Below are 57,410 nucleotides of genomic sequence, written 5' to 3'. Positions count from 1 at the left end.
ATGTGTGAGGACGAGTGCGCTCACCGCCCCCATCATGCCGAGCATCGCGCGCGCGGACGCGACCGCAGCGAACGCCTCGTCATGTACGACGGCCATCTCCAGGAACGCCAGCACCGCGGCCGTCGCAGCGAGCGTCATTACCACCAGATACACGGCGTCCAGCGCGCGATTACCCGTGCGATCGCGGCGGACGAGTGCCAGCATGAACCCGAGCCAGGCGACATCGCGAACGCTCGCCGCGACGCGAGTCGCGATGTCCTGCGCCCCGATCCCCGCGACCGCGAGCGCCCAAAGGCTCGTCGCGACCAGTGCCGCCAGCAATGCGCGATGCGGCCAATGCCCGCTCGGCCGCCGCATCTGCCCAAGCGCCACCGCGCCGAACAGCAACGCGGCAAGCGCATGGCTCCACAGGACCAGGGTCGCGATCACGCGCGGTCAGCTACAAAGATCACCGCGCGCCTGCCGGCCACAACACCACGCGGAGCGTCTGCAACAGGATCAGCATGTCGAGGAACGGCGAATAGTTCTTCGCGTAATACAGGTCGTATTCGAGCTTGTGGCGCGCATCCTCGATCGACGCGCCATAGGGATAATTAATCTGCGCCCAGCCGGTGATCCCGGGCTTTACCATATGCCGCTCGGCGTAGAACGGCAGCTGCTCCTCGAGCTGCTGGACGAACTGCGGGCGTTCGGGACGCGGGCCGACGAAGCTCATCTCGCCCTTCAGCACGGTCCAGGTCTGCGGCAGTTCGTCGATCCGCACCTTCCGGATGAAGCGACCGATCCGCGTGATCCGCGGATCGTCCTCCGCCGCCCAGACCGCCTTGCCCGCAACCTCCGCATCCTGTCGCATCGACCGCAGCTTGAGGATATCGAAGCCCTCGTTGTAGAGCCCGACGCGACGCTGGCGATAGAAAGCGGGACCCTTCGACTCGAGCTTGATCGCGATCGCAGTGAGCAGGATGATCGGCAGCGTGACGACCAGAAGCAGCCCGCTGGCGACGATGTCGAACGCGCGCTTGAACACGCTCGACAGCATGCGGCTGGAGGCGAACCCGTCGGAGAAGATCAGCCAGGACGGGTTGACGCTCTTCAGGTCGATGCGTCCCGTCTCGCGTTCGAGGAAGCTCGATATCTCGCTGACCTGCACGCCGGTGGTGCGGACGCGGAGCAGGTCCTTCATCGGCAGCGCGTTGCGGCGTTCGTCGAGCGCTAGCACGACCTCGCTCGCATTCTGGTCGACGATATGCGCGGCAAGATTGGGGATATCGGCGCGCGGCATCGCGCCCAGGACCACCGGGTCCGCCTCGCCCATCAGGACGAATCCCGCGACGACGAAGTTCACGCCGGGTTGTGCAGCCAGCGTCTCGATCCGCGCGGCGCGCGTGCCCGCGCCGAGCACGACGATACGCCGCTTGAACGTCTCGCCGCCGAGCGTCTTGCCGAGCACTGCGCGGACGGTGACCAGCAGGACGGAGGCGATCACCGTCGCGTACAACAGGTTCGATCGCCACAGCGCGAGTGGGGGCACGAGAAAAAAGATCAGCGACAGGAACATCACGCCCAGCGACAGCGCCACCGCCAGCCGCGCGGCGGCAAAGCGTAGCGACAGGAACGACGCGACGCCGTACGCCCCGACCGCGACCAGCGAGACCTGCAATGCAAGCGCGAACGTCAGCAACTGCGCGATCCGGGTGTGAATCGGCCCGACCGCCATGCCGATCTGATGCGCGCGGACGATCCAGCCGATCTCCGCCGACGCGATCAGCAACACCGCATCGACAAGGCCGAGCAGGAGGACTGCATAGGGTACGTAATGCTTGAAGAGCCGTATCATCGTCCGCTATCCCGACGCACCAGTGTAAACGCTTCCGACACCTGAACGCCACGTTTCGCAGCAAAACACCAAAAAAGCCTGAAGACTGCATGCCAATCCGATCATTCGGCGATTGGCGCGCGAAATTGCCACGTTATAGCTCGGCGCCAGCAGGAGGCTTCATGACCGCACGTAAGATCGTTCCCGTTATTCTTTCCGGCGGTTCGGGCACGCGCCTCTGGCCTATGTCGCGCCCCGAAATGCCCAAGCAGATGCTGGCGCTCACCGCCGACGAGACGATGCTACAGTTGACCGCGGGCCGCGCGTTCGGCGAGCGCTTCGCCGCGCCGATCGTGGTCGCCAATGCGCGTCATGCGGACCTCGTCGAGCAGCAGCTTGCCGAGGCGGGCGCGACCCCGCAGGCGCTGATCCTCGAGCCGATCGGCCGCAACACCGCGCCCGCCATCGCGCTCGCCGCAATTGCCGCGGGTGGCGGCGGCGACGCGCTGCTGGTTATGCCCTCGGATCACGTCATCGGCGACGTTGCCGCGTTCCATGCCGCGATCGAGGCGGCGATGCCGCTCGTCACGCAAGGCTGGCTCGTCACGTTCGGCATCGCACCCGATGCGCCCGAGATTGGCTATGGCTGGATCCAGATCGGCGACGAACTCCAGCCCGGCGTCAACCGCGTCGCGCGGTTCGTCGAGAAGCCCCCGCTCGACAAGGCGCAATCGATGCTGGCGAGCGGCGATCACGCCTGGAACGGTGGGATCTTCCTGTTCCTCGCCGACGCCTATCTCGAGGCGCTCGCACAGTTCGATCCGGGCATCTTGACCGCCACGCAGGAGGCGATGGACAACGCGCGTACCGAAGGGACTCGCATATACCCTGACGCGGTCGCGTTCGCCGCCTCGCCCGACGATTCGATCGATTACGCGGTCATGGAAAAGGCCGACCGGGTCGCGGTCGTGCCGGTCGCGATGGGGTGGAACGACGTCGGCAGCTGGGACGCGCTGCACGCGATCAGCGATACCGACAGCGACGGCAACGCGCACCGCAGCCACGGTGACGGCGATGTGCTCGCGATCGACACGAAGAACTGCTTCGTCCGCAGCGACGGCGTCCGCGTCTCGCTGGTCGGTGTCGAGGACCTGATCGTGGTCGCAAGCGGCAACGACGTACTGATCATGCCACGCGGCCGCAGCCAGGAAGTGAAGAAGCTCATCGAGGCCATGAAAACCGCTATGAAGAACGCCGCGCCGACCAGCTGAGGTCAGGATACAGGATCGGTCCGGCCCGCGCCGGACCGATCGAACTACGGTTTCCTGCGGGTCTTCGGCACCTGCGACAGGCGCGTGAGCAGCGTCGGGATGTCCTCGGTGATCATCGTGTCCGTGGGAGTCTGCCAGGACGAGCGCAATCTTTCGCCGACATCATGCAACCGTGCGCCGGCTTCACGCCTGGATGTCTCGTCTCGCACGTCTACCTCGCCTACGCATACACCCGGCGGCATCCTTCGGGGGGGTAAGGACACCGCCGGGCTCTCGGGTCAAACCGACGATATCCGTGCTTGTTCCGGCAGTTTCCCGCGCTTTCGCCATATGCGCATGTTTCGCGCCGGTTCCGGCCTCAGACGCGTCGAAATTCCAGTTTCCGAAGCGCTGGCGGTCCGCACGGAGATCGGCTTAAATACGCCCACGTTCACGGGAGAATTCGTCATGGATCGTCGCCAGTTCCTCGCATCGGGCGGCATCGCCGCGCTCGCCACGACGCTGCTGCCGTCGTCGGCGTTCGCGCAGTCGAGCGGCGACACCGCGCTCAACGCCGATTTCGAGCGGATCTTCCAGGCGAGCGTCGCGCGGTCGCCCGAACTCGCGACGTCGCTTGGCCTCGACAAGGGACCGCTCGCGCGCCTGAAGGGGCAATTGTCGCCACGCACACCCGACAAGCGCGCGCGCGACGTCGCCGAGACGAAGGCTGCGCTCGCCAGCCTGGCCCGCTACGACGGCGCAGGCCTGTCGCCGGCCGCGAAGCTCAACCTCGAAGTCGTCCGCTATTCACTCAATACGCAGATCGCCGCGCCCGAGAAATTCGGCATGGACAGCCCGATCCGCCCCTATCGGATCTTCCAACAGGGCGGCGCCTATTTCCAGGTGCCCGACTTCCTCAACACCGCGCACACCATCAACGCCACCCCGGATGCCGAGGCGTATCTGTCGCGGCTCGACCAGTTCGGCACGGTGCTGGACCAGGAAAGCGCGATGCAGCAGGCGGAGGCAACCCGCGGCCTGCTCGCGCCCGGCTGGTCGCTCGACCTGACGCTCGGCCAGATGCGGAAACTGCGCAGCCAGCCGGCGGCCACGTCGAGCATCGTCCAGTCGCTCGTGAAGCGTGCCGCCGCCAAAGGCCTGACTGGTGACTGGCAGGCACGCGCCGCGAAGATCGTCGACGCGAAGGTCTATCCCGCGCTCGACCGCCAGATCGCGCTGATCGAGCGACTAAAGCCGACCACCAAGCCCGGCGACGGAATCTGGCGCGTGCCCAATGGCGACGCGATCTATGCGATGGCGCTGAACCAGGCGACCACCACCACGATGAGCCCCGACGAGGTCCACCGCATCGGCCTCGCCCAAGTCGCGGAGATCACCGCGCAACTCGACACGATCCTGAAATCGCAGGGCTTCACGACCGGCACGGTCGGCGAGCGCTTGGCGAAGCTGAACGTGACACCGGACCAACTCTACGCGAACACCGCGGAGGGCCGCACCGAACTGATCGCCGGCCTGAACGACGGCATCAAGGCGATGTACGCCAAGCTACCCCAGGCGTTCTCGGAAGTGCCGACGCAGCCGCTCGAGATCCGCGCGGTCCCGGTCGAGATTCAGGACGGCGCATCGAACGGCTATTACAACCGCGCCTCGCTCGATGGCAGCCGTCCGGCAATCTACTTCGTCAATCTGAAGGACGTTGGCGACTGGCCAAAATACACGCTGCCCTCGCTGACCTATCACGAAGGCGTGCCCGGACATCACCTCCAGATCAGCCTCGCGCAGGAATCGAAGGACATCCCGACGCTTCGGAAGATCGGCTTCTTCTCGGCCTATTCGGAAGGCTGGGCGCTGTACGCGGAGCAGCTCGCAGATGAACTTGGTGCGTATGCGTCGCCGCTGGAGCGCGCCGGCTATCTCCAGTCGTTCCTGTTCCGCGCGACGCGACTCGTGGTCGATACCGGCATCCATGGGAAGCGCTGGAGCCGCGAGAAGGCGACCGACTACATGGTCGCGACGACCGGCTTCGCCAGGCCCCGGACGCAGCGCGAAGTGGAGCGCTACTGCACGCAGGCAGGCCAGGCCTGCAGCTACAAAGTCGGCCACATGGCCTGGACGCGCGCACGGATGAAGGCAAAGGCGGCGCTCGGCGACCGCTTCGACCTGAAGCAGTTCCACGACATCCTAAAGGAAGGCGCGATGCCGCTGACCATCCTGGAACGCCGGGTCGACGAGCGGATCGCGGCGATGAACGCGCGGGGATAGCCGAAGCGCGCTGATCCTCCCCCGCAAGGGGGAGGTGGCGCCGAAGGTGACGGAGGGGGAGGACAGGCAACCCCGGTGATTCTTTACCTCCCCCTCCGTCTGGCAAGCGCCAGCCACCTCCCCCTGGCGGGGGAGGATCAGGTGGATCGATCGGGATCGCTTCCACCCTTCCCTCTCCCAACTAGAGAGGGGGACGAGTACCGTAAGACGTAAGGGGGGCTTCGCTTGGCGACGGACCTTCACCCTATGCCGCTTTCCGGCAGTGCCGCCTCACCCGATCTGCGTTTCGTCAGGCCCCGCCCCACACCGTTCGTGCCGAGTAGAGACCGAGTAGCCCCCTTGGGCGTATCGAGGGCGCGTATCGAGGTACAGGTTCCGCGCGAAAACCCATCCTTCGATACGCCGTATCGATCCGCCCCTACGAAGCTACTCGCCGCCTACTCGGGACGAACGGACGAGCCCTCACTTCCCCCCACGATCCAGCGTCTGCGCCGCAACCCGTACCGTCACCGTCTGCACGACATCCGCCGCCGACGTCGCCAGCATCACCTTGTAGTCGCCGCCAGCGATCTTCCACCCGCCGCTCGCGACATCGAACGTCGCCAACAACCGCGGGTCGATTGTCACAGACACCGCCTGCTCCGCCCCCGGCGCGAGATCGACCTTGCGGAACGCCCCGAGCCGCTTCGGCGCCTCCCAGCCCGCGCCCGACACATAGACCTGCGCAACCGCCTTGCCCTGCACCGCACCGGTGTTCTTCACTGAGAAACCGGCCTTGATCCCCTTGCCCTGAGGCGCGGCGGTCAAACCACCCATCGCGAAGTTCGTATAGGAAAGCCCATAGCCGAACGGAAACAGCGGCTTCGCGCCGGTCTTGTCGAACCACTTATAACCGACCGCCGCGCCCTCGATGTCGTAATTGCCCATCGGATGCGAATCACGGTCGAGCTTCGGGTCACCCTCGAGCTTCGGTCGCGGCAGCTGCGCGAGCGACGCGGGGAAGGTCGCGGGCAGATGCCCCGACGGATTGACCTCGCCGGTCAGCAACCGCGCAATTGCCTCGCCGCCAGCCGTACCCGGGTACCATGCCTCCAGCACCGCGCCGACCTTGCCAAGCCACGGCATCACCACCGGGCCACCGGTTTCGAGCACGACCACCGTCTTCCTGTTCGCCCCCGCCACCGCGTCGATCAGCGCGTTCTGGCCAGCCGGCAGGTTCAGGTCGGGCACGTCGAACGACTCGCCCGTCCACTGCTCGCCGAACACGACGACGACGTCCGCATTCCGCGCCGCCGCGGCCGCCGCCTTGACGTCCTTGCCGTCGAGATACGTCACGGTCGCGCCGGTCCGCGCCTGCAACGCCTTCATCGGCGACGACGCGTGATACGTCTTCGGCCCCGGGAACCCGCTCGGGAATTCGTCCGCCACGATCAGGCCGTTGGTCGGGGCATTGTGCGAATAGACCTGGCTCGAGCCACCGCCCGACAGCACGCCGACATCGGCATGCGCGCCGATCAACAGGATCGACTTGGCCGTCTTGGCGATCGGCAACAGCCCCGCGGTGTTCTTGAGCAGGACGATGCCCTCTTCCGCGTCCGCGCGCGTCACTGCAGCATGGGCGGCGTAATCGATCGTCGTCGCGCGATCGCCCGCCACGACCTTGTCGAACGCGCCGACCGAGACCATTCCCCACAGTACGCGCCGCGCCATATCGGTCGCGCGCGCCTCAGTCACATGCCCATTGTTGACCGCCTCGCGCAGCGCATCCGCAAAATAGGCCGAGCGATCGAACGCCCAGCCCGATTGCTGGTCGAGCCCGGCATTGGCCGCCTCGCTGGTCGAATGCGTCGCGCCCCAGTCGGACATGACATAGCCCTTGAAGCCCCAGTCGCGCTTGAGGACAGTGTTGAGCAGCCAGTCGTTCTCGCACGCATAATGGCCGTTCACGCGGTTGTACGAGCACATTACCGAGCCGGGCTGGCCGACCTCGTTGGCGATCTCGAACGCGAGCAGGTCGGACTGGCGCGCAGCCTGTTCGCCGATCTTGTGATCGATGTTGTTGCGGTTCGTCTCCTGCCCGTTGAACGCGTAGTGCTTCATCGTCGAAACGACGTGCTGCGATTGGATGCCCTTGATCTCGTGGCCAGTGATGACGCCCGCCAGCAACGGATCCTCACCGCCATATTCGAAATTGCGCCCGTTACGCGGTTCGCGCGTCAGGTTCATCCCGCCCGCGAGTTGCACGTTGAAGCCCGACAGGAACGCCTCCCGGCCGATCATCGCGCCGCCGGCCTGCGCCAGTTCGGGATTCCAGGTCGCCGCGGTAGCGATCCCGGAGGGCAGCGAGGTGCGCAGGCGCGGCGTCGGCCCGCGCTGGCTGGCGACACCGACGCCGGCATCGGTCTGCCACTGGTTCGGGATGCCAAGCCGCGGAATGCCGGGCACGATCCCGGCGGACGCGAGCAGGCCGTCCTTCGGATAGACCCAGTTCTTGACCGGCGTCTTCAGCCAGTCGGCATTGGTCGCAAAGTAGCCGAAGGTGAGCTGCAGCTTCTCGTCGAGCGTCATCTCCTTGAGGAGCAGATCGACGCGCGCATCGGCCCCCAGCGCAGTGTTCATCCAGGGCCGCGCCTTGGGAGCCTCGGTCCGCGCCGCCGCCGCACCGGGTGCGTTGTTAGTCGTCTGCGCCACGGCGGGCGTTGCGATCGCCAGCACCGATCCCGCGAGCAAACGGACGAACAGGGCGCGGGAACGAAATGCGGTCATGGGCTCTCTTTCACGGTAATCTTGTGCGGACCGTGTGTGACGCGTCCGTCCCGTCGCCGCAACCGGTCGTCGTATCGTGCGGCGGATCAAATGGGTCCGAAACCACCGCCACCGGGTGTTTCGATCACGAACACGTCGCCCGGCCGCATATCGACCTTGGCGGTGGAGCCAAGGTGCTCGACGTGGCCGTCAGCTCGCTCGACGGTGGCAGAACCCGGCCCACCGTCTTTGCCGCCCGCCATCCCGAACGGGGCGACGCGACGGCGGTTGGCGAGGATGCAGGCAGTCATGTCCTTGAGAAACCGGACGCGACGCGTCGCACCGTCGCCGCCGTGGTGCGCGCCTGCCCCGCCCGAGCCGCGGCGGATCGAGAATTCTTCCAGCAGCACGGGGAAGCGCGTCTCGAAGATCTCGGGGTCGGTCAGCCGGCTGTTGGTCATGTGCGTCTGGATCACCGATGCGCCGTCGAAACCGGGACCCGCGCCTGCGCCGCCGGCGATCGTTTCGTAATATTGGTGCGTGTCGTTGCCGAAGGTGAAGTTGTTCATCGTACCCTGGCTCGCCGCCATCGCGGCGAGCGCACCGAACAGCGCGTCGGTGACGACCTGGCTCGTCTCGACGTTGCCGGCAACGACCGCAGCCGGGTAGCGTGGGTTGAGCATCGAGCCTTCGGGCACGCGGATCGTCACGCCCCGCAGGCAGCCGTCGTTGAGCGGCACCGCCTCGTCGATCAGCGCCCGAACGACGTAGAGAACCGCCGCGCGGACGATCGAGACGGGGGCGTTGAAGTTGGTCGGGCGCTGGTCGCTGGTGCCGGCGAAGTCGACCTCCATCGTCGTCGCCTCACGATCGACGCGGACCGCCACGCGGACCACTGCGCCATCGTCCATCTCATAGGCGAACGCGCCGTCGTCGAGCGTCGCGATCAGGCGGCGGACGGCGGCGTCGGCGTTGGCCTGGACGTGCTCCATGTAAGCCGCGACGACATCGGTGCCGTATTCGTCAGCAAGGCGTGTCAGCCCGGTCCCGCCGCGCGTACAGGCGGCCAACTGCGCGGCAAGATCGGCGATGTTCTGGTCGATGTTGCGTGCAGGATAAGGCCCGCTCGCAAACACCGCGCGCATCTCCGCTTCGAGGAACCGCCCTTCGTCGACCACCAGTACGTCGTCGAGCAGCACGCCCTCTTCCTCGACCGAGCGGCTCTCGGGCGGCATTGATCCGGGCGTGATACCGCCGACGTCTGCGTGATGCCCGCGGGCCGCTAAAAAGAAAGCGGGCGCATCGCCGTCATCCGCGAAAACCGGCATGATGACGGTGATGTCGGGCAAATGCGTGCCGCCACGATACGGCGCGTTGAGTGCGTAGGCGTCGCCGCGGCGGATACCGCGGCCGCCTGCGTTATTCCCTCGCGCGTCGATGATTGTGCGGATGCTTTCGCCCATCGAGCCGAGATGGACCGGGATGTGCGGCGCGTTGGCGACGAGGTTGCCGTGCGCGTCGAACAGCGCGCAGCTGAAGTCGAGCCGCTCGCGGATGTTGACCGACGCGGCGGATCGCTGGAGCGCGGCGCCCATCTCCTCGGCGATGCTCATGAACAGACCGGCGAAGATCGCCAGCCGGACCGGATCGGACTCGGTGCCGATGCTCGCGCCGATACGGGGTGCGATGCGGTCGAGGATCAGATTGCCGATCGGATCGACGCGCGCGCGCCAGCCGGACTCGACGATGGTGGTCGAGACGCTGTCGAGGATCAGCGCGGGGCCGTCGATGGCGTGACCGGCGGGCAGGCCTTCGCGCGCCAAGACGGGCGTGTCGTGCCATGCGCCCGCCATGTAGACGGGGGCGACGGACAGGGGCGCGGCTGGCTCTTCGGGGAAGGCGACCAGTGCGGCATCAAGCGGCGGACTCTCGGCGATCGCCTCGGCGACGATCCGGTCGGCAATCAGCGGTGCTTCGCTGGCGAACCCGAACTGCGCGATGTGGGCGGCGTCGAACGCAGCGATCATCGCTGCCGGGTCGTCGAGATCGAGTTCGATCGTGTGGTCGGTCTGGCCTCGGCGCAGATGCACGCGGCGTTCGATCCGAACGTCGTCCGCCGTGACACCCTGCGCTACCAGCGCATCGCGTGCCGCCTCAGCCAACGCGTCCAACGCCTGCGTGATCGTGGCATACTCCACAAACGACGCACCCGACGTAGCCTCGCGAAGGACCCGGCGATCGGCCAGTCCCATGCCGTATGCCGACAGCACGCCGGCCAGCGGGTGGATCATCACCCGGTCCATCGCCAGCGCGTCGGCGACGAGGCACGCATGCTGCCCCCCGGCCCCGCCGAAGCAGGCGAGCGTATAGCGCGTCACGTCATGCCCACGCGCGACGGATATCGTCCGGATCGCATTCGCCATGTTGGCCACCGCGACCGCGACGAACCCCTCCGCTGCGACCTGCGGATCGAGCGGCAGCTCCGCAAACCGAGCGGCCACCGCCTCCGCATCAAGCGGCTGGTCGCCCGCCGGTCCGAACAGCGCCGGGAAGAACTCTGGCCGCACTTTCCCCAGCATCACATTGCAGTCGGTCACGGTCAGCGGCCCGCCGCGGCGGTAACACGCCGGCCCCGGCACCGCGCCCGCGCTCTCGGGGCCGACCATCAGCCGCTCGCCGTCGAACCGACAGATCGAACCGCCGCCCGCCGCCACCGTGTGTATCCGCAGCATAGGCGCGCGGATGCGGGCGCCGGCGATCAGCGTCTCGGTATCGCGCTCATTGGTGCCGGCGTAGTGCGACACGTCGGTCGAGGTGCCGCCCATGTCGAAGCCAATGACGTGCTCGAACCCGGCCTCGCGCGCAGTCGCGGCCATGCCGACGATGCCGCCCGCCGGCCCCGACAGGATCGCGTCCTTGCCGCGAAAGCCTGCGCCGTCGACCAGTCCGCCCGACGACTGCATGAACAATGCGCCCTGCCCCAACGCGTTGCTCAAGCCTGCGACATAGCGATCGACGACCGGCGATAGATACGCATCGACGACGGTCGTATCGCCGCGCCCGATCAGCTTGATCAACGGCGCGACGCGGTGGCTGACCGAGATTTGGGTGAAGCCGATCTCGGCCGCGATTGCCGCGAGCGCTTCCTCGTGCGCGGTGAAGCGGTAGCCGTGCATGAGAACAATCGCGATGGCGCGGAGACCGGTATCGAATGCGGCTTGCAATCCTGCACGGGCCGCGTCGACGTCGAGCGGACGCAGCACGTCGCCCTCCGCCCCGACCCGTTCGTCGATCTCCACGACATGCGCGAACAGCGGCGGTGGGCGGTTCACGTCGCGCGCGAAGATGTCGGACCGTTCCTGGTGACCGATCAGCAGCGCATCGCCGAACCCGCGGGTGATAGCGAGACACGTCGGTTCGCCCTTGCGCTCGAGCAGCGCGTTGGTCGCGACTGTCGTGCCGATCCGCAGTTCGAGCGGGACGTCCGCCCCGTCAGTCAGCCGCCGAATCGCCTCGACCGCGGCGTCATCATAGCGTTCGGGATCTTCCGACAGCAGCTTGGCGGTGACGATCCGCCCGTCCGGTTGCCGCGCGACGACGTCGGTGAACGTGCCGCCGCGGTCGATCCAGAACTGCCATGTGGTCATCGGTTACTCAGCCCAGAAATTGCGTCATCCGCGCCGCGGGATCGGTCCACGCGACGCCGCGATCGTCGAGCCATGAATCGTCGTAATAGGTGCAGCCATAGCGATCGCCGCCATCGCACAACAGCGTGACGATGCTGCCCGTCTCGCCCGCCGCCGCCATCTCCTCAACGATCTGCGCGCACGCCCAGAGGTTGGTCCCGGTCGATCCGCCGACGCGCCGGCCGAGCCGATCGGACAGCGCACGCATCGCGCCGATACTGTCGGCATCCTCGACCGCGATCATCCGGTCGATGACGCTCGGCACGAAACTCGGCTCGACGCGCGGCCGCCCGATCCCCTCGATCCGCGACGCACACCCTTCGGGCAACGCGACCACCGAGCGATCCTCAAAATGCCGATGGAAGACCGAGTGCACCGGGTCCGCGACGCACAATCTGGTGTCGTGGCGGCAATAGCGGATGAAGCGCCCGATCGTCGCCGACGTGCCCCCCGTCCCTGCGCCGCAGACGATCCAGGACGGGCACGGATGCTCCTCCTCGGCCATCTGCGCGAAGATGCTCTCGGCAATATTGTTGTTGCCGCGCCAGTCGGTCGCGCGCTCGGCATAGGTGAACTGGTCGAGATAATGCCCGCCGGTTTCGGCCGCGAGCCGGTGCGAGACCGCGTAGACGGTGCGCGGATCGTCGACCATGTGGATCTCGCCGCCGTGGAAGCGGATCGCGTCGAGCTTCGGCTTGGCGGTGGTCGCCGGCACTACGGCAATGAACCGCAGCCCCAGCATTTTCGCGAAATACGCCTCCGACACCGCGGTCGACCCCGACGAGGATTCGATCACCGTCGTCTCCGGCCCGATCCATTCGTTGCACAGCGCGTACAGGAACAGCGACCGCGCGAGCCGGTGCTTGAGGCTGCCGGTTGGGTGCGAGCTCTCGTCCTTCAGATACAGCACGATGCCCGGATACCGCGGCAAATCCACCCGAATCAGATGCGTGTCGGCGGACCGGTTATAGTCCGCCTCGATCCGCCGCACCGCCTCCGACAACCAGCGCCGGTCGACGCGCTTCGTCACCCTTGCAGCCCGTGACGGACCAGCATCGCGGTCGGCTCGGGGTCACGCCCGCGGAATGCACGGAAGCTGTCCGCCGCGGGCCGCGTGGCCCCGCGCGCAAGCACTTCCTCGCGGAACCGGTCGCCGGTCTTGCGATCGACTAGCCCGGCTTCCGCGAACGCCTCGAAGCCATCGGCCGCCAGCAATTCGGCATAGAGATAGCTGTAGTACCCCGACGCGTAGCCGCCCGCGAAAATGTGGCTGAACGCGTGTGGGAAGCGGTGCCATGCGGGCGGGCGGATCACCGCCACCTCGTCGCGCACCGCCTCGATCACTTCAATCGGATCGCTGCCCATCGTGCCGAGATGCAGCAGCAGGTCGAACAGCGCGAACTCTACCTGGCGCAGGATGAACATCCCCGCCTGGAAATGCCGCGCCTTCACCATCCGCTCGAACAGGTCGGCGGGCAGCGTCTCGCCGGTCTTGTAGTGGCCGGACATGCCGGTCAGCACGTCCTTGTCCCAGGCGAAATCCTCCATCAGCTGGCTCGGCAGCTCGATCGCGTCCCACTCGAAGCCATTGGTGCCGGCGATGCTCGGCCGGTTCACCTTGGTGAAGAGCAGGTGGATGCAGTGGCCGGTCTCGTGCAGCAGCGTCGTCACGTCGTTGTGCGACAGCAAAGACGGCGTCTCGCCCCCATCCGGCGCGAAATTGCAGACAAGATACGCGACCGGCACCGTCACCGTATTGCCGTCGTGCAGCCGAGGCCGCGCCTGCGCCATCCACGCGCCACCACGCTTGCCGGTACGCGCGTGGAGATCGAGATAGAGACCGGCAAACACCGTCCCACTCTCGTCCACCACGTCGAAGAACCGCGCATCGTCATGATACAGCGACACGTCGTCGCGCTCGACGAGCTTAATGCCGAACAGCCGCTGCATCAGCGTCTGCCAGCCTTCCATCACGCGCTCGACCGGGAAATACGTCTTCACAACCTGCGCATCGACCGCATAGCGATCCTGCCGCAACCGGTTCGACACGAAACCCGCATCCCACGGCTCGAAATCGGCGATCCCGAGCTGCTCGGCGGCGAAAGTCTTCAGTTCGGCGAGATCACGCTCAGCCGCCGGCTTCGCCCGCCGCGCCAGATCGCGCAGGAACGCTATCACCTCGGCGCCGTTCGGAGCCATCTTGGTCTCCAGCGACCACGCGACCGGATCGGTGAACCCGAGCAACGTGGCGCCCTCGTGCCGCAGTTCGAGGATCCGCGCGATCCGCGCGCTGTTGTCGAACTCGCCTGCGTTCGGCCCCTGGTCCGACGCGCGCGTCGCGAACGCGCGGTACACGCGCGCGCGCAGCTCACGATTTTCGGCAAAGGTCAGCACCGCATTCACGCTCGGCTGTTGCAACGTGACGAGCCAACCTTCCAGCCCCTTCGCCTTGGCGGCATCCGCGAACATCGCCCTGTCCGCATCCGAAATCCCGGCAAGGTCCGCCTCGTCCGTCACCAGCTCCGACCACGCATCGGTCGCATCCAGCACCGCGCTGCCGAACTCGTTCGACAACCCCGACAGTTCGACCGAAATCTCGCTGAACCGGTCGCGCGCCTCGGGCTCCAGCGCCACGCCCGACAGCGTGAAGTCGCGGATCGCCTGCTCGACCGCAACCCGGTCCTCGACGGCCAAGTCGGCAAACTCGGACGACACGCTCAGCGCCACGAACACCTCGTAAAGGTCGCGGTTCTGACCGACCTTCATGTCGTTCTCGACGAGCCGCTTCTGCCCCTCCGAATATGCCGCGCGCAGCTCTGGCGTGTCCGCGACGCCGTGCAGATGCGACACCGCCGACCAGATCGCGCCGATCTCGGTATTCGCGCGCTCGTACGGCAGCCACGCGCCCGCGAAATCGGTCGGCCGCGTGGTCGTCAGCGCCTCGACCATTGCCTCATGCCGCGCGATCGCCTCGTCGAGCGCAGGCGCGATCTGGTCGGGCGCCAGTTCGGCGAAACGGGGCAGCGACAGCGTATCGAGAAGCGGGTTCGTCGGGGCAGTCATGGGAAATCCTTCAGCATTCGACGACGTTGACGGCCAGGCCACCAAGCGACGTCTCCTTATATTGCGAGCGCATGTCCTCACCGGTCTGGCGCATCGTCTCGATCACCGCATCGAGGCTGACGATATGGCGACCGTCCCCCCGCAGCGCCAGATACGCGGCGTTGATCGCCTTGATCGCGCCCATCGTGTTGCGCTCGATGCATGGGATCTGGACCAGCCCGCCGATCGGATCGCAGGTGAGGCCGAGATTGTGCTCCATGCCGATCTCGGCCGCATTCTCGATCTGTTCGTTGGTCCCGCCGAGCGCCGCGACCAGCGCCCCCGCCGCCATCGAGCACGCAACGCCGACCTCGCCCTGGCATCCCATTTCCGCCGCCGAGATCGACGCGCGCTTCTTGTAGAGAAACCCGATCGCCGCCGCGGTCAGCAGGAAGTCGTGCGCGCCCTTCGGCGTCGGGTCCTTTGTAAAGGTCTCGTAGAAGCGCAGCACCGCGGGCAGCACGCCCGCTGCGCCATTGGTCGGCGCGGTCACGACGCGGCCACCCGCGGCATTCTCCTCGTTCACGGCCAGCGCATACAGGCTGACCCATTCGAACACCGCGGACGGATCCGCCGCGGTATCGCGCGCCTGCAACCCCTCGAACAACGCCTTCGCCCGACGCGGCACCTTCAGCCCACCCGGCAGGATACCGCCCTGCCGACACCCGCGATCGATCGACGCGAACATCGCGTCACGGACGGCATCGAGGAACGCATCGGTCTCGCTCTCAGGCCGCCAGGCGATCTCGTTCTCGCGGACGATGTCGGCGATCGTCATCCCCGTCGCGTCCCCGGTCGCGAGCAGTTCCGCCCCCGACGAGAACGGGCGCGGTAACAGGATGTTCGCCTTCACCGGCCCCGACCCCGCCTCGACGATCGCCCCGCCGCCGATCGAGAAATAGGTCCGCTCGACGCTGCGCCCGTCGCCGAACGAGGCAGTGAAGGTCACCGCGTTCGGATGCCCCGGCAGGAAGGTCTTCGAATGAAACAGGAGGTGCTGGCTCTCCTCGAACCCGATCTCCACCCGCTCGGCCAGCATCAGCCGCCCGCTCGACCGGATCGCCGCCAGCCGCACCGGGATCAGGTCCGGATCGATCGTCTCCGGCTGCGCACCGCTCAGGCCCAGCATCACCGCACTGTCGGTCGCATGCCCGCGCCCGGTCAGCGCCAGCGATCCATACAGATCGACGCGCACCGCCACCGGCTTCTCGTCAGCGACCAGATCGGCGAACAGCCACGCAGCACGCATCGGCCCGACGGTATGCGAGCTCGACGGTCCGATCCCGATCGTGAACAGGTCGAGGATGCTGATCGCCTGGTGGCAATCGGGGCGAGCGCGAGTCTGCTCGTCCGGGCGATCAAAGGTCAGCGGGGTCATGCATCGCCGTTACGAGACTATACCCCGCGCCGTCCATCCGAAGCTGACGCAGCGCCTATTCCCCCGCCCATTCCTTGAGCAGCGTGTAAGCGATCGCATAGGGCGGCGGCGCGACGAACGGCCCCTCCTCCCCACGCAACACCGCGCGCACCATTTCGCGCGGCACCCACATCGCATCCTCGAGTTCGTTCACGTCGAGCGTGATCGCATCGTCCTCGGCCTCCGCGACGCACGCCATCATCAACGAAGACGGAAACGGCCAAGGCTGGCTCGCGACATAGCGCACCTTGCCAACCCGAACGCCCGACTCCTCGAGGATCTCACGCGCGACCGCCTCCTCGATCGATTCGGCCGGCTCGACGAAACCAGCGAGTGCGGAATACCGCCCCGCCGGCCACCCCTTGCCGCGCCCGAGCAGCGCACGCCCGTCATGCTCGGCGATCATGATCACCACCGGATCGACCCGCGGGAAATGCTCGGTCCCGCAGTTCGGACATTTGCGCGCCCACCCGGCCCGGAACATCTCGGTCGGGGAGCCGCACTTCGCGCAGAAGCCATGCCGGACGTGCCAGTCGATAACACTGCGAGCCCCCGCATACGTCGCCGCCTCACCGGGCGCGAGCGCGGCCAGCACCGCCATCAGCGCGGGCGAGCGCATCGCCGGCGCGTTGTCGACGCGCATGCCCGCCAGCAGCGCCGTGAAATGCGGCCGCCCGGTCTCGTCGAGCCCGAGCAGGATCGGCTCGGCATCGTCCGGCATGTCCGCCATCGACGTCCAGGCCAGATGCCCGTCGTCGGTCGTGCCCGGCAGCAACCCATCGAGCACCAGCAACCGCGCACGCCAATCGCCCTGCGCCGCCGCCAGCCCTTCCGGATCGTGGCGCAACGCATCCGACCGGTCGAGCGTCCCACCGGTGAACCCAGGTGCGTCCATCACGCTCATCGGCGCAACCTCGCCGCATCCTGGAGCAGCGCCGCGACCACCTGCTGGCGGAGCGGTATCCGGTCCGCCGGGAAGTAATTGACCATCACGTTGCCGCGCGAATGCTTGAGCGGATCGACCCAGGCGATCGTGCCCGCCGCCCCGCCCCAGGCATAGGTGCCCTTGCCCGGACCGTTCGGCGTCGTTTCCAGCACCACCGATCCGCCCGCACCGAAGCCCATGTTGCTGCCCTTCGTGCCACCGGTACCGCCGCTCACGCCGCCATAGGTCACGCCCGCCGGCAGCAGGTTCGACGTCGCCAGTGCGATCGTCTCCGGCTTCATCACGCGCACGCCATCAAGCGTGCCGCCGTCCTGGATCATGTGCAGGAACCGGTCGTAGTCGCGCGCCGACATCACGAGGCCGGCACCACCATACGGAAAGCTCGGCTTCTGGAGGAACACCGACGTCGCCGCCGGATCGAGCGGCGTCCGCGTGTCGCCGACGAACGCATAGTTGGTCGCCAGCCGCCCGACCTCGCTTTGCGGCACCTGCCAGAAACTCGACCGCATCTTGAGCGGATCGAACAATCGCGTCTGCACAAACCGCTCGAAGCTCATGCCGCTCGCGACCTCGATCACCCGCCCCATCACGTCGAGCCCGATCGAATAGCTCCACTTGGTGCCGGGGTCGGCGATCAGCGGCAGCGTCGCGACGCGGTTGGCGAACTCCTCGAGCGACTTCGGCCGGACGGGCCGCATCTTCTCTTCCATCGCCGCGCTGACCGACAGCGGCAGGATCCCGAGCCGCTCATATTCCTTGAGCAGCGGTCCCTTGGTGACGATCGTGTAGCCAAGCCCGGCGGTATGCGTCAGCAGGTTGCGGATCGTGATCGGTCGCACGGCCGGCCGCGTGGCGAGCGACGTATCGGGGCTGGTCGCGACCTTCATGTTCTTGAACGCCGGGATGTATTTGCTGACCGGATCGTCGAGGTTGAGCTTGCCGTCCTCGACCAGCATCATCGCCGACATGCCGGTGATCGGCTTGGACATCGAATAGACGCGCCACAGCGAATCGGGGCCGGCGGCCGGAGCATTCGGGTCGTCGCTGATCTTGCCCGCCGACGGGAACAACGTCGGACCGTCGCCGGCGCCGAACGCACCGACGATCCCCGGCATCTTGTCCTGCGCGACGTAGCTGTCGAACAGCGCGGACGTGGCAGGCAGCAGCGCGTTGACCGGGATCGTCATCCGCGGCGTAGGACGAGCCTGCGGGCTGACCTGCGGACGCGGCTGCGCCTGCTGGGCATAGGCCGTGGCGGCAGCCAATGCGGCAAGTCCGCCCGTCGAAATCCAGTGCACCAGTTTCATGCAGCTCTCCGTATGGCCTTACCGGCTTTGGCGAAAACGGTCGGGAGGCCGGCGGTATCCAGCTCGTCGATCGGCCACCATTCGCTTGCCGTTGGAACGCGGGGTTGATGCGCCTCGACCGTCGCCACCGCAAGCGTCAGTTGCAGATCGAAATGCGTAAATCCGTGCGCCACGGTGACGTCCAGCATCAGCCAATCCGCCTGCGCCGGCGCGTCATCGAAACCGGGGGGAACATCACCCCAAGGCCCGGTCGGAAACGCCCGCATCCCGCCCAGCAGACCCTTGTCCGGCCGCCGCACGAGCAACACCTGCCCGTCGCGCTCCAGCCAGAAGATCGTTCCGTACCGCTGGGGCTTTGTCGCCTTCTTCGCCTTCACCGGCAACCGCTCGGGCGCGCCCTGCGCAAAGCCCTCGCAAAACGCGCGGATCGGACACAGCAAACATTTCGGCGCGCGTGTCGTGCAGATCCCCGACCCCAGATCCATCATCGCCTGCGCGAAATCACCCGCCCGAGCATCCGGCGTGATCGAATCCGCCGCCACCCGAATCGCCGGTCGCGCAGCCGGCAAAGGCGTCTGAATCGCAAACACTCGCGCGACCACCCGCTCGACATTCGCATCGACCACCACCGCGCGCTCGCCAAACGCGATCGCCGCCACCGCTGCGGCCGTGTAAGCGCCGAGCCCAGGCAGCGCGCGCAGCTCCACCTCGGTCCGCGGAAACTCTCCGCCATGCTCGGCCACCACGGCCTTCGCCGCCTTCACCAGATTACGCGCCCGAGCATAATACCCAAGCCCGGCCCAAGCCGCCATCACGTCGGCATCGTCCGCCGCCGCCAGACTCGCGAAATCCGGCCACCGCGCCGTCCACGCCAGGAAGCGCGGCGTCACCGCGGCCACGGTGGTCTGCTGCAACATCACCTCTGACAGCCACACGCGGTACGGATCGACCGCCTGGCCCGGCTTCGCCCGCCACGGCAGGTCGCGGCGATGCGCGTCATACCAGTCGAGCAGGGCCCCGGAGACCGAAGAGCGCTTGGCGTTCACGCGTCGCCTATGGCATGGGTTCGCAGATGAGCAAGCCGCCCGTTTCTGTGCCTAAATCTGCGACGCCCAAGCCGGCGACGAAGCGCGTGAAAGGCAAGACCGATCCCGACGCCCCGCGTGAGAACCGCTCGCGCGCGGTCGCCGAGTTGTTGCCTGCGATCGGCGGCGCGGCATTCCGGCGATTCGGCTTCGTCCAGTCGTCGATCGTCAGCCGCTGGCCCGAGATCGTCGGCGCGAAACTGGCGGGCGCGAGCATTCCCGAATCGATCCGCTTCCCGGTCGGCAAGAAACAGGACGGCGTCCTCACCCTCACCGTCCGCGGCGCGCACGCGCCGATGATGCAGCACATCGCGCCCGAGATCATCGAGCGCGTGAACCGCTTCTTCGGCTATGCCGCAATCGTGAAGGTCGCGATCCGCCAGGGCGAGGTCGCCGCCCCCGTCCCACGCAAGGCGCCGCCTTCGATCCGCCCGGTCCCCGTCGATCTCGGTATGAGCCTGAAGGGCATCGCCGATCCGGAACTGCGCGCCGTCCTCGAATCCCTCGCCGCCGGCGTCGCCTCGACGCACGGCCTTCCCAGGATCACCTGATGCGCGTCCTTTTTGCCGTCTTCGCCCTCTTCCTGCTGACCGGCGCCGCACCCAAGCGCGACTGGTCGCAGACCGCGCGCATTCTCCCCTCGGGCGCCTACCTGATCGGCAACCCCGCCGCGCGCGTGAAGCTCGTCGAATACGCCAGCTACACCTGCTCGCACTGCGCCGACTTCTCGGTGAAGTCCGAACCCATGCTCAAGCGCCAAATGATCGCGTCCGGCTCGACCAGCCTGGAGTTCCGCCACTTCATCCGCGACCGGCTCGATCTGGCAGCGGCGATCCTCGCCCGCTGCACCGGCCCGAAAGGCTTCTCCGCCACCTCGTCCGCGATCTTCGCCGCACAGCCGCAATGGCTCGAGCGCGGGATCGAATACCAGCAGGGTAACGCCGCGCGCCTGAACATGTACCCCGCCGCCGCCCAGATTCGCGCCAATGCCGACGGCTCCGGCCTGACCGCGATGATCAAGGCGCGCGGGCTCTCGGACGCGGCGATCAACGCATGCTTTGCCAACCAGCCCGAGATCGACCGCATCGTCAAACTGACCGCCGACGCGCCGAAGGAGATCGACTCGACGCCGACCTTCTACCTCAACGGCAAGATCGTCCCGCACGTCGGCTGGGAACAGCTAGAACCCGCGCTCCGCAAGGCAGGCGCCCGTTAATTCACGTGATCCACTGGAGTAACAGCATGAAGTTCGTAATCGCCCTCGCCGTACTGCCGCTCGCGCTCGCCGCCTGCTCGAAGAACGATTCGACCGGTAACGTCGACCAGCCCGCCGCCGCGCCGGTAGCAGCCGCCGCAGCCCCCGCCGGCCAGAACTGGACCGAGACCGTCGTGAAGACCCCCGAGGGTTACCTGATGGGCAACCCCAACGCGCCGATCAAGCTCGTCGAATACGGCGCACGCTCGTGCCCGACCTGCGGCGCGTTCGGCCGCGAGGCGTACAAGCCGCTGACCGAGAAATACGTCTCGACCGGGAAGGTCAGCTTCGAATTCCGCGACTTCCTCGTCCACGGCGCACCCGACGTGGCGCTGACCCTGCTCGGCCAGTGCGGCGGCGTCGCGCCGTTCTTCCCGATCCTCGAGCAGATGTACGGCAACCAGATCGCCTTCCTCGACAAGCTCCAGGCGATGACCCCCGACCAGCAGAAGGCGCTCGCCAACCAGCCGCCGACGGTCGTCGCCACCAAGCTCGCCGAACAGATGGGCGCGATCGATTTCGTCAAGCAGCGCGGCATCCCGGAAGCCAAGGCGCGCGCATGCCTCGCGGATCAGAAGCAGCTCGAAGTGATGGCCAAGCCGACCGAGAACGCGATGCAGGCCGGCACCGTGACGGGCACGCCGACGTTCCTGATCAACGACAAGAAGCTCGATCAGGTCGTGAGCTGGGATCAGATGGAGAAGGCGCTGAAGGCGGCTGGGGCGTAAGGCACCTCCGCTTCCGGAGAGCATAGACGGCAACCTAACCCACTGCGCCACCCCGGCGGAGGCCGGGGCCCAGTTGGGGGACGTCGCTGATCAGCGCTGCGCTCTGTTACTGCCACCTCTCCAACTGGGCCCCGGCCTCCGCCGGGGAGGTGAAGTTTGGACTAGCGGCAGCTCCTTATTGTTCTCCCGCGAAGGCGAGTGCGGGGTTGTGCATGCCCCGCATGCACAAGGATCGTCCGGGGGACGATCCGACCCCGCACTCCCAGTCTGGGTCCCCGCCTTCGCGGGGAAACAACATCGCAACGGTCCGGGGTAAGATTCAACTTTAGTCGTCGGGGGGCGCAAGAATGCAGATCAAGCGCCTCCGCATCACCGGCTTCAAGAGCTTCGTAGACCCCGCCGATCTCCGCATCGAACCCGGCCTCACCGGCGTCGTCGGCCCGAACGGCTGCGGTAAATCCAACCTCCTAGAAGCGCTCCGCTGGACGATGGGCGAGGCCAGCGCGAAATCCCTGCGCGGCGCCGGCATGGAAGACGTCATCTTCGCCGGCACCGCCACCCGCCCGCCGCGCGACTTCGCCGAAGTCTCGATCCTCGCGGAAATAGCCGGTGACGAACGCGAGATCGTCCGCCGGATCGAACGCGGCGCCGGCTCCGCCTACCGGATCGACGGCCGCGACGTCCGCGCGAAAGACGTCGGCCTGCTCTTCGCCGACGCCGCCACCGGCGCGCACTCGCCCGCGCTCGTCAGCCAGGGCAAGATCGGCGCGGTCATCGCCGCCAAACCCGCCGACCGCCGCGCCATGCTCGAGGAAGCCGCCGGAATCGCCGGCCTCCACGTCCGGCGGAAAGACGCCGAGGGGAAACTCCGCGCCACCGAAGCCAATCTCGCCAAGCTCGACGAGATCATTGCCGACCAGGACGCCCGCGCCGCCACGCTGAAACGCCAGGCCCGCGCCGCCGAACGCTATCGCCTCATCTCCGCGCAGATCCGTGTCGCAGAAGCGCGCACATTGTTCGCCCGCTGGCGCGAAGCCGCCACCGCAGCCGATGCCGCCAAAGCCGAAGCCGCCGCTGCCGAAACCCGCGTCCACGCCACCACCGAAGCCGAGCGCACAGCCGCCGCAGACCAGCACCGCGCGATCGAAGCCGTCTCCACCGCCCGCACCGCAGCGCTCGCCGCGCGCGACATGGTCGGCGATCTCGCCAACCGCCTCGCCGCGCTCAAAACCGAGAAGGCCAGCGTCGAGCGCAGGATCGCCGACTTGACCGACGCCCGCGCCCGGATCGCCGACGACCGCGCCCGCGAAGGATCGCTCGCCAGCGACGCCGCCGCCGCGCTCGCCCGCCTTGCCGACGAGGCCAAGACGCTCGACACAGCGATCGCCGACGCCACCGCCGCGATCCCCGACCTCGACGCCGCACTCGCCGAAACCGAACGTCGCGCCCGCGACGCCGAAGTCGCGCTCGCCCAGGCGCTCGCCACGCAAGCCCGCGACGCCGCCGAAGTCCGCGTCGCCAGCGCCGCCCTCGCCGCCGCTCGCACCCGCGCCGATCGCGCCGATCGCGATGCCACCCAGATCGCCGCCGCCCTCCGCGCACTCGGCGACGCCGCCCCGCTAGCCGCCCAGCGAGAAACCGCCGCCGAAGCCCGACGCGCCGCAACCGCCGCAGCAGAATCCGCCCGCCAGGCCATCACCCAGGCAGACACCGACGAAGCCGCCGCGACCAGCGCGCGAGACGCCGCCGAAACCGCTCGCGCCACCGCCCGCGCAGACCTCGCCGCGATCGACAGCGAAGTGACGGCGCTCACCAAGGCAACGCAGCGCAGCGGCCGCGACCGGCTGCTCGACCACGTCTCCGCCAACATCGGCTACGAACACGCGCTCGCCGCCGCACTCGGCGACGATCTAGACACCAACCTAGACGCATGGGCCGGCGCCAAGCCCCGCGAAGACGACCCCGCCCCACCAGCCGACGCCGAACCTTTGGCAAAGCATGTCGAAGCGCCCCCCGCCCTCGCCCGCAGGCTCGCGCAGGTCTTCGTCGTCGACACCGACGGCCAGCAACACCTCGCCGTCGGTCAGCTCATTGTTACCCGGCACGGCCAACTCCGCCGCTGGGACGGCTTCACCGCAACCGGCACCGGCGCGGCCGCCGCCGAACGCCTCGTCCGCCGCAACCGCCTCGCCGCACTCCAGGCCGCCCGCCCCGCTGCGGCCAAAGCGCTGGACGAAGCAGAACGAACGCGCGCCGCGATCGACGAGCAGATCGCCCAGGCTAGAGGCCAGTCGCAAACCGCCCGTGCCGCGCTGCAACGCGCCGAAACCGCCACGCGCGACGCCGTCCGCCAGGAAGACCGCGCCGCCGCCGCGCTCGAACGCCTCGCCACCCAGCGCGCAGACCTCGACGCCCGCGCGCACCGCATCGCCGACGACGTCGCCGACGCGCACGCCGACCGCACCCGCGCCGAAGCCGCGATGGCCGCCGTCCCCGACGGCACCGCCAACGCGCGTCAGGTCGCCGCGCTTCAATACGACGCCGAAAATGCCCGCGCCGCCGTCGCGCAGGCCCGCGCCGATCGCACGACGCTCGACCGCAGCATCGCCACCCACCGCGAACGCCTGTCCGCCGCCCAAGCCGACACCCGAAGCTGGCGCGCGCGCGCCGGTGAAGCCGCCAAGCGCATCGCCGCCATGGACTCGCGCGAAACCACGCTCGGCACCGACCTCGCCGCGATCGCCCCTCGCCCCGCCGCCCTCGACGCTGAAATCGAGACGCTCGACGCCGAACACCAACACGCGCGCACAACCGCCGACGCGCTCCTCGCCACCGAACGCACCGCCGAAACCGCCGCCCGTACCGCCGACGACGCCCACCGCGCCACCACCGAAGCGCTCGCCGTCGCCCGTGAAGCCCGCGCCGGCGCGATCGCCCGCGTCGAAAACCACGAAGCGCGCCGCCTCGATCTCGGCCGCCTCTCGGGCGAACGCTTCCAATGCCCCGCCCCGGTGCTCCCCGAACGCCTCGGCTTCGCGGTCGCCGACGTCCGCGCGCCAGCGGAAGAGGCCGCCACGCACGATCGCCTCGCCACCGACCGCGAGCGGATCGGCCCGGTCAACCTCGTCGCCGAAACCGAACTCGCCGAACTCGAAGATTCCGCGCGCGGCAACGCGGTCGAACGCGACGAACTCGGCCAAGCCGTCAACCGCCTGCGTGGCTCGATCGGCACGCTCAACCGCGAAGGCCGCCAACGCCTGCTCGCCGCGTTCGAAGCCGTGAACGGCCATTTCCAACGCCTCTTCACCACGCTGTTCGACGGCGGCGCCGCGCACCTCGAACTGATCGACTCCGACGACCCGCTTGAAGCCGGCCTCGAGATCATGGCGCAACCACCCGGCAAACGCCTCCAGTCGCTCACCCTGCTATCCGGCGGCGAGCAGGCGCTGACCGCAGTCGCGCTGATCTTCGGCCTGTTCCTCACCAATCCCGCGCCGATCTGCGTCCTCGACGAGGTCGACGCGCCGCTCGACGACGCCAATATCGAGCGCTTCTGCGACCTGCTCGACCGGATGTCGCGCGACACCGACACACGCTACCTCGTCGTCACGCACAACGCCGTCACGATGAGCCGCATGCACCGCCTGTTCGGCGTAACGATGATCGAACGCGGCGTCAGCCGGCTGGTCTCGGTCGACCTACAAGCCGCGACCGGACTCATTGCAACGGCATAGGGAGACAATCCCCGTTCGCGACGTTGACCCTCGATGTTCCTCGACGAATCCTGCATCTGGCCGCGCAAGGAGGACCTGCCTCCCCGCAAGCCCGTGTATCGGCACGAGAAGGCGCTGACCCGCCTGATCTTCGTCTATCTCTTCCTGTTGCTGCTCCTGCCCGTGAGCCTCGGCGGCATGGTCGACCTGATCCGCTATCTGTTCGGCTGACTTTCGGGTGTCCTACACAACCCGATCCTGCCACCGTCGTGAATCCGCAATCGTCCACGTCTGGGCCTAAGTACAGACATCGGAAAAATGCTCCCAGCGTCTGCACTTTGTGCACTTCCAGCATCGGGGCCGACCCGAAAGGTGGCCAGTACAACGACATAGCGACAAGTTGATCTCCATCACTCGACACCCCTTTTCGCGGAACGTAAGACGAACGAATGGCCCAACTCGACACCCGTGAAAAGCTCGAGATCCTCGCCGACGCGGCCAAATACGACGCGTCGTGCGCGTCGTCGGGCACGACCAAGCGCAATTCGAAGGACGGCAAGGGGCTCGGCTCGACCGAAGGCATGGGCATCTGCCACGCCTACGCGCCCGACGGCCGCTGCATCTCGCTGCTGAAGATCCTGCTGACCAACAGCTGCATCTTCGACTGCCATTACTGCATCAACCGCAAGAGCTCGAACGTCCGCCGCGCCCGCTTCACGGCGAAGGAAGTGGTCGATCTCACCATCGCCTTCTACAAGCGCAATTATATCGAGGGCCTGTTCCTCTCGTCCGGCATCATCGCCTCGTCGAACTACACGATGGAGCAGATGGTCGAGGTGGCGCGGAGTTTGCGCGAGGATCACCATTTTCGCGGCTACATCCACCTCAAGACGATTCCCGACGCCGATCCCGAACTCGTCCACCAGGCCGGGCTGTACGCCGACCGCGTCTCGATCAACGTCGAACTCCCGACCGCGAACGGTCTGAAGCGCCTTGCCCCCGAGAAGGACGGCGTCCGTATCGAGACCGCAATGGCTGAGGTGAAAGCCTCGATCATCGACGGCAAGGACGCCAAGGCCAAGTACAAGTCGGCGCCGAAGTTTGCCCCGGCCGGCCAGTCGACCCAGATGATCGTCGGCGCAGACGCCGCGACGGACGGCGACATCGTCCGGAAGGCGTCGACCCTGTACGACCGCTTCGGCCTGCGCCGCGTGTATTATTCAGCGTTCAGCCCGATCCCCGATGCGAGCTCCGTCCTCCCGCTGCAACGCCCGCCACTGATGCGCGAGCACCGACTCTATCAATCCGACTGGCTGATGCGCTTCTACGAGTTCCAGCCGCATGAGGTGGTAGCCGCCGCCGACGACGCCACCGGCATGCTCCCGCTCGACATCGACCCCAAGCTCGCCTGGGCGCTCAAATTCCGCGGATCGTTCCCGGTAGACGTCAACCGCGCCCCCCGCGAAATGCTCCTCCGCGTCCCCGGACTCGGGGTGAAGGCCGTCAACGGCATCCTCACCAGCCGCCGCTGGCGCCGCCTGCATTTGGCGGACATCGCCCGCTTGACCGTGTCAGTCGCCAAGCTCCGCCCCTTCATCATCGCCGAAGACTGGCGCCCGGTAGCTCTGGCGGACAAAGCCGAACTCCGACCCATCGTCGCCCCAAAACCCAAGCAGATGGAAATGTTCGCGTGACGCCGACGCATTCCTCCCCGGCACGGGGAGGGGGACCGCGACGCGCAGCGGCGGGGTGGAGGGGGCTCGCCACCACCGTTACGCTCGTGGAAGCCCCCCTCCACCAGCTTCGCTGGTCCCCCTCCCCGTGCCGGGGAGGATTATGCGCGTCGTAACCCTTTCCGAACCCGACGACTTCGACGGCTGGCGTGACGCCGCGCGTGGCCTGATCGCCGAGGACGTCCCCCCCGACGACGTCGTCTGGCAAGTTGGCGACGAACCCGTCGACCTGTTCGCAACCGTAGCGGACCCCGCCCCCGCCCCGCCCCCCGGCGCGTTCTCGGTCCCCCGCGCCTTCATCGACCTAGCCCGTAGCGCCATCCTCGGCAGCGACCCAGAACGGTTCGCCCTGCTCTACACGCTGCTTTTCCGCCTCCGCCGCGAACAAAAACTGATCGAGGACCGCGCCGATCCGCTCGTCCGCCGCCTCGACCGAATCGCCAAGGACGTCCGCCGCGACATCCACAAGATGCGCGCGTTCCTCCGCTTCCGCGAAGTCGAGGAGGACAGCACAACGCGTTTCGTCGCGTGGTTCGAGCCCGACCACCACATCGTCCGCGCCAACGCCGCGTTCTTCGTCAACCGCTTCGCCAGCATGCGCTGGTCGATCTTGACACCCGAAGTCTCGATCCACTGGGATGGCAAGGCGCTCACCGAAGGCCCCGGCGCGAGCAAGGCCGACGCGCCCGACGGCGACCCGACCGAGGAAGTCTGGAAAACCTATTACGCCAGCATCTTCAACCCGGCACGCGTCAAGATCGGCGCGATGTTGAAGGAGATGCCGAAGAAATACTGGAAGAACATGCCCGAGACCGCGCTGGTGCCGGGCCTGCTGGCGGCGGCGCAAGCGAGGGAGAGCGGGATGATCCAGAAAGCGCGCGACACGGTCGGCGGCAACAGCCTGATCGCGTGGGAAGCATTGCGCGACGAGGCCGCCGGCTGCACCCGCTGTCCGCTCTACAAGCCTGCAACGCAGACCGTGTTCGGCGAGGGACCGGTAGACGCACCGCTTATGTTCGTCGGCGAGCAACCGGGCGACCAAGAGGATATCGCCGGACGCCCATTCGTCGGCCCCGCCGGCCAGATGTTCGACAAGGCAATGGCCGAAGCCGGCGTCGACCGGTCGCGTGCCTACGTCACCAACGCGGTGAAGCACTTCAAGTTCGAACAGCGCGGCAAACGGCGGAATCATGCCAAGCCCGGGGCGGGCGAGATCGACGCCTGCCGCTGGTGGATCGAGCAGGAGCAGATGCTTATCAAGCCAAAAGTAACCGTGGCGCTAGGCGCGACGGCGGCGAGATCGCTGTTCGGGAAGGTGATGACGATCGGCCGTGAGCGTGGCCGGGCGTTGCAGTTGCCGGATGGCGGCGAGGCCTGGATCACGGTTCATCCAAGCTATCTGCTAAGGCTACCCGATCCAGCGCAGGCGGCGGAAGAGTATGCGCGGTTCGTCGAGGACTTGCGGACGGTCGGCGGCCGGATTGCTTGATCACCGAACGAGCAAACTACACGCTCCCTATCTCCGTCATCCTGACGAAAGTCAGGATCCAGAGGCGAATAGCGCAACGCCCGTTACCCTGGTTCCTGACTTTCGTCAGGATGACGAACTTCTCAGTTGAGCCGCCACTTCATCCTCATCACATGCTGTTCGGCTCAGGTCCCAAACGCCCCGCCGGATCGTCGAGCGCTTCAATCGCGGCCATGTCCTCGTCATCCAGTGTCAGGTCGAGCGCTGCGAAATTGTCCGCCAGATGCTCTGCATCGGATGCCTTCGGGATGACCGAGAAGCCGTTCGCCAGATGCCACGCCAGTATAACTTGTGCCGCACTGCGACCGTGCTTGTCCGCAATCCGAACGATGGCGTCGTCCTGCAAAACCGTCTTGCCCTGCCCCAACGGGCTCCAGCTCTGCGTCACGATGCCATGCGCTTCGTGATACGTGCGCTGTTCGCGCTGCTGGAAGTTCGGGTGGAGTTCGATCTGGTTTACCGCGGGTGTCACGCCGGTCGCCGCCACAATCGCGTCAATATGCTCGGGCAGGAAGTTCGACACGCCAATCGACTTGGCTTTCCCGGCATCGCGCAGCGCGATCATCGCCTTCCAGGCTTCGGCATACTTGTCCTGCTTCGGCACCGGCCAGTGCATCAGGTACAGGTCGACCGACTCGACACCGAGTAGCGCAAGGCTCTCGTCCATCGCTGCCTCGGCGTCGCCTTGACGATCGTTCCAGAGCTTGGTCGTCAGGAACGCATCCGAGCCTTTATAGCCATCGCCGACGCCGCGTTCGTTCTCGTAGATCGCCGCGGTATCGACCAGCCGGAAGCCGATATCGAGCCCGGAGCGGACGATTGCCGCGGCCTGGCTGTCGGGAATCTGCCACGTACCCATGCCGATCTGTGGCATGGTGCAGCCGTCGTTGAGTGTGAGATCTGTCATGCCGCACCAGCGAACGAAGCGCGCGGCGGTTCCTCTTTAGGGCTTCCCTTCGTCGCCCGGTTCGCGCAATCGACCGACCCATGTTCGAAAAGATCCTGGCCGTGCTGGCCACCTTCACGATCGGCGTCATCTCGTCGGGTGGCTATGTCGGCATCGCGCTGCTCATGGCGATCGAGAGCGCGTGCATCCCGCTGCCGTCCGAGATCATCATGCCGTTCGCTGGATATCTCGTATCGACCGGGCGGTTCGACTTGTACCTTGCCGCCACCGCAGGGGCGATCGGGTGCAATCTCGGCTCGGTCGTCGCGTATGAAATCGGCAAGCGCGGCGGGCGGCCGATGGCCGAGCGGTGGGGCCGCTATCTGCTGATCGGACCGGGCGAGCTCGATGCGGCGGACCGGTTCTTCGCACGCTGGGGCTCGATGGCGGTGCTGATCGGCCGCCTGCTCCCCGTTATCCGCTCGTTCATCGCCTTCCCCGCCGGTGTCGCGCGGATGAAGCTGGTGCCGTTCCACGTCTACACGTTCATCGGGTCTTGGCCGTGGTGCTTCGGGCTTGCGTGGGTCGGCATGAAGCTCGGCGACAAATGGGACAGCGATCCGCGCGTGAAGGCCGCGTTCCACAGCGCCGACCTGCTGATCGGCGTGGTCCTGATCGCGCTGGTCGGCTTCTACATTTGGCACCGGGTGCGCGGGCTGAAGCGTCACTCGTAACCACGGAGCTTTGCTAACGCGCGCAGATCGTCGTCGCGCGTAGGAACGATCGACTGCATGCGGCGCTGATACGCCGCGACGATCTCGGGACCGGCCTTGGCGGGTGAACCGCTGTCGAATGGCGGCGCGGGGTCATATTCCAGACCGAGTTGCACTGCTCGAGCATGGGCTTCGCCGCGGATCATTGCGGTCAGGGTGAGGGCGAAGTCGATCCCCGCGGTCACGCCGCCACCGGTCACGCGGTTGCGATCGACCACGGTCCGCGCGTCGACTGGGATGGCGTTGAACAGAGTCAGCATGTCGCGTTGCGCCCAGTGGCAGCCGGCGCGGTAGCCATCGAGCAATCCCGCCGCGCCGAGGATCAGCGAGCCGGTGCACACGCTCGTGACCCACGTCGCTTCGGCCCCGACCGTCTGGACCCACGCCATCGCCTCGTCGTCGGCGATCACGCCGTTTATGCCGAAACCGCCGGGCACGCAGAGAATGTCGGCATGAAGCACGTCCGCAAAGGTCGCGGTCGGCAGGATCGAGAAACCGGCGTCGGTCGGGACCGGCTCCAGCGTCTTCCAGACAAGATCGAGCCGAGCGTTGCCGAGCCGCGACAGAACCTGCGCGGGGCCGGTCAGGTCAAGCTGCGTCACGTTCGGGAACAGCAGGAAGGCGATGCCCAGCGGTTTGGTCATGTGATTGCTCCTTGCGATAGGTTCTTACGATCGAGAATCGCGACATCGCTCGGAATCGCCTTAACTCGCTGAAAAACAGCGCGAGTCCCGCACCGTGCAAGGACCACGCTCGCCCGAAGTGCAGAAAGTACAGACGCTGGCGCAGCATTTTCCCTGTGCCCGACGCACCGTAGGGGGCGGTTTGAGCGAACGCGCTTCGGATGGCTGCCGACCTCATTCGCGCATCATGCCACTCCATCCCCCTGTAGGACAGTTACGTCTAAAACAGCACGCGCGGGTGTCAGGCGAACAGCCACGTCCCGAGCATCAGCGCGGTCATGACGGCGGCAAGAAGAATTGCAGAGTAGGCGAGAAGTTTTTTTCGTAACCATCGACGCGGATCGGGCGCGGACGGTTTTTAATTTCCGGATGTTAGCCCTTCCGTTTGCCCCCTTTTGTGCGCCAGGGGACGGTAAGCGGTGCGAAAAGCCGACCCACCCCTGCCCCCCCTTTTAGGGAGGGGGGAAGTAGAGGCGCTGCCGCTTACGACCGCTTTATGGGAGGACGGGGACTTCTGCCGCGCGCGTCTTGTTCTCCAGGCGCGATTCCTTGACGCGCTGGTTGAAGCAGCCGGAGGCGCCGCCGGGGCCGACCGCGGAGCAGCTGCCGATCGTGTTGACGCCGACGCCTGCGTCGAGCGTTCCCTGTGCCTTAGTCGCCCAGCTGGCATTTTCGGGAGTCACGACGAACTCGCGGAGTTCCTTGGGGACTCGGTACTGCTCCTGCGCGCTGCGGCGGACGCAGACGACGATTTCCTCGCCGTTCTGGTTGGTCGGGCAGCGCTCGTTGCCGAATAGCGTCAGGACGCCGTTGACAGGCGCACTGCGCGAGACTTCGCCGGGGGCCGAAATCGGCTTCGACTTGCCGGTAGCGCCGGGCAGAGCCGGGGCCAGCGTGGGTCCCTTGGCGGGTATCTGCGCCAGCGTTGGCGGCGCTACGGGGCGAGCGGATTGCGCCGTCTGCGCCGCAACGGGTCCAGCGACGAGTAACGCCGTCGCAAAAAGCATCTTCATACGCATCACTCCCACAATCCGTACTTCAGTCACTGGCCGTATCTCATTGTATCGGCCGCATCTCAGATCCGCTTGGCGGTCGCGATCGCAACCTTGCAGCCGAGCCGGATCGCAGCACTCAATACCGGATAGCCCGGCGTCTCTTCCGCCCCCGCAGCGATCGCGGTCGCCTTGTGCTCGAGTTCCTCGGCCTGGAAATCGAGAATGGCTGCCGATAGCTCTGGGTCGCTGGCGCCAAGCTGAACGAGCTGTTCCTCGTAATGCTTGTCGATCTCGGTCTCGACCGCCGCCGTGCACGCCATCGCCGCGCGCGGGCTGATCGCCGCGGTCACCGCGCCAAGCGCGAAGCCAGCAACTTTCCAAATCGGCTGCAGCACGGTCGGCCGCACGCGGCGATCAACGATCATCTTGTCGAAGAAAGCGCGGTGGCGTTCCTCCTGCTGCGCCATGTGATGGATCGAGCGCGACGCCGGGTGGCGGTCGCCAAGCACGGCCAACTGACCCGCATAAATGCGGATCGCGCCGTACTCGCCGGCCTGGTCGACCCGGATCATTGAGTCCGTCGCCCGCTTGGCGTCTCCTGGCTTCCAGCCGCTCATCTCGTCTTCCTCATGAGTGCGAATATGGTGAACGCACCGACCAGGGAAAAGATGGCGTTGAAGCCGGCGAGCGAAATACCGAGTAGCTTCCACTGCGGCGAATCACAGCGCACCATCGGCGCGTTCATGATCGCAGCGAGGCGCTCGGCGGCGGTCGTGCCGGCCATCGAGACGGTCGTGGTGCAGGCGGTGAAGCCGTTCCACCAATGATATTCGACGCCCGCATGCGCGACGCCGATCAACCCGCTGAGCCCGATCAGCAACCCCGCGATGATAACCAGCGACGCGCGCAGCGACCGGCCGGGGACGAAGAACGTCGCGCCCGCGATCAGCACCGCGGAATAATGCGGCCAGCGCTGCCAATGGCACATTTCGCACGGGTACAGCCCGCCGAGATATTGCGAACCGAGCGCGCCGAGCAGCAGGAACGCCGGCAGCAACAGTGCGATGGCGCGCGCGATCTCTTCGTTCTTGGTCATGCCCAACCCGCGACGCACACTCACTTGGTGGGCGCCTTAGTGGTGTCAGTGGGATCAGGCTTGATCGGGCGCGGCTTGGTCGCGGCGGCGACCTGCGTTGCCCCACCGAGGCGCGCGACAGTCTTCAGCGCGTAATAGAGCTGGAAGTCGTCGATCCCCTGTTTCTTCAACTGGTCGGGCGTCTGCGAGAAGCGCGGATCGGTCTTGGTATCCTCCTCAAGCACCGCGTTGTCGGCCTTCACCTCGTTGATCAGATGCTTGCGCAGATCGGCCTCGCGGAACACCGGGCGCGACTTGTAGTCGGGATCGGTGAGCTGCGGCACCTTGATGTCGGGCTCGATCCCGCCCTCTTGCACCGACCGGCCTGACGGCGTGAAGTAGCGCGCGGTGGTAAGACGCAGCGCGGTCTCGGGGCCAAGCTGGAGCACGGTCTGGACCGAGCCCTTGCCGAAGGTGCGCTCGCCCATGATCAGCGCGCGGTGATGATCCTGGAGCGCGCCGGCGACGATCTCGGAGGCAGACGCGGTGCCGGGATCGGTGAGGACGACGACCGGCAGGCCGTGCGCGTCGTCACCGGGCTTGGCATAATAACGCTCGATATCGGTCTTCTCGCGGCCGCGCTGCGAGACGATCTCGCCATGATCGAGGAACGCGTCGCTCACCTCGATCGCCTGGGTCAGCAGTCCGCCGCCATTCTCGCGGAGGTCGACGACATAGCCGAGCGGGCGGTGGCCGAGCGACTTGTCGATCGCCATGATCGCCGCGCGGGTATCGGCGCCGGTGTTCTCGCTGAAGGTGTTGATGTTGATATAGCCGACGTCGCCGCGAACTTCCCATTTCACCGGCTTCTGGACGATGATCTCGCGCATCATCGTCACCTCGAGCGGCTTGTCGCGGCCGGGGCGGACGAGGCCGAGCGTGATCTTGCTGCCAGGCTTGCCGCGCATCTTGCCGACTGCCTCGTCGAGCGAATCGCCATAGATCAGCTTGCCGTCGATATGCGTGATGTAGTCGCCGGATTTAACGCCGGCGCGGGCAGCGGGGGAATCCTCCTGCGGAGCGACAACCTTGATCGCGCCGTCCTCCATCTGGACCGTGAGGCCCAGGCCGCCGTAATTGCCCTCGGTCATGATCCGGAGATTCTCGTAGTCGAGCGCGTCGACGTACGAGCTGTGCGGATCGAGGCTGGCGAGCATGCCCTGGATCGCGCCTTTGATCAGCGTCTTATCATCGACCTTGTCGACATATTCCGCCTTCACGCGGTTGAAGACGTCGAGGAACTGGTCGAACTCGCGGTACGTGTCGGTGTCGACTGCCGCCATCGCCGAGGTGGCCAATGGGATCAGCGTCAGCGCGCCGACGATGGCGGTCACGGCAAGGAACGGGGTACGCAGTATAGGACGAAGCATCGATGGTCCTGCAACCTGAGAAAAGACGTGTCGTACGGTCGTGACGGCGTAGCGTAGCGGAACGCTGGCGGCAACGCGCGGAGCAAAGCGAGGCCGGGGTTAATGGTGGCTGACTGGGGGGGCGCTTTCGATCCTCCCCCGCAAGGGGGAGGTGTCGCCGAAGGTGACGGAGGGGGAGGACACGGAACAGCGGCTGCCCCTTCCTCCCCTCCGTCTGGCAAGGGGCAGCCACCTCCCCCTGGCGGAGGAGGATCGAAGCATGGCCGCCCGTTCTATCAGCCGATCAGCGCGATCCTATCAACGCGGCGACATCAACCGGGCGACCCCGGCGGCGGAGTTCGACGGTGATGCGCGGGTCTTGGCGGGGGGCGGTGCCGAGCGGGGCGCCCATCGTGACACGGTCGCCGGGCTTTGCGGAGGTTGCCGCGAGGCCGGTGACGAGGCTGGTCCAACCATCGGCGTGGTCGACGATGACGATAACCCCGTAGTCGCGAAAGCGGCGGGCGTAGTGGATCGTCCCTGTAGCAGGCGCGACGACGCGCGCACTGGGAGCGGTGGCGAAGGTCAGGCCGCGCGATCGGACTCCCGCGTCCGAGACTTCGTCGAAACCGGTGACGAGCCTGCCCGCTACCGGCATGCGGTACACGCCGCTCGGTGGCGCCGGGGGCGTGGTGCCGGGCGCGATCGGGCGGGGGATCGGACCGGCGAGCGCGATCAGGCTGGCTGCGGTCGCCTTGGCGTTGGTGGTGGCGGCCATCCCGTCGACCAGATCGCGCGCGCGTTCGCCGAGCGCCAGCGCGCGGTCGGACTCGCTGAGCGCGCCGCGGCCGAGCGACTGGCTGCGCTTGCGATGACGCGCCTCCAAGGTGGCCAGCGCGATGCGATCGTTCTCCAGGCGCGCGCGGCCGTCGGAAAGCGCCTTGGCGGCAAGCGTGGCGCTGGCTTGCAGGCGACGTGTTTCGGCGAGTTCGGTGCGGACGGCTTCGGTGCGCTGGCGGACGACGGGCAAGGCGCTGCCGAGGACCGCGCGGACATGGACAAGGTCATCGACCGATCCCGGCTGCGCAACTGCGACGATAGTCGGGCGGCGGGCGAGCGATTCCAGCGCGGCGAGCAGGCGTGCGACGGGCGCTTGCGCGCGGCCGAGCTTGGCGCGCTGATCGGACAGCAGGCGCTCGACGAGCGTCACGCGGGCGCTGGCGGTGGCGAGGTTCGCTCCGGCAGCCGTCACGCGGGCGGCTAAAGCCTGCTCCTCGCGGCGCGCCTTGTCGGCGGCATTGCGTTCCTGAGTGGCCGCGGCGGCGAGTTTGGCGGCGCGGGCGGCGGCGAGCGCGGCGTCGCGCTTCGCCGCAACGAGGCGTTGCTGCTCGGTCGCCAGTTCGGGCGCGTCAGTCTGTGCGGCTACCCCCGCCGCCGCGAACAGCGCCGCGATCGCCAAGACGCCCCCTGCCCTCATGCATCACCCTTCGCGGTGATAGGGGTGGTTGGCAAGGATGCTGGTGGCGCGGAAGAGCTGTTCGGCAAGCATCGCGCGGGCGAGCAGATGCGGCCATGTCGCGCGGCCGAACGAGAACAGCAGGTCCGCCTCGTCGCGTGCCGCGTCGTCGAAGCCGTCGGCCGCGCCGATCATGAACCGCGCCTCGCGGACGCCGTCGTCGCGCCATCGTTCGAGCTTCTGCGCGAACTGCGTAGACGACAGCGTTTCGCCCTTCTCATCCAGCAGGATGCGCTTGGTCTGCTCGCCGACGAGCGGAATCTTACCGCCGGTGTCGGGGAGCTCGCTAACCTTGGTCGGCCAGACGATCCTCTTCAGATAGCGGTCAACGAGGTCGGCCTCGGGCGAGCGCCCGATCCGACCGCGGGCGACGATGTGGAGCAGCACCGCCGCCTCGAAGTCAGTTTAGTCTTCGTCGGTGAAGGTCGGCACGGGCGGTGGCGCCGGTGCGTCGCCGAATGCCCACATCCGCTCCAGATTGTAGAAGCTGCGGACTTCGGGGCGGAACAGGTGGACAATGACGTCGGTCGCATCAATCAGGACCCAGTCTGCGGTCGGCAGACCTTCGATCTTCACCGGGCGCTTGAACTCGGCCTTGATCCGCTCGGCCAGCTTCTGTGCCATCGAGGCGACCTGACGGGTCGAACGACCGCTGGCGATCACCATATAGTCGGCGATGCTGGTCTTGCCCGCGAGCGGGATCGAGATGGTCTCGACCGCCTGGTCGTCGTCGAGCGACGCGAGGATCAGGCGATGCAGCGCCTCAACCTCTTCGGGGTCGGTCGCGCGAGGGGCAGTAGGGGAAGTGGCCAAGTCAGCTCCTGGGTAAGACTACCGAGCCAGCAACGTGCTGAGCCCAGTCGGGATTTTCGGCACGCAGGCCGGTTGCGGAGGTCGGGTCGGGTCGGAAGCGCAACAGCACGAGGGCCGGCAATCTCCACGTCGTCCAGCTCTTCGCATGGTCTGTGCGCCGTTGGAAGCGCCGCAGCCAACACATCGCGGGGGCCGCGAGGGCGCGCCCGTCATATCCCGGACGCGCGATTACCGCAATCGGAACCTCGCGGGCGATCTGGCGCCAGTTCTTCCAGCGGTGGAAGTCGGCGAGATTGTCCGCCCCCATCAGCCAGATGAAGCGGATTTTCGGGTAGCGCCGCTTGAGCTTGCGGATCGTGTCGAGCGTGTAGCGAGTGTGCAGCCGCGCCTCGATGTCGGTCGCGCGGATCGGTGCGCGGCAAGCCATCCGCCGCGCCGAGGCGAGACGCGCGGCGAGCGGCGCCATGTCGTTCGCCGCGTCCTTGAGCGGGTTGCCGGGAGATACCAGCCACCACGCCTCGTCGAGCGCGAGCGCGTCGATCGCTGCGAGCGTGATACCGCGGTGGCCACGGTGGGCGGGATTGAACGACCCGCCGAGGATACCGACGTGGGTCAAGGCTCGAAGCGCCGGTCTTGCTTGACGTGCATTAGGCGAACCACGTCGACGCCGTTCGCTATCGGACGGTAAAGTATCAGATACTCCGTTCCACGGATCGACCATTTCCTGAGATCGCCGTTAGCGATTGGCCCCAGATACGGGTTGTCAGCCAACAGACGTACCGCAGCGACTGCCATGCCGCCGACGCGGCGGGCATGATCCGCCGAATACTCTCGATACCGATCGACTTCACCGAGATCCGCGAGCGCCGACGCGGACCAGATCGCACGCCTCACTCGGCCGCTATGTCGCGGTGACGCGCCTCGAACCACGCTTCGACCTGTTCCTGCGTGTAGGAACGACCGGCATCGATATCGTCGATACCTTCCTGCACGAAGGCTGCGAGCTCGATATCCATTTGCGTGGCGGTCTTGACGACCGACTTCACATACGCATCGACCGTCATATCGCGCCAAGCCGCCGCGGCCTTTAGCGAAGCCAGCGAAGCCGTGTCGAGATCCAGGGTAAGCGAAGCACCTTCCGTCATGCGGCGAGGATATGCCTCTGACCGTGCTTTATCAACCGCGCACCTGGCCGGTGCCGCGGCCGATCCATTTGTAGGTGGTGAGGCCTTCGAGCGCGACCGGGCCGCGGGCGTGGAGGCGACCAGTGGCGATGCCGATCTCCGCGCCGAGGCCGAACTCGCCGCCATCGGCGAACTGGGTAGACGCGTTCCAGAGAACGATCGCGCTGTCGACTGAGGTCAGAAAACGCTCGGCGACGGCGGCGTCTTCGGCGACGATCGCATCGGTGTGGTGCGAGCCGTGGCGGGCAATATGCGCTACCGCGCCTTCGAGTCCGTCGACGATCGCGACCGAGGCGATCGCGTCGAGATATTCCGTGTCCCAGTCGATTGCAGCGGCGGCAGCGATCTCTGGAACAATGGCGTGCGCGCCAGCATCGCCGCGTACTTCGCAGCCCATTGCAGCGAGACTTCGGATTAGGTTGGCCGCGTCCGCATAATCGCGGTCGATCAGCAGGGTCTCCATGGACCCGCAGACGCCCGTGCGGCGCATCTTCGCATCGACGACGACAACCCTCGCCATCGCGGCATCGGCCGACGCATGCACGAAGACATGGTTGATGCCGTCGAGATGCGCGAGGACGGGCACGCGCGCTTCGGCCTGAACGCGCGCGACGAGACTCTTGCCGCCGCGGGGGATGATCAGGTCGATCACCCCGTCAGCCTTCAGCATCGCGCCGACCGCCGCGCGATCGGTGGTCGGCACGAGCTGGACCGCGTCGACGGGCATACCGCCCGCCTTCAGCCCGGCGACCAGTGGCGCGTGGATCGCGCGATTGCTCTTCACGGCTTCAGACCCACCGCGCAGGATCGCCGCGTTGCCGGCCATCACGCATAGCGCTGCGGCATCCGCCGTAACGTTGGGGCGGCTCTCGTAGATGATGCCGATGACGCCAATCGGCACACGGACGCGTGAGAGCTTCAGGCCGTTCGGACGCTCGCTGGCGTCGATCACCTGCCCAACCGGATCCGCCAGCGCTGCCACGGCCGCGACACCGTCAGCCATCGCCGCTACACGCGCTTCATCAAGCCGCAACCGATCGAGCAGCGCACCCGACAGACCGGCCTCGCTCGCGCGCGTCATGTCCTCAACGTTCGCCGCAACGATCTCAGCAGATGCCGCCCGGATCGACTCCGCCGCCAATGCAAGCGCCGCGGCTTTAAGCGCCGGCGGCATCGCTGCTAGCACCAGCGCGGCAGAGCGCGCGCGTGCGCCCATTTCGGCGATCATTTCGGTCGGATTTTCTGCGTCGGCCATGGTCAACGCGGTACCATGCGAAGCCTCTCGCGCCAACGTCGCGAACTCGTTACGCTGCCGATATTGCAGGGGGACGCATGACTGGGGATATTGGGGCAGCGGCGGATATCGCCACGGGGACAGTCGTCGGGCGCGCGTTCGAACCGAGCGCGGGCGAAGCGCACGGCGCGCATACAAGTCATGGTACGGACGGTGCGCTGTGCCTCAACTGCGGGACGCGGTTGTTGGGCGAGCACTGCCATGCTTGCGGCCAATCGGCGCATGTCCACCGCTCGCTCGGCGGGATTGGGCATGAGATTGCTCATGGGGTTTTCCATTTCGAAGGCAAGATATGGCGGACCTTGCCGCTGCTGGTGCTCCACCCGGGTGCGCTCACGCGGCGGTACGTCAATGGCGAGCGGGCGCGGTTCGTGTCGCCGCTCGCTTTGTTCCTGTTCACCGTCTTCCTGATGTTCGCGACGATCGGCGCGGTCGGCGGGGAAATGACGAAGGACTTCATCCGGGACGAGCGTACCGGCAAGACGTCCGACTATGCGCGCGAGGCCGCCAGAGCTCGCCTCGCACTGAATAAAGTCGAGGCGCAGCAGGAGGTTGCGAAGCGTGCGCCCGCCAAATATTCGGGAGAACAGCTTGCCACGCTCGATCGGCAGGCGAGCGCGCTGCGCACCACTGTCCGCGCACTCGGGGTCGCGGCCGATATGCAAAATGGCGGCGCCAATGGTTCGCTGGTCGACCTGGGCGATTTCAAAACTGGCTGGGAACGGCTCGACCACGGGATCGCCAAGGCGAACGGCAATCCGGGACTGATGTTCTACAAGCTGCAGACCAGCGCGTATAAATACAGCTGGGGCCTGATTCCGTTATCCGTGCCGTTCATGGCGCTTCTTTTCCTCTGGCGACGCCGACATCACCTCTACAACCACGCGATCTTCGTGACCTATTCGCTGGCGTTTATGATGCTGCTGACAATCGTGTTGATCATCGCGGGCGTGATCGGCGTCGCGGAGGGCTGGATCGTGATGGCCGCGATGTGCGTGCCGCCAGTCCATATGTTCGCGCAGCTTCGTGGGGCTTATGAGTTGCGGAAGTGGTCGGCGGCTTGGCGAACGGTGGCGCTGTTAACGTTCGCGTTCACGGTTTTGCTGGCGTTTATCGTGCTGCTGTTACTGCATGGGCTGACGGACTGATTGTTATTAAGCGGGTCCTGCCAACTCCCGTTCGTGCCGAGCGAAGGCGAAGCACCTTCGCGCGGGGTATGTCCTTCGACTTCGCTCAGGACGAACGGGAGAAAGAGGACACCCTCGACATCCTTAACTTCCCCACGACTCCGAACATCTTCAGCGGCAGGGGTAGAGGTTCGCCAGAACGCGGGCGTAGCCGTCCTTGAGGGGGCGTTTCTGGTAGCTGGCGGGGAGTTCGTTGAGGCCATCGAGCATGTCCATGATCCCGACCGACTCACCTTCCGGAACGCAGGCGATCGGTGGTTTGCCGGCGGCGGCGCGGGCGGCGCGTTCCGCCTTCAACTGATTGGTCGCCGCCTTGGCTTCGGCCTTCAGGGCGGGAAGGTCGGGCGACATCAGCGCCATCGGGCCCTGGTCACGCAACGCGTTGGCTCGGGCCAGGAAGGTGCCGACGGTCATCGCCGCGCTTGCCGGCATTGCCGCGCCGACCATCAGTAGCGCTGCGACTACAGCCTTGGAACGCGAATACGACATGGGCGGCCTTTCCGAGAAAAGACCGCCCATAGAGCTACTTAAGTGACTGTCCGGTGAACCGGATCACGCCCCCAAAGGGGTTGGCGTCCCGAAAGGTCCCGACGGACGGCGGGTCTTGGGGATCGACGTACCCGCACGCGGGACGGTCGATGCCTTCGCACCCGGATCCGGACGATCGAGATCCTCGCCCGCGATCAGCTTCTTGATCTCGTCACCGGTCAGCGTCTCGAACTCGAGCAACGCGCCGGCCACGGTGTGAAGCTGGTCGACGTGATCACTCAGCACCTGCTTGGCGCGGTCGAGACCACCTTCGACGATCCGCTTGATCTCGTCGTCGATCAACTGCGCGGTCTGGTTCGACATGCGCGACGGACGGCTCGACGAGTAGCCGAGGAACGACTCGCCCTCGGGCTCCCCGTATTCCAGCGGTCCAACCTTGTCCGACATGCCCCAACGCGTGACCATGTCGCGTGCCAGACCCGTGGCGTACTGGATGTCGCCCGAGGCGCCGCTCGACACCTTGTCGTAGCCGAAGATGACTTCCTCGGCGACGCGTCCGCCCATCGAGACCGCGAGGTTCGCGTACATCTTGTCGCGGTGATAGCTGTACGAGTCGCGCTCGGGCAGGCGCATGACCATGCCCAGCGCACGACCGCGCGGAATGATCGTCGCCTTGTGGATCGGATCCGACGCAGCCTCATGCATCGCGACGACGGCATGGCCGGCCTCGTGATACGCAGTCATCCGCTTCTCGTCGTCGGTCATGACCATGCTGCGGCGCTCTGCGCCCATCATGACCTTGTCCTTGGCCTCCTCAAACTCGGCCATCGCCACCAAGCGCTTGCCCTTGCGCGCGGCATGCAGCGCCGCCTCGTTGACGAGGTTGGCGAGATCGGCACCGGAGAACCCAGGCGTTCCGCGTGCGATGACGCGAGCATCGACGTCGGGCGCGAGCGGCACCTTCTTCATGTGCACTTCAAGGATCTTGATGCGACCCTCGATATCCGGACGCGGCACCGTGACCTGCCGATCGAAACGGCCCGGACGCAGCAGCGCCGGATCGAGCACGTCGGGACGGTTGGTCGCGGCGATGATGATGATGCCTTCGTTCGCCTCGAAGCCGTCCATCTCGACGAGCAGCTGGTTCAGCGTCTGCTCGCGCTCGTCGTTACCGTTGCCGAGACCGGCACCGCGATGACGACCCACAGCATCGATTTCGTCGATGAAGACGATGCAAGGTGCGGACTTCTTCGCCTGCTCGAACATGTCGCGGACACGGCTCGCGCCGACGCCGACAAACATCTCGACGAAATCGGAACCCGAGATCGTGAAGAACGGCACGCCAGCCTCACCCGCGATCGCGCGGGCGAGCAGCGTCTTGCCGGTCCCAGGCGAGCCGACCAACAGCGCGCCCTTGGGGATCTTGCCGCCGAGACGTGCGAACTTGGTCGGATCCTTCAGGAACTCGACGATCTCTTCCAGCTCTTCGCGCGCCTCGTCGATGCCGGCGACATCCTGGAAGGTGACCTTGCCCTCCTTCTGCGTCAGCATCTTCGCGCGGCTCTTGCCGAAACCCATCGCGCCCGAGCCAGAGTTCTTCTGCATCTGCTTCAACACGAAGAACGCGATACCGAGGAACAGCAGGAACGGCAGCGACTGATACAGGAGCAGCGCCAGCATCGACGGGCCCTCTTCGGGCTTCGCGCTGATCGAGACGCCCTTCTCGCGCAGCTTCGGCACGAGCGTCGAGTCCGGGATGGGATACGACTTGAACTTCTCGCCCGAGGACAATGTCCCCGAGATGATATCGCGCGAGATGTTGACGTCCTTGACGGTACCCTCGTCGACCTTGTCGAGGAACGCCGAATACGCGATTGTGTTTCCGCCCGACGCCGCGGTGCGACCGTCGAACATGGTCACGAACAGTGCCAGAGCGAGCAGGATGCCGACCCAGATCAACAGGCTTTTCATCCAAGGATTGCCGCCGCCGCCGTTTTCGGGACCGCCATTGCCGGGGCCGCCGTTTCCGGGGCCCTGGGGCTTCTGACCGCGGTTGTCGTTGTCGCTCATGGGTGCACGATACCTTTCATCGCACAAGATAAGCGTGCGCAGGTTAATGGCAATGGAACAACGCGCGACTTGCGTTGATCAGTGTGAACGGACGGGCGCGCTAAGCGGTTCTGCGCGGTGGTGCCTCGCGGAAGCGCCAGATGTCGCCCCGAACGCTGGCGATGATCCCGGCTTGGGTGGTGCGCTTGCCGCCCATCAGCGAGTCGAGCAGGCTTTCGATGTTGGCGGCCTCGGTCCATTCGGGCGCGACGATGCCGGCGTCGGTGCGGACCGTGCCGATCGCGCGGCGGGCAAGGCGGCGGAGAATCTCGCGGGGCAACTTCTCGACTGCGAGCTTCACTTCGCCGCCACCGACCTTGGCGCGTTCGGTCCAGATCCAGTCGACCATCGCGCGGACATCGGTGTCGGTCTCGGCAAGCGCGGCGGCGGCGCGCGCGAGGTTGGGCGTACCGAGCCATTCATTCTGGTCGAGCAACCGGCGGAAGCGGGTGCGATCGTGGCGGTCGTCGTGGTTCGAGGGATCGTCGAAGAACGGTACCTCCGCGCGGCGGACGATCGCGCGGAGTTCGGCGCGGCGCCAGTCGAGCAAGGGGCGGACGACCGTGACGCCGTGGACTTCGGTGCGGGCGCGGACACCGGCCAGGCCGGCGAGGCCTGACCCGCGGGCGGCACGCATGAGGAAGGTCTCGGCTTGGTCGTCGGCGTGATGCCCAGTGACGAGCGCCCCTGCCCCGATCGCGCGGGCGTGGTCGGTGAGGAGAGCGTAGCGCGTGGTGCGGGCTTGCGCCTGAATGCTGGCACCGGTGATCGGTTCGCTGGGGGCAAGCGTGGCGTGGGGTATGCCGAGCGTGGCGCAATGCGCGGCGACCATCGCGGACTCTTCCACTGCTTCGGGGCGGAGGCGGTGGTCTATGCTGGCGACCGTGAAGCCGGGGGGGAGCGCTTCGTGCGCGAGGGTGAGCATCGCCATGCTGTCGGGGCCGCCGGAGACGGCGAACAGCGGGTTGGTGATGTCGCTGGCGAGGCGCGCGAAGTCGGCGGCGAAGCGGCGTCCTTCTTCGGTCATGCGAGGCGCGTCATCATCGTAAAAAATATACCACCCCGGCGGAGGCCGGGGCCCAGTTGAGAAACGTTGCTGATCGAGCGCTGCGATCCATTACTGCGACCTTTCCAACTGGGCCCCGGCCTCCGCCGGGGTGGGGCTGGTTCGCGAGGTGCAGGCACGAACAGGCGGTCTCGCTTAACCATAAAGATATCGCTTACTTGCACTTCGCCGCGCTGCGCCCGGCGGCAACCTGCCCCTTCATCGCAGACGCCATCTTGGCGCCGTAGACGTCGTTCAGCTCGTCATACACCTTGCACGCATCCGCAGGCTTGTTGAGCTTGGTCAACGCCTGGCCGAGATACAGCAGGCTGTCCGGCGCGCGCTCACCCTCGGGCATCTTCTTGTAATTGTCGTAGAACGCCATCGACGCGAGGCTTGGCTTGCCCTCGTCGAGGTACGACCGGCCGAGCAGGTTCTGCGCGTAGCTGGCGCGCTTGCTCTTGGGGTATTCGGCGACGACCTTCTTCAGCTGAGCCTCGGCCTGCGGGTATTGCTTGGCCGCCCAGAGGCGATAGCCGTACATATACTCGTCCTCCGCCGGATCGCCGGTCGAGGGCTTCTCGACCGAGACCTTCGTCGGTGTCGCCGCGCCGGGCTTGCTCGCGGTTTCGGGGCGCGTGGTCGGGCGCGAGGGGCCGCTCGACGGCCCACCCGACTGATCGTCGGATTCGATCGGGCCACCAGTCCCCGCCCCCGTTGCGATCGGCGCGGGGCCGGTCTCGAGCGTCTTCATCCGCGCGTCGTTCGAGCGGCGGTAATTGTCGAACGCATCCTGCAACTGACGCGTGCGGTTCTGGTTCTGCTCGATCTGCTCGGTGAGCGAGGTCATCTGCTGTTCGAGCGACGTGACGCGCTGGTTCACGTCGGCGAGCGCACTGGTCGCGGGTGAGCCGGGCCCGGGGGCCTGCTCGCTCTGTGGCGCGCGGACTTCGGGCCGGAGCATCTGGCCCGCTCCGCCCGGGAAGACCTTCCGCTGGACGGCGCGCATTTCGCTTTCGAGCTTGCCGACGCGGCCCTCGACATTTTGTGCCTGTACGGCAGCGGGCAACAGCGCCGCAAGGCAGACGCCGACCAGAATTGACTTACGCATGGGCCACACCCCCCGGTGGATTGGTTAATCGTCCGGGTATAGCTGCACTACCCATCCTGTCGCCAGCCTTAAGACCCTGGCGATGATCGCCGGCTTTACGGATTGGGCGTTGCCGTAGCGGCAGGCGGCGGGTTGGCGGCTGCGTCGAGGTTGGCGCGCTGCGTTTCGCTCAGCGCACGACGCGGCGTGCGGGGACGGCTTGCAGTACGCGGCCGCTCGGACGACCGCGTCGACGTCGGCGTCGCTTCGGCCGCAGCAGGCGTCGTCTGAGGCTCGGGCGTGCCAGCGATCCGCGCGGCGATGGCCGGTGCACCTACGGACACGTCCTTGATCGCGCGCTCGCCCGTGCCGAGCGCAGGAGCCGCGGCGCCGTTGAGCGTAACCGCAAGCTTGTCTGCACGACCGATGTTGATCTTCGGATCCTTGGCATCCTTCGGCACGTCGAACTTCTCGCCGGGCTTCATCGTGCCGAGGTACAAAGTCTTGTTGTCGGCATCGTAGACGCGCATCCACACCTCGTCCGAGGCGGTCAGCGTGACCTGCCCGTTGGCGGGCGTGGCCGGCGCGGGGACCGGCTGCGCGGTCTGCGCGGCGGGGTTCGGCGCGGTTTCTGCGATCGGCGTCGTGGTCGAGGCGTTGTTCGAACCGCGGAACATGTCGGTGCCGTACCACAGCCCGACCAGCACCAGCACCGCGATCGCGATGCCCAGCGCGACGATCGCCAGCCCGCGCGAGGGCACGCGCGATGGATCGGTCATCTCATAGGGTTCGTATTCGGGCTTCTTGCTGCCGAGCTTCGCGACGTCACTTCGGACGATGTTCGCGATCTGCACCTCGTCGATGCCCATCGCGCGCGCATAGGCGCGGCTGAACCCGACCGCGTAGGTCGAGGACGGCAGCGTGGAATAATCGGACGCTTCGATCGCTTCGAGGTGCCGCAACGGCACGCGGGTACGCGTCGCGATATCCGCGACGGTCAGGCCCTGCGCCTCGCGCGCCTTGCGGAGAATGTCGCCAGCACGCTCTGGTTGAGCGGGTGCTGCGTTCTGGCCGGTCTCGACCTCGTCCATTCTTATCTCCGAGCGCGGGCGCGTAGCGTTGCCCGCCATGTCACCCGTCTTTCAGAGGCCCTTAGCCGTGTCAACGCACCGAACGTCTTAACCACAGCTTTCCGCCGATCAGACGATTTCGACGCCGTTTTCCGTCGCCCAGTTGGTCAGCGCACCGCGCATGTCGCGCGGCGGGTTGGCCAGCAGTCCTGCCATGTATGCGGTCAGCGCAGCGCGATCGAGCGAGCGGGTCATCGCCTTGATCGGGCCGACCGCCGCGGGGGTGATCGACAGCCGCTCGATGCCTAGTCCGATCAGCGCCATCGCCTCCAGCGGACGCCCACCCATTTCGCCGCAGACCGCCAGATCGACCGAGGCGTCGCGGACCGGTGCGACCAGCCGTGCGATGAAGCGGAGGATCGACGGGCTGAGCCAGTCGTAGCGCTCGGCGAGCTTCGGGTTGGCGCGATCGGCGGCGAACAGGAACTGCGTGAGGTCGTTGGTGCCGATCGACAGAAACTCGATCTTCGGCAGCAGGATGTCGAGCATCTCGGCGAGCGCCGGCACCTCCAGCATCGCACCGTAGCGGATCGCGAGCGGCATCTTTCGCCCGCGTCCCTCCAGCCAGGTCCGCTGTGCCTCGAACAGCGCGCGTGCCTCGTCGAACTCCCAGGGCTCGCTGACCATCGGGAACATCACGTTGAGCGTGCGGCCGGCGGCGGCTTCTAGAAGGGCGCGCGCCTGCACCTTCATCAACCCGTCGCGCTCCAGGCCGAGGCGCAGTGCGCGCCAGCCCATTGCCGGGTTCTCCTCGTCGGAATCCTCCTTGTTGAGATACGGCAGCGCCTTGTCGCCGCCGATATCGACGGTGCGGAAGATCACCGGGCGTGTCCCCGCCGCGTCGAGCACTTCGCGGTAGAGCCGCTGCTGGCGCTCGCGCTGCGGTAGCGTTGCGGAGACGAGGAACTGGAATTCGGTGCGGAACAGGCCGATGCCATCCGCGCCAGTGACGTCGAGCGCGGCGACGTCGTCGCGGAGGCCCGCATTTACCATCAGCGTGAGTCGGTGGCCGTCCTTGGTGATCGGCGGCACGTCGCGCAGCGCCGCGAACGCCGCCTTGCGCTTCTGACGCATCGCGAGGCGCGCCTCGAACGCTTCCTCCATCGCTGCCGAGGGCCGCGCGAAGACGTTGCTTTCCGCGCTGTCGAGCAAAAGCATGTCGCCCTCTGCGACCAACCGACGGATGTCGCGGACACGGCCGAGCACTGGTACGCCCATCGCGCGTGCGACGATCGTGACGTGCGCGGTGAGCGAGCCCTCCTCCAAGATCACGCCCTTCAGGCGCCGCTTGTCGTATTCGAGCAGTTCGGCGGGGCCGAGGTTGCGCGCGATGAGGATGGTGTCCTGGCGCAGACCCATCTGCGCGGCGGTACCCATCTGGCCCGAGACGATCCGCAGTAGCCGGTTCGACAGATCCTCCAGATCGTGCATCCGGTCGGCGAGCAGGGGATCGTCGATCTGGCGCATGCGCTGGCGGGTGCGTTGCTGGACGCGTTCGATCGCAGCTTCGGCGGTGAGGCCGGAGTCGATCGCTTCGTTGATGCGCCGCGCCCAGCCCTCGTCATAGGCGAACATCTTGTAGGTCTGGAGCACCTCGACATGCTCGCCGCCGACGCCGAATTCGGCTTCGCGCGTCATCCGGTCGATGCCTTCGCGCATCTTGTCGAACGCCGCGTAGACGCGGTGGCGCTCGGCGTCGGTGTCCTCGGCGACGGTGTGCTCGATGTGGATGCGCGGCTGGTGATAGACCGCGAAGCCCGCGCCCATGCCGTCGACGAGCTTCTGGCCGGGGATGCGCATCGCCGCGGTCGACTGCGGGCGATCCGCGCCGCCGCCGGTCGTGTCGATCAGCCCCGCGTTGGCGATCAGTTCGGAGAGCACCATAGCCACCGTCTGCAGCGCCTCGATCTCGACGTCCGCGTATCGGCGACGGTCGGTGTGCTGGACGGCCAGGACCCCCACGGAGCGCTCGCGACGGATGATCGGCACGCCCGCGAAACTATGGAAGCGGTCCTCGCCGGTCTCGGGCTTGTAGGCGAAATCGGGGTGGCTCGCGGCTTCGTCGAGGTTGAGCACCTCGACATCCTCGGCGATCGTGCCGACCAGGCCTTCGCCGAGCGCGAGCTTGGTGACGTGGACCGCGGCCTGGTCGAGGCCGCGGGTCGCGAACAGTTCGAGCACGCCCTCGCGCAATAGGTAGATCGAGCAGACTTCGCTATCGATCGCGGTGGCGATGATGCCGACGACGGCGTTCAGCTTGGCTTGCGCGGACGTGCGCGACGCCATCACGTCGTGAAGGCTGGTGAGGATTTCGCGGGCGGAGGCGGCGGCCGAAAGGGGCATTCGCGTTGGCTATCAGATGAAACGCTTGGGTGCCACGCAACAAAAGCAGTGTTGGGGTGAAGTTCGATCGATCGGGCGGTGGGGATTCTTACAAGAGAGGACTCGGCGTCAGCAGACCGACGTTCCTTGCCACCAAACTTAAACGATCCTCCCCCGCAAGGGGGAGGTGGCGCCGAAGGTGACGGAGGGGGAGGACACGGAACAGACTGGTTCGCCTGCCTCCCCCTCCGTCAGGCGATGCCTGCCACCTCCCCCTGGCGGGGGAGGATTGCAGAATAGTCTAGGTTTCGAACAGACCGTCCTGACTTCCGGCCGGTGGATTCAGACCCAGGTGTTTCCAGCCGCCTGCATTCAGGAACCGACCGCGAGCGGTGCGTGCGATCAGGCCGAGCTGGATAAGATACGGCTCGATCACTTCCTCGATCGTGTCGCGCGGTTCGCTCAGACCCGCCGCCAGCGTCTCCACGCCGACCGGGCCACCGCGGTAGATGTCGGCGATCATCATAAGATAGCGGCGGTCCATCGCGTCGAGCCCGAGCGAATCGACCTCCAGCCGGTTGAGCGCAGCATCCGCCGCCCGCGCGTCGACCATCTCGTGCCCCGCGACATTGGCGAAATCGCGCACTCTTCGCAGTAATCGCCCGGCGATACGCGGTGTGCCGCGGGCGCGGCGCGCGATCTCCATCGCGCCGTCCTTAGCGATGCCCAGTCCGAGCAGTCCCGCCGCTCGCGTGACGACGCGCTCTAGTTCCTCGACCGTGTAGAATTGCAGCCGCACCGGGATGCCGAAGCGATCGCGCAGCGGCGTCGTCAGCAACCCCTGCCGCGTCGTCGCGCCGATCAGCGTGAACCGCGGGAGGTCGATGCGCACCGATCGCGCGCTCGGGCCCTCGCCGATCATCAGGTCGAGCGCGCGATCCTCCATCGCGGGATACAGCACTTCCTCGACCGCGGGCTGCAACCGGTGGATCTCGTCGATGAACAGCACATCGCCATCCTCGAGATTGGTCAGCAGCGCGGCGAGATCGCCCGACTTGGCGATCACCGGGCCCGAGGTGGCACGGAAGCCCACGCCCATCTCGCGCGCGACGATCTGCGCGAGCGTGGTCTTGCCGAGCCCCGGCGGACCGAAGAACAGAACATGATCCAGCGCATCGCCACGCGACTTCGCCGCCTGGATGAAGATGCGCAAATTTTCGCGGGCAGCCTTCTGCCCGACGAATTCGTCGAGCGTCTTCGGGCGCAGCGCGGCGTCGACGTCTTCGGGGCGCTTGGCGGCAGTCAGGATGCGGTCTGTATCGGTCACACCCTGCGATAGCGCGCTCGCGGTGAAGGGGGCAAGGCGGCTATGGGTGTGGGATGACCAACGACACCTCGCACCCCGATTTGTATCTGCTGGGCGGAGTCTCGCGCGCGTTGGAGGCGACGCTTGCCGAGCGCTTCACGTTGCACCGCGAGGATCCGCCGGCGACGACGCGCGCGATCGTCGGTGGCGGGAGCAGCGTGGTGGATGCGGCGCTGCTCGATCGCCTTCCCGCGCTGGAGATCATTGCGATCCACGGCGTCGGCTATGACGGAATCGACCTCGCCGCGACCAAGGCGCGCGGCATCGCGGTGACGACGACGCCGGACGTGCTGACCGACGACGTCGCGGACCTTGCGATCGGGCTGATGCTGGCAGTGCAGCGGCGGATCGTCGCGAATGACCGTGCGGTGCGGGACGGCGGGTGGCAGGTCGATCTCGCGCGCCCGGCTAGCGGGCGGCGGATCGGGATTTTCGGGCTGGGGCGGATCGGTAGAGCCATCGCCAAGCGTGCTGCGCCGTTTGCGCGCGAACTCCATTATACGGCGCGATCCGCAAAGCCGGATTTCGAAGGCGTGTTTCATGCCGACATCGCTTCGCTGGCGGCGGCGTGCGACGTGCTGATCATTGCCGCGCCTGGTGGCGAGGCGACGTCGCATATCGTGGATGCGGGGGTTCTCGCGGCGCTTGGCGAGGACGGTATTTTCATCAACATCGCGCGGGGTAGTCTGGTCGACGAACCGGCGCTGGTGGCGGCACTTCTGGACGGGACGATCGCCGGGGCGGGGCTCGATGTGTTCGCCGACGAACCTGCGGTTCCCGACGCGGTCAAGGCGCTGGATCAGGTTGTCCTGTCACCGCATCAGGGTAGCGCGACCGTCGATGGGCGGTGGGCGATGGCGGCGTTGGTGGTTGCGAACCTCGATGCGCATTTTGCCGGACGACCGCTGCCGACTGCACTCTGAGACGGGGACTGGGCAAACCAAGCCCCCCTTTCCGTTCGCCTTGAGCGAAGTCGAAGGCTGTGCCCCAAGAGAGGGTGCTTCGACTTCGCTCAGCACGAACGGAAGGGGGAGCGAGCGAAGGGTTAAGAACGGTCTGAACGAGTCTGAAACTAAGACTTCGACGCCTTGCGCAACGCCAGCCGGACCAGTGCATCAAGCGAAGCGCCCGGTCCCAGTTCCTCGTCCGCCGCCGCCACCGCGACGCTCGCCTCGTTCGGGCGGAACCCGAGGTTGAGCAGCGCCGACACAGCATCCGCAGACGCGCCCGGCGCGGCGTTGACCACCGCAGGCCCTAGACCGAGCGCGATGCCGCCGACCTTGTCCTTCAATTCCATCACGATACGCTGGGCAAGCTTGGGCCCGACACCGTTTGCGCGCGCGACCATCGCCTTGTCGCCGCTGGCGATCGCGCGTGACAGGTCGACCGGCTCCAGCGCCGACAGGATCGCGAGCGCAACGCGGGCGCCGACCCCCTGCACGCCCGTCAGCAACCGGAACCAATCGCGCTCGTCTGCGCTGGAAAACCCGACAAGCCGCTGGAAATCCTCGCCTACCAGCAGTTCGGTGAACACCGTGCAGGCCTCGCCGATCGGGCCGAGCGCCGACAGCGTGCGCGCCGATGCGCCGACCAGATAGCCGACGCCGCCGACGTCGATCACGGCATGGTCGATGCCGGTCGAGTCCAGCCGTCCTTTGAGATGCACGATCATTGGATCAGGCGGTAGAACATCGACGGCGCGGCGTCATCCCGTCAAAATACCGGCTTCCCGGCTCGATCGCCCCGCGCCCAGGTCAGGCGTTTGGTTGCGGACGACCCTGCTCGCCCGTCGGACGGTTCTGGACGGGCGCAGCGACCTTCGCGGTTTCGTGCAGCGCTTGGGTCGGCGCGCCGATCACCATCGCGCGCGCACGCAGGCTGGCGCGCAGGAATACGGTGTCGGACGCGATGAAGCGGCGCGGGGTCGTGCCGAGGAACGTGCCGGCATCGCGGAGGAAATGCGAGGCGTCGAAATAGCTGCTGTCGATCTTCGAATAGTCCGCCATGCCGTCCGTCCGGATTAGGCTGATGAACGAGCGCAGGAACCGCGCCCGCCTCAGCAACAGCTTTGGGGGCATGCCGAAATGGCGCGTCGCCATGCGGCGCAGTTCATGCGTCGGGATGTCGAGGCGGTCGGCGACGTCCTTCATCTCGATCACGCCGTCGGTGACGGTCAACGCGGTGAACGCGCGGATCAAATCCTCGCGCGGATGCGGGCGAGTGAAAAACGCAGCGAACACCGCATCGAGCAGCGGCTTGATCATCGTGTCGTCGTCGAGCGCATCGAGCCCTTCGACCAGCCGCGCGGAAAGATCCGATCCCAGCGCCGAACTGAGCGGCACGACGCGGTTGTGGAACTCGCCCGCCGACCGCGCGGTGAGCCGCGACCAGCCGAGCGCACTGAGGCCGATGCCGACGGCGATCCCGCCACGCGTCTCGGTCCGGAAGGCGCGGCTGGTCGGGCCGTAGAAGCTTGCGCGGTCGAGCGGGCCGAAGCGGTGGTTGCCGACCGAGACGGTCAGTGGCCCGGCATCGACCAGCACGGAGATCATCGCCGGTGCCGGCAGATACCAGTTGAGCATCGGCGCGCGATCGTTCGAGGCGTAGATCGCATACCCCGTCAAATACTCGGACAAAGCGGGATCGGGCAGGTCGTACCGCATCGTCATGCCCGCAGGCATCGCGAACGCCGAGGCCGGGACGTTGTTGCTGTTCGTTCCTCCCCGTACGTGTTCGACCAGCATCGTGCCGCCTTTAATCTAAATTACATTCCCGCGCGGCGCTGCCACAGCGGTGATGGCTTGGCTATAAAAACTTGATTCAGGTATAATTATACCGATCGGGCGCCAATCTCACTCAAAATGAACCAGGTTTGTCTGAGCGGAGATTGACTTGGCCGAGTTGCGGCGAGGGAGACAACGTGCGTTTTCGCTGCGGCGCCTGAAAACGCCGTTGCCCGCTGTTTTAGATGGCATCAGCGGAGAAAGGTCAGGCGCCGACGCCGCTGCGTCGCGCCAGAGCGGCAGCACTTGCGACGTGATGCGCGTGCGTGATCGCGACCGCGAGCGCGTCGGCGGCATCGGGGCCGGCGAGTTTCGCCCCAGGCAACAACACGGCCATCATCGCCTGGATCTGTTTCTTGTCCGCGCCGCCGGTGCCGACGACGCCCTTCTTGACGGTCGAGGGGTGGTATTCGCCGATATGCAGCCCCGCGCCCGCCGCAGCGAGCAGGACGACGCCGCGCGCTTGCCCGAGCTTCAGCGTCGACTGCGCGTTGGTATTACCGAGCACTTCCTCGACCGCCGCGCCGTCAGGGCGTTCGGTGCGGATGACGTCGATCAACGCATTATACAGCGCGGTGAGCCGGCGGGGGAGCGCCATCGACGGATCGGTCTTGATCTGGCCGTTGGCGATATGGCTCAGCCGGTTGCCATCGGCGCGGATAACGCCCCAGCCGGTGGTGCCGAGGCCGGGGTCTAGTCCTAGGATGATCATGCCGAGGTAGAAGGTTGGTTCGCGCGGAGGCGCGGAGGCGCGGAGGGGGTGCGCTTTTGGCTATCGTCTCGCGTCAGCGGGACTCTCACACCGCTAGGCTGGCCTACCGATATGAGGCCGCTCGCGCGGAGGACGATTGCACGAAGCGCCACTCTCCGCGCCTCCGCGCCTCCGCGCGAACCAAACTTCTTCATCTCAACCCAAAGTCTCCATAATCTCGTCGGAGATCTCATAGTTGCCCCAGACGGTCTGCACGTCGTCGTCCTCGTCGAGCGCATCGATCAGCTTGAACAGCGTCGCTGCATCGTCCGCATCGACCGCGACCATGACCTGCGGACGCCAGGCGAGCTTGGCGCCTTCGGCCTCGCCGAGCTTGGCTTCCAACGCCTTGGCCACCTCGTGCAGGTCGCCCTGCGCGGTCCAGACCTCATGGCCGTCCTCGCTCGACGTGACGTCCTCGGCGCCAGCCTCCAGCGCCGCTTCGAACACCGTGTCGGCATCGCCTGCGCTTGCCGGATACGAGATCAGCCCGACGCGGTCGAATGCGTGGCTCACCGAACCGCCTGCGCCCAGATTGCCGCCGTTCTTGCCGACCGCGACGCGCACGTTGGTCGCGGTGCGGTTGCGGTTGTCGGTCAGCGCTTCGATGATCAGCGACACGCCGCCTGGGCCAAAGCCCTCGTAGCGGATCTCTTCGTAATTCTCGGCATCGCCACGGCTCGCCTTGTCGATCGAGCGCTGGATGTTCTCCTTGGGCAGGGACGCCGCCTTGGCCGCGTTCACCGCCGCGCGCAGGCGCGGGTTCATGTCGACGTCGGGCAGGCCCATCTTGGCCGCGACCGTGATTTCCCGGCTGAGCTTGCTGAACGCCGACGAGCGCTTCTTGTCCTGTGCGCCCTTGCGGTACATGATATTCTTGTATTTGGAATGGCCTGCCATCGGTGCCTCTAATAGCCTGATGCGGTGGCTTTAGGACGGTGAGGCCGTTTTCGCCAGAGCGTCGATCTTCTGCTCGATCGCGTCGAGCCGCGCCAGCACCAGGTGATCGATCTTGTGGTGGACGCGCAGAATATCGAGTTCGGCGCGCAGATTGGTCTCGTAGTCGAGACTCGCCGCGAGGCGATCCTTCGCCGATTGCCGGTTCTGGCTCATCATGATCACCGGCGCCTGGATCGCCGCGACCGTCGACAGCAGCAGGTTGAGGAAGATGTACGGGTAGGGATCGAACGCCGCGCCGAAATGCGTGAGGATGTCCGAGTTCAACAGCATCCAGCCGAGCAGCACCGCGGTGAACGCGATGATGAACCCCCACGACCCGCCGATCGCCGCGACCCGGTCCGACAGTCGCTCGCCGAAGGTCGACCGCTCGTCAGACACGTCGGCGGCATCGCGGCTGACGGTGGTCCCCGCCTCGATCCCGGCAAGGACGCGGCGCTCCTCGTCGTCGAGATCGCCCGGCGCCTTGCCGAGCAACCGTTGCGATAGATCGGCGAGCGGGGAGGATTTCGTAGCCATGAGTCGCGCCCTAGCCCGGGCTGCGGATTATGCCAGCGCAAAGCCCGGCTTGCGACGCAAGCGACAAAGACTCCTTGCCCCCATGCGCCCGCACCTGCCAAACGCGCGGCATGACGGTTAGCGTGAATATGGGCACCGACGGCAATGGTACTGCCGTCGGCGTCGACCTGGAGGAACTACTCGCCACCCGCCTGTTGGTGCAGGGCAATTCGGGCTCGGGAAAATCGCATCTGTTGCGCCGCCTGCTCGAGCGATCGGCGGGCCATGTCCAGCAGATCGTGATCGATCCCGAGGGCGATTTCGTGACGCTCGCGGGGCCGCACGGGCATGTCGTGATCGAGGCGGGCGACTATAGCGAACGCGAGATCGCGCGCATTGCGACGCGGTTGCGCGAACATCGGACGTCCGCCGTGCTGAGCCTCGAAGGGCTCGAGGTCGAGGGTCAGATGCGGTGTGCGGCGTCGTTCCTCTCAGCGCTGTTCGATGCGCCGCGCGAGCATTGGTATCCGGTGCTGGTGGTGGTCGACGAAGCGCAGATGTTCGCGCCGGTGACTGGTGGCGAAGTGTCGGAAGAGGTCCGTCGTGCGTCGCTAGCGGCGATGACCAACCTGATGTGCCGTGGCCGTAAGCGCGGCCTCGCCGGCGTGATCGCGACGCAGCGGCTGGCGAAGCTGGCGAAGAACGTCGCCGCGGAGGCGTCGAATTTTCTGATGGGCCGCACTTTCCTCGACATCGACATGGCGCGCGCGGCGGATCTGCTCGGCATGGAGCGACGCCAGGCCGAAGCAATTCGCGATCTCCAGCGCGGCACGTTCATGGCGCTCGGACCGGCGGTGTCGCGGCGTCCGATCACCGTGAAGATCGGCGACGTCGCGACATCGGCACGTAGCGGGAGCCCGAAGCTCACCCCCCTCCCCAGCGCCGCGCCGATGGACCTGCAGGACCTGTTGTCCGAGCCGGTGGTCGACGCGCCCGAACTCGGCCTGATGTTCGATTCGCGCCCGCGTCGCGTGCCGGCGGAGGAACTGCTCGACGGCATCGCCCGCCCGCCCGAGCCACGCACCGCCGCGCCGCCGCCGCCTGAGAAGACCGACGACGAGGTCGAGGCGGTCTACGCCGACGTCTTCCGCGCGATCGTGGAGGACCCTGAGTCGACGCTGCGTCCGCCATCGGTGCTGTTCCAGGATTTCCAGGTGCGCTGCCGGATGGGGGGCTTGGCGAAACCACCGCTCGATTTGCCCGGCTTCGTCCGGCGTCTCAGTTGCGCCCGCGCCGGCATCTTCGACATGACCGATGAGGCGTGGACGGCGGCGCTCGATGTGGCGAGCGGGCTGCCCGACGATATGCTCGGCGCGTTCCTTTTGGTGGCCCGCGCGGCACGTGAAGGCGAGCCCTGCCCGTCTGACGCGCGCATCGCAGCGACCTATGGTACGAGTTCGATCGGCCGTGTGAAGCGCCTGATTGGCTACATCGAAAGCCGCGAACTGATCGTGTGCCGGACCGATCTGGCCGGCAAACGCTCGATCACAATCCCAGGGCTGGGCTGGACGACGCTGCCGGCGGAGGCGGCGTAGGTCGTCATCCGCGGATCGGGGTGAACTGCAACGACACGAACTGCCAGTCGCCCTTGATCCGTCGCGCGACGAAGCCGGCCCGCAGCGCGCGCGTCTGCATCTGACCGTCCTTGCCGGGCATGGTGTAGGCGATCCGCATCGTGACGACGCCGATCGTGCCGGCGGGCCGCGCGACCGTTTCGGTGATCGTCATCGGCGGTGCCGCCGATTTCTTGTCGGCTGCGTAGAACCCGATCACGCGCTCGCGGGAATCGACCTCGCCGACCGGAGACACCTCCTGGTATTCGGGCGCCATCATCGCGATCATCGCCGCCTGATCGAACTGGTTGCGGACCCGGACGAACGCCTCGGCCCGCTGACCGAGTTTTTGGGTATCGACCTCAACCGATTGCGCCGCGACGGGAGCACTAACCAACGCCGCCGCCGCAATCCCCAAAAATACCCGCATGCTTGCCCCCGATGCAATGTTGCATAACGGCAATACACCTAAGCTTCGGGTGCAGCAATGACGCTGCCGGTTGCCGAACCTAGAATGCGAACGCGATGGCGAGACCTGCGACGACGCCAACTTGTACCATCGCGATGAGCTGGAGCCGACCGACGAATGGTTGCTTCCGTGTCTTGTGCCGGTAGCGATTGCGCGCCCAGAACGCGCCCGGGCTGCCGCCAAGTGCGGCGAGCCAGAGCAAGCGGGATTCAGGAATCCGCCATTCGCCCGTCAGCGATCGCCGCTTGTCGAGCGCGAACGCGGCGACCGTGATGACGTTGACCAGCACCAGCAAGAGGACGCCCATGACGACAGCAAGCGCAATATTCGGCGCGGTCAACGGTCCTCGCATCGGATGCGCATCTTTACCATGCTGACC

The 57,410-nt window shown here is 66.6% G+C and carries 51 protein-coding genes (2 of these 51 running past the window's edge); 13 read left to right on the top strand and 38 right to left on the bottom strand.

What is annotated here, in order from left to right:
- A protein-coding gene (prsK, locus tag AC1ME3_RS08330) for an XrtA/PEP-CTERM system histidine kinase PrsK (protein ID WP_480955604.1) crosses the window boundary here: on the bottom strand, nt 1-429 show its start. It extends 1,611 nt beyond the left edge of the window; the window shows 429 of its 2,040 coding nt (coding positions 1-429); it begins with the start codon at nt 427-429; its stop codon lies off the left edge, out of view.
- Nucleotides 430-448: 19 nt separating this feature from the next.
- Nucleotides 449-1,837: a TIGR03013 family XrtA/PEP-CTERM system glycosyltransferase gene (locus AC1ME3_RS08325; protein WP_480955603.1), complete on the bottom strand. Its 1,389-nt coding sequence runs from the start codon at nt 1,835-1,837 to the stop codon at nt 449-451.
- Nucleotides 1,838-1,998: 161 nt separating this feature from the next.
- Here AC1ME3_RS08325 and AC1ME3_RS08320 point away from each other — a divergent pair, with 161 nt between their 5' ends.
- Entirely contained in the window at nt 1,999-3,087 is a 1,089-nt protein-coding gene (locus tag AC1ME3_RS08320) for a mannose-1-phosphate guanylyltransferase/mannose-6-phosphate isomerase (RefSeq protein WP_480955602.1), read from the top strand.
- Between the two features lie 447 nt (nt 3,088-3,534).
- Nucleotides 3,535-5,349 carry a DUF885 domain-containing protein gene (locus AC1ME3_RS08315; protein WP_480955601.1) on the top strand — a complete coding sequence of 605 codons (1,815 nt, stop codon included), beginning with the start codon at nt 3,535-3,537 and terminating at the stop codon, nt 5,347-5,349.
- A gap of 462 nt (nt 5,350-5,811) precedes the next feature.
- Here AC1ME3_RS08315 and AC1ME3_RS08310 read toward each other — a convergent pair whose 3' ends face one another.
- The 8 genes from AC1ME3_RS08310 to mutY all read right to left on the bottom strand — a co-directional run bounded on the left by AC1ME3_RS08310 (nt 5,812) and on the right by mutY (nt 19,598).
- Complete coding sequence (locus AC1ME3_RS08310; RefSeq protein ID WP_480955600.1) at nt 5,812-8,115, bottom strand: glycoside hydrolase family 3 C-terminal domain-containing protein; 2,304 nt, start codon at nt 8,113-8,115, stop codon at nt 5,812-5,814.
- Nucleotides 8,116-8,201: 86 nt separating this feature from the next.
- Complete coding sequence (locus AC1ME3_RS08305; RefSeq protein WP_480955599.1) at nt 8,202-11,741, bottom strand: hydantoinase B/oxoprolinase family protein; 3,540 nt, start codon at nt 11,739-11,741, stop codon at nt 8,202-8,204.
- 7 nt (nt 11,742-11,748) lie between these two features.
- Complete coding sequence (locus tag AC1ME3_RS08300) at nt 11,749-12,810, bottom strand: PLP-dependent cysteine synthase family protein (RefSeq protein WP_480955598.1); 1,062 nt, start codon at nt 12,808-12,810, stop codon at nt 11,749-11,751.
- A complete protein-coding gene (locus tag AC1ME3_RS08295; RefSeq protein ID WP_480955597.1) occupies nt 12,807-14,843 on the bottom strand; it encodes a M3 family metallopeptidase in 2,037 nt (678 codons plus the stop codon). Before AC1ME3_RS08295 ends, AC1ME3_RS08300 begins: the two co-directional genes overlap by 4 nt.
- A 10-nt stretch (nt 14,844-14,853) precedes the next feature.
- Nucleotides 14,854-16,260: an L-serine ammonia-lyase gene (locus AC1ME3_RS08290; RefSeq protein WP_480955596.1), complete on the bottom strand. Its 1,407-nt coding sequence runs from the start codon at nt 16,258-16,260 to the stop codon at nt 14,854-14,856.
- A 55-nt stretch (nt 16,261-16,315) separates the two neighbouring features.
- Nucleotides 16,316-17,194, bottom strand: coding sequence for an NAD(+) diphosphatase (gene nudC, locus AC1ME3_RS08285; RefSeq protein ID WP_480955793.1), 879 nt, complete (start codon nt 17,192-17,194; stop codon nt 16,316-16,318).
- A 5-nt stretch (nt 17,195-17,199) separates the two neighbouring features.
- Nucleotides 17,200-18,552, bottom strand: a complete 1,353-nt coding sequence (locus AC1ME3_RS08280) for a serine hydrolase domain-containing protein (RefSeq protein ID WP_480955595.1) — start codon at nt 18,550-18,552, stop codon at nt 17,200-17,202.
- The gene (gene mutY / locus AC1ME3_RS08275) at nt 18,549-19,598 is read right to left on the bottom strand and encodes an A/G-specific adenine glycosylase (protein ID WP_480955594.1); all 1,050 of its coding nucleotides are present in this window, start codon (nt 19,596-19,598) and stop codon (nt 18,549-18,551) included. The genes AC1ME3_RS08280 and mutY overlap by 4 nt, the downstream gene beginning before the upstream one ends.
- A gap of 26 nt (nt 19,599-19,624) precedes the next feature.
- Here mutY and AC1ME3_RS08270 point away from each other — a divergent pair, with 26 nt between their 5' ends.
- The 7 genes from AC1ME3_RS08270 (at nt 19,625) to AC1ME3_RS08240 (ending at nt 28,555) form a co-directional block, all read left to right on the top strand.
- Entirely contained in the window at nt 19,625-20,188 is a 564-nt protein-coding gene (locus tag AC1ME3_RS08270) for a DUF721 domain-containing protein (protein WP_480955593.1), read from the top strand.
- The gene (locus AC1ME3_RS08265) at nt 20,188-20,853 is read left to right on the top strand and encodes a thioredoxin domain-containing protein (RefSeq protein ID WP_480955592.1); all 666 of its coding nucleotides are present in this window, start codon (nt 20,188-20,190) and stop codon (nt 20,851-20,853) included. Before AC1ME3_RS08270 ends, AC1ME3_RS08265 begins: the two co-directional genes overlap by 1 nt.
- Before the next feature lie 26 nt (nt 20,854-20,879).
- Nucleotides 20,880-21,620 carry a thioredoxin domain-containing protein gene (locus AC1ME3_RS08260; RefSeq protein WP_132895431.1) on the top strand — a complete coding sequence of 247 codons (741 nt, stop codon included), beginning with the start codon at nt 20,880-20,882 and terminating at the stop codon, nt 21,618-21,620.
- A 347-nt stretch (nt 21,621-21,967) separates the two neighbouring features.
- Complete coding sequence (locus AC1ME3_RS08255; RefSeq protein ID WP_480955591.1) at nt 21,968-25,354, top strand: chromosome segregation SMC family protein; 3,387 nt, start codon at nt 21,968-21,970, stop codon at nt 25,352-25,354.
- 33 nt (nt 25,355-25,387) lie between these two features.
- On the top strand, nt 25,388-25,564 hold the full coding sequence (locus AC1ME3_RS08250; RefSeq protein WP_480955590.1) for a hypothetical protein: 177 nt from the start codon (nt 25,388-25,390) through the stop codon (nt 25,562-25,564).
- Nucleotides 25,565-25,782: 218 nt separating this feature from the next.
- Nucleotides 25,783-27,027: a putative DNA modification/repair radical SAM protein gene (locus AC1ME3_RS08245; protein ID WP_480955589.1), complete on the top strand. Its 1,245-nt coding sequence runs from the start codon at nt 25,783-25,785 to the stop codon at nt 27,025-27,027.
- A gap of 142 nt (nt 27,028-27,169) precedes the next feature.
- Nucleotides 27,170-28,555, top strand: coding sequence for a UdgX family uracil-DNA binding protein (locus AC1ME3_RS08240; RefSeq protein ID WP_480955588.1), 1,386 nt, complete (start codon nt 27,170-27,172; stop codon nt 28,553-28,555).
- Between the two features lie 148 nt (nt 28,556-28,703).
- Here AC1ME3_RS08240 and AC1ME3_RS08235 read toward each other — a convergent pair whose 3' ends face one another.
- Nucleotides 28,704-29,501 carry an aldo/keto reductase gene (locus AC1ME3_RS08235; protein ID WP_480955587.1) on the bottom strand — a complete coding sequence of 266 codons (798 nt, stop codon included), beginning with the start codon at nt 29,499-29,501 and terminating at the stop codon, nt 28,704-28,706.
- An 80-nt stretch (nt 29,502-29,581) separates the two neighbouring features.
- Here AC1ME3_RS08235 and AC1ME3_RS08230 point away from each other — a divergent pair, with 80 nt between their 5' ends.
- On the top strand, nt 29,582-30,214 hold the full coding sequence (locus AC1ME3_RS08230) for a DedA family protein (protein WP_480955586.1): 633 nt from the start codon (nt 29,582-29,584) through the stop codon (nt 30,212-30,214).
- Here AC1ME3_RS08230 and AC1ME3_RS08225 read toward each other — a convergent pair.
- The 12 genes from AC1ME3_RS08225 to AC1ME3_RS08170 all read right to left on the bottom strand — a co-directional run bounded on the left by AC1ME3_RS08225 (nt 30,205) and on the right by AC1ME3_RS08170 (nt 39,183).
- A complete protein-coding gene (locus tag AC1ME3_RS08225; RefSeq protein WP_480955585.1) occupies nt 30,205-30,897 on the bottom strand; it encodes a DJ-1/PfpI family protein in 693 nt (230 codons plus the stop codon). The two genes, AC1ME3_RS08230 and AC1ME3_RS08225, sit on opposite strands and share 10 nt — an antisense overlap.
- 533 nt (nt 30,898-31,430) lie before the next feature.
- Nucleotides 31,431-31,949: a hypothetical protein gene (locus tag AC1ME3_RS08220; protein ID WP_480955584.1), complete on the bottom strand. Its 519-nt coding sequence runs from the start codon at nt 31,947-31,949 to the stop codon at nt 31,431-31,433.
- A gap of 62 nt (nt 31,950-32,011) precedes the next feature.
- Nucleotides 32,012-32,548 carry a demethoxyubiquinone hydroxylase family protein gene (locus AC1ME3_RS08215; RefSeq protein WP_056051676.1) on the bottom strand — a complete coding sequence of 179 codons (537 nt, stop codon included), beginning with the start codon at nt 32,546-32,548 and terminating at the stop codon, nt 32,012-32,014.
- A complete protein-coding gene (locus AC1ME3_RS08210) occupies nt 32,545-33,027 on the bottom strand; it encodes a disulfide bond formation protein B (RefSeq protein WP_120299750.1) in 483 nt (160 codons plus the stop codon). The genes AC1ME3_RS08215 and AC1ME3_RS08210 overlap by 4 nt, the downstream gene beginning before the upstream one ends.
- Nucleotides 33,028-33,047: 20 nt before the next feature.
- A complete protein-coding gene (locus tag AC1ME3_RS08205) occupies nt 33,048-34,436 on the bottom strand; it encodes a S41 family peptidase (RefSeq protein ID WP_480955583.1) in 1,389 nt (462 codons plus the stop codon).
- 283 nt (nt 34,437-34,719) lie between these two features.
- Nucleotides 34,720-35,892 (bottom strand): murein hydrolase activator EnvC family protein, encoded by a 1,173-nt coding sequence (locus AC1ME3_RS08200; RefSeq protein ID WP_480955582.1) that lies wholly within the window; start codon nt 35,890-35,892, stop codon nt 34,720-34,722.
- Between the two features lie 3 nt (nt 35,893-35,895).
- The gene (locus AC1ME3_RS08195; protein WP_060526522.1) at nt 35,896-36,318 is read right to left on the bottom strand and encodes a 23S rRNA (pseudouridine(1915)-N(3))-methyltransferase RlmH; all 423 of its coding nucleotides are present in this window, start codon (nt 36,316-36,318) and stop codon (nt 35,896-35,898) included.
- An 18-nt stretch (nt 36,319-36,336) separates the two neighbouring features.
- Nucleotides 36,337-36,744, bottom strand: a complete 408-nt coding sequence (rsfS, locus tag AC1ME3_RS08190; RefSeq protein WP_056061225.1) for a ribosome silencing factor — start codon at nt 36,742-36,744, stop codon at nt 36,337-36,339.
- A gap of 1 nt (nt 36,745) precedes the next feature.
- Nucleotides 36,746-37,360, bottom strand: coding sequence for a nicotinate-nucleotide adenylyltransferase (locus AC1ME3_RS08185; RefSeq protein ID WP_480955581.1), 615 nt, complete (start codon nt 37,358-37,360; stop codon nt 36,746-36,748).
- On the bottom strand, nt 37,357-37,638 hold the full coding sequence (locus AC1ME3_RS08180) for a type II toxin-antitoxin system RelE/ParE family toxin (RefSeq protein WP_480955580.1): 282 nt from the start codon (nt 37,636-37,638) through the stop codon (nt 37,357-37,359). The genes AC1ME3_RS08185 and AC1ME3_RS08180 overlap by 4 nt, the downstream gene beginning before the upstream one ends.
- Entirely contained in the window at nt 37,635-37,889 is a 255-nt protein-coding gene (locus tag AC1ME3_RS08175; RefSeq protein ID WP_480955579.1) for a hypothetical protein, read from the bottom strand. Before AC1ME3_RS08175 ends, AC1ME3_RS08180 begins: the two co-directional genes overlap by 4 nt.
- 31 nt (nt 37,890-37,920) lie before the next feature.
- A complete protein-coding gene (locus tag AC1ME3_RS08170; RefSeq protein ID WP_480955578.1) occupies nt 37,921-39,183 on the bottom strand; it encodes a glutamate-5-semialdehyde dehydrogenase in 1,263 nt (420 codons plus the stop codon).
- Between the two features lie 77 nt (nt 39,184-39,260).
- Here AC1ME3_RS08170 and AC1ME3_RS08165 point away from each other — a divergent pair, with 77 nt between their 5' ends.
- The gene (locus AC1ME3_RS08165; protein WP_480955577.1) at nt 39,261-40,370 is read left to right on the top strand and encodes a DUF3667 domain-containing protein; all 1,110 of its coding nucleotides are present in this window, start codon (nt 39,261-39,263) and stop codon (nt 40,368-40,370) included.
- Nucleotides 40,371-40,520: 150 nt separating this feature from the next.
- On the opposite strand, the gene AC1ME3_RS08160 is transcribed toward AC1ME3_RS08165, so the two are convergent.
- The 7 genes from AC1ME3_RS08160 to ruvB form a co-directional block, all read right to left on the bottom strand.
- Complete coding sequence (locus AC1ME3_RS08160; protein WP_235518258.1) at nt 40,521-40,898, bottom strand: hypothetical protein; 378 nt, start codon at nt 40,896-40,898, stop codon at nt 40,521-40,523.
- A 63-nt stretch (nt 40,899-40,961) separates the two neighbouring features.
- Nucleotides 40,962-42,869: an ATP-dependent zinc metalloprotease FtsH gene (gene ftsH, locus AC1ME3_RS08155; protein ID WP_243644099.1), complete on the bottom strand. Its 1,908-nt coding sequence runs from the start codon at nt 42,867-42,869 to the stop codon at nt 40,962-40,964.
- Nucleotides 42,870-43,068: 199 nt separating this feature from the next.
- Nucleotides 43,069-44,034, bottom strand: a complete 966-nt coding sequence (tilS, locus tag AC1ME3_RS08150) for a tRNA lysidine(34) synthetase TilS (protein ID WP_480955576.1) — start codon at nt 44,032-44,034, stop codon at nt 43,069-43,071.
- Nucleotides 44,035-44,227: 193 nt separating this feature from the next.
- Complete coding sequence (locus AC1ME3_RS08145) at nt 44,228-45,163, bottom strand: tetratricopeptide repeat protein (RefSeq protein ID WP_480955575.1); 936 nt, start codon at nt 45,161-45,163, stop codon at nt 44,228-44,230.
- A gap of 95 nt (nt 45,164-45,258) precedes the next feature.
- On the bottom strand, nt 45,259-46,272 hold the full coding sequence (locus tag AC1ME3_RS08140) for a helix-turn-helix domain-containing protein (RefSeq protein ID WP_480955574.1): 1,014 nt from the start codon (nt 46,270-46,272) through the stop codon (nt 45,259-45,261).
- 69 nt (nt 46,273-46,341) lie between these two features.
- Nucleotides 46,342-48,615: a phosphoenolpyruvate--protein phosphotransferase gene (ptsP, locus tag AC1ME3_RS08135; protein ID WP_480955573.1), complete on the bottom strand. Its 2,274-nt coding sequence runs from the start codon at nt 48,613-48,615 to the stop codon at nt 46,342-46,344.
- Nucleotides 48,616-48,895: 280 nt separating this feature from the next.
- Nucleotides 48,896-49,921, bottom strand: coding sequence for a Holliday junction branch migration DNA helicase RuvB (gene ruvB, locus AC1ME3_RS08130; RefSeq protein ID WP_480955572.1), 1,026 nt, complete (start codon nt 49,919-49,921; stop codon nt 48,896-48,898).
- A gap of 53 nt (nt 49,922-49,974) precedes the next feature.
- Here ruvB and AC1ME3_RS08125 point away from each other — a divergent pair, with 53 nt between their 5' ends.
- Entirely contained in the window at nt 49,975-50,883 is a 909-nt protein-coding gene (locus AC1ME3_RS08125) for a 2-hydroxyacid dehydrogenase (protein ID WP_480955571.1), read from the top strand.
- A 149-nt stretch (nt 50,884-51,032) separates the two neighbouring features.
- Here AC1ME3_RS08125 and ruvA read toward each other — a convergent pair whose 3' ends face one another.
- From ruvA to AC1ME3_RS08100, 5 genes are all read right to left on the bottom strand, one after another.
- Nucleotides 51,033-51,632, bottom strand: coding sequence for a Holliday junction branch migration protein RuvA (gene ruvA, locus AC1ME3_RS08120; RefSeq protein WP_107963179.1), 600 nt, complete (start codon nt 51,630-51,632; stop codon nt 51,033-51,035).
- A gap of 82 nt (nt 51,633-51,714) precedes the next feature.
- The gene (locus AC1ME3_RS08115) at nt 51,715-52,704 is read right to left on the bottom strand and encodes a hypothetical protein (RefSeq protein WP_480955570.1); all 990 of its coding nucleotides are present in this window, start codon (nt 52,702-52,704) and stop codon (nt 51,715-51,717) included.
- A gap of 244 nt (nt 52,705-52,948) precedes the next feature.
- Entirely contained in the window at nt 52,949-53,455 is a 507-nt protein-coding gene (gene ruvC, locus AC1ME3_RS08110) for a crossover junction endodeoxyribonuclease RuvC (RefSeq protein WP_056484899.1), read from the bottom strand.
- Between the two features lie 195 nt (nt 53,456-53,650).
- Complete coding sequence (locus AC1ME3_RS08105) at nt 53,651-54,394, bottom strand: YebC/PmpR family DNA-binding transcriptional regulator (protein ID WP_480955569.1); 744 nt, start codon at nt 54,392-54,394, stop codon at nt 53,651-53,653.
- 30 nt (nt 54,395-54,424) lie between these two features.
- Complete coding sequence (locus tag AC1ME3_RS08100; RefSeq protein ID WP_480955568.1) at nt 54,425-54,970, bottom strand: DUF1003 domain-containing protein; 546 nt, start codon at nt 54,968-54,970, stop codon at nt 54,425-54,427.
- Nucleotides 54,971-55,080: 110 nt separating this feature from the next.
- Here AC1ME3_RS08100 and AC1ME3_RS08095 point away from each other — a divergent pair, with 110 nt between their 5' ends.
- A complete protein-coding gene (locus AC1ME3_RS08095; protein WP_121904341.1) occupies nt 55,081-56,544 on the top strand; it encodes a helicase HerA domain-containing protein in 1,464 nt (487 codons plus the stop codon).
- Nucleotides 56,545-56,548: 4 nt separating this feature from the next.
- Here AC1ME3_RS08095 and AC1ME3_RS08090 read toward each other — a convergent pair whose 3' ends face one another.
- The 3 genes from AC1ME3_RS08090 to AC1ME3_RS08080 form a co-directional block, all read right to left on the bottom strand.
- Nucleotides 56,549-56,992, bottom strand: coding sequence for a nuclear transport factor 2 family protein (locus AC1ME3_RS08090; RefSeq protein ID WP_480955567.1), 444 nt, complete (start codon nt 56,990-56,992; stop codon nt 56,549-56,551).
- 79 nt (nt 56,993-57,071) lie between these two features.
- Nucleotides 57,072-57,338, bottom strand: a complete 267-nt coding sequence (locus AC1ME3_RS08085) for a DUF1294 domain-containing protein (protein ID WP_480955566.1) — start codon at nt 57,336-57,338, stop codon at nt 57,072-57,074.
- Nucleotides 57,339-57,367: 29 nt separating this feature from the next.
- Nucleotides 57,368-57,410, bottom strand: the 3' end of a protein-coding gene (locus tag AC1ME3_RS08080) for a hypothetical protein (protein ID WP_480955565.1). The gene runs 386 nt beyond the window's last position; 43 of the gene's 429 nt are visible here — the last part of the coding sequence; the start codon falls outside the window, past its right edge; the stop codon is at nt 57,368-57,370.

This window comes from Sphingomonas sp. BL2 (genome assembly GCF_056680015.1).
The sequence above is the reverse complement of the archived record's forward strand: the minus strand, read 5'-3'. Positions and strand labels throughout refer to the sequence as shown.

Coding starts and splice junctions, on each gene's coding strand:
- AC1ME3_RS08105 (WP_480955569.1), bottom strand. CDS start 54,394: ATGGCAGGCCATTCCAAATACAAGAATATCATGTACCGCAAGGGCGCA.
- tilS (WP_480955576.1), bottom strand. CDS start 44,034: ATGACCGAAGAAGGACGCCGCTTCGCCGCCGACTTCGCGCGCCTCGCC.
- AC1ME3_RS08235 (WP_480955587.1), bottom strand. CDS start 29,501: ATGACAGATCTCACACTCAACGACGGCTGCACCATGCCACAGATCGGC.
- AC1ME3_RS08290 (WP_480955596.1), bottom strand. CDS start 16,260: ATGACCCCGCTGACCTTTGATCGCCCGGACGAGCAGACTCGCGCTCGC.
- AC1ME3_RS08095 (WP_121904341.1), top strand. CDS start 55,081: ATGACGGTTAGCGTGAATATGGGCACCGACGGCAATGGTACTGCCGTC.
- AC1ME3_RS08145 (WP_480955575.1), bottom strand. CDS start 45,163: ATGCGTAAGTCAATTCTGGTCGGCGTCTGCCTTGCGGCGCTGTTGCCC.
- AC1ME3_RS08115 (WP_480955570.1), bottom strand. CDS start 52,704: ATGCTGGTCGAACACGTACGGGGAGGAACGAACAGCAACAACGTCCCG.
- AC1ME3_RS08210 (WP_120299750.1), bottom strand. CDS start 33,027: ATGACCAAGAACGAAGAGATCGCGCGCGCCATCGCACTGTTGCTGCCG.
- AC1ME3_RS08325 (WP_480955603.1), bottom strand. CDS start 1,837: ATGATACGGCTCTTCAAGCATTACGTACCCTATGCAGTCCTCCTGCTC.
- AC1ME3_RS08085 (WP_480955566.1), bottom strand. CDS start 57,338: ATGGGCGTCCTCTTGCTGGTGCTGGTCAACGTCATCACGGTCGCCGCG.
- AC1ME3_RS08205 (WP_480955583.1), bottom strand. CDS start 34,436: ATGCTTCGTCCTATACTGCGTACCCCGTTCCTTGCCGTGACCGCCATC.
- AC1ME3_RS08265 (WP_480955592.1), top strand. CDS start 20,188: ATGCGCGTCCTTTTTGCCGTCTTCGCCCTCTTCCTGCTGACCGGCGCC.
- AC1ME3_RS08245 (WP_480955589.1), top strand. CDS start 25,783: ATGGCCCAACTCGACACCCGTGAAAAGCTCGAGATCCTCGCCGACGCG.
- AC1ME3_RS08280 (WP_480955595.1), bottom strand. CDS start 18,552: ATGAAACTGGTGCACTGGATTTCGACGGGCGGACTTGCCGCATTGGCT.
- AC1ME3_RS08200 (WP_480955582.1), bottom strand. CDS start 35,892: ATGAGGGCAGGGGGCGTCTTGGCGATCGCGGCGCTGTTCGCGGCGGCG.
- AC1ME3_RS08250 (WP_480955590.1), top strand. CDS start 25,388: ATGTTCCTCGACGAATCCTGCATCTGGCCGCGCAAGGAGGACCTGCCT.
- AC1ME3_RS08220 (WP_480955584.1), bottom strand. CDS start 31,949: ATGAAGATGCTTTTTGCGACGGCGTTACTCGTCGCTGGACCCGTTGCG.
- ruvC (WP_056484899.1), bottom strand. CDS start 53,455: ATGATCATCCTAGGACTAGACCCCGGCCTCGGCACCACCGGCTGGGGC.
- AC1ME3_RS08260 (WP_132895431.1), top strand. CDS start 20,880: ATGAAGTTCGTAATCGCCCTCGCCGTACTGCCGCTCGCGCTCGCCGCC.
- AC1ME3_RS08255 (WP_480955591.1), top strand. CDS start 21,968: ATGCAGATCAAGCGCCTCCGCATCACCGGCTTCAAGAGCTTCGTAGAC.
- ptsP (WP_480955573.1), bottom strand. CDS start 48,615: ATGCCCCTTTCGGCCGCCGCCTCCGCCCGCGAAATCCTCACCAGCCTT.
- AC1ME3_RS08125 (WP_480955571.1), top strand. CDS start 49,975: ATGACCAACGACACCTCGCACCCCGATTTGTATCTGCTGGGCGGAGTC.
- AC1ME3_RS08100 (WP_480955568.1), bottom strand. CDS start 54,970: ATGGCTACGAAATCCTCCCCGCTCGCCGATCTATCGCAACGGTTGCTC.
- nudC (WP_480955793.1), bottom strand. CDS start 17,194: ATGGACGCACCTGGGTTCACCGGTGGGACGCTCGACCGGTCGGATGCG.
- ftsH (WP_243644099.1), bottom strand. CDS start 42,869: ATGAAAAGCCTGTTGATCTGGGTCGGCATCCTGCTCGCTCTGGCACTG.
- AC1ME3_RS08215 (WP_056051676.1), bottom strand. CDS start 32,548: ATGAGCGGCTGGAAGCCAGGAGACGCCAAGCGGGCGACGGACTCAATG.
- AC1ME3_RS08310 (WP_480955600.1), bottom strand. CDS start 8,115: ATGACCGCATTTCGTTCCCGCGCCCTGTTCGTCCGTTTGCTCGCGGGA.
- AC1ME3_RS08175 (WP_480955579.1), bottom strand. CDS start 37,889: ATGACGGAAGGTGCTTCGCTTACCCTGGATCTCGACACGGCTTCGCTG.
- AC1ME3_RS08090 (WP_480955567.1), bottom strand. CDS start 56,992: ATGCGGGTATTTTTGGGGATTGCGGCGGCGGCGTTGGTTAGTGCTCCC.
- AC1ME3_RS08165 (WP_480955577.1), top strand. CDS start 39,261: ATGACTGGGGATATTGGGGCAGCGGCGGATATCGCCACGGGGACAGTC.
- AC1ME3_RS08160 (WP_235518258.1), bottom strand. CDS start 40,898: ATGTCGTATTCGCGTTCCAAGGCTGTAGTCGCAGCGCTACTGATGGTC.
- ruvA (WP_107963179.1), bottom strand. CDS start 51,632: ATGATCGTGCATCTCAAAGGACGGCTGGACTCGACCGGCATCGACCAT.
- AC1ME3_RS08140 (WP_480955574.1), bottom strand. CDS start 46,272: ATGGCGGGCAACGCTACGCGCCCGCGCTCGGAGATAAGAATGGACGAG.
- AC1ME3_RS08270 (WP_480955593.1), top strand. CDS start 19,625: ATGAGCAAGCCGCCCGTTTCTGTGCCTAAATCTGCGACGCCCAAGCCG.
- AC1ME3_RS08225 (WP_480955585.1), bottom strand. CDS start 30,897: ATGACCAAACCGCTGGGCATCGCCTTCCTGCTGTTCCCGAACGTGACG.
- AC1ME3_RS08305 (WP_480955599.1), bottom strand. CDS start 11,741: ATGACCACATGGCAGTTCTGGATCGACCGCGGCGGCACGTTCACCGAC.
- AC1ME3_RS08320 (WP_480955602.1), top strand. CDS start 1,999: ATGACCGCACGTAAGATCGTTCCCGTTATTCTTTCCGGCGGTTCGGGC.
- AC1ME3_RS08295 (WP_480955597.1), bottom strand. CDS start 14,843: ATGACTGCCCCGACGAACCCGCTTCTCGATACGCTGTCGCTGCCCCGT.
- AC1ME3_RS08315 (WP_480955601.1), top strand. CDS start 3,535: ATGGATCGTCGCCAGTTCCTCGCATCGGGCGGCATCGCCGCGCTCGCC.
- AC1ME3_RS08170 (WP_480955578.1), bottom strand. CDS start 39,183: ATGGCCGACGCAGAAAATCCGACCGAAATGATCGCCGAAATGGGCGCA.
- AC1ME3_RS08230 (WP_480955586.1), top strand. CDS start 29,582: ATGTTCGAAAAGATCCTGGCCGTGCTGGCCACCTTCACGATCGGCGTC.
- AC1ME3_RS08240 (WP_480955588.1), top strand. CDS start 27,170: ATGCGCGTCGTAACCCTTTCCGAACCCGACGACTTCGACGGCTGGCGT.